A 56,721-nucleotide genomic window follows, 5' to 3' on the forward strand; every position below is an offset into this window, starting at 1 on the left:
CCCGGCACCGAGGACGCCGTACAGGACACCGGGGAGGACGCGATCGGGCAGCGGAACCGGAGACTGGCCCACACCGGTGTCGCCCGCGCCGAGGAACTGCTCATGTCGCGCTACGGGATCCCCTCCCGGCAGGAGGCCTTCGACCTGCTGCGCACTACTTCTCAGCGATTCAACATCAAGCTCCATGTCCTTGCCGACGTCGCGGTGCGCCTTCCCACCCCCGAGGCGCAGGCCCCGCACTGGGCGCCGAGCCGTCCTCGCAGACCGGAGCCGTCGATGCCCGCGCTGCGGGCGAGCGGACCGGGACGAGTCGGCTACGGCGCTGTCCTCAAGACCGCCCTGGAGCAGACGCTGCGCCTCACGGGTGCCGAGATGGGCAACGTACAGCTGGTGGAGAACGGCATCCTGCGTATGGAGAGGCATACCGGCCTGGACCGGCCCTTCACCGACTACTTCGCGTTCGTCGCGACCTCTACGACCTCCTGCGCGCAGGCCGCCGAAGAGGTCCGGCAAGTCACCGTCAAGGATGTCGCAGCTTCCGACGTCTTCGACGAAGGCTCCCGCAAGACGATCCTGGACGCCGGCAGTCAGGCCTGTCACAGCGTGCCGCTGCTCGCTCCGAACGGCGCGGTGAGGGGCATGATCTCCTCCCATCACGAACGGCCGCTGAACGATCTGTCGCCTGACCGCCTCGGCGCGCTGCACGAACTCGGCAGGCAGGTCGGCCTGTGGCTGTCGTGGCACCGCAGCACCGTCGTCCCCTCCGCCCTCGACCACCTCCACCGAACCGTCACCGGCAGAAACTGACAGTCCGTCGTTCCCGGGGAAAGGGGCTTGAACGGGTGCCGGAGCACCGCCTTTGAGTCATCAGCCTCCTCCAAAGGCCACAGATCTTCCTCCTCGGCCTTGGAAGTGCTGATCGGCATCGCGTACTGGTTCGCCCTGCTCAGCCGTCAGCCGGCGTGGCGAGCGTCTGGCCGGGTGTCCGGTGCCGCGGCGGACGCTGCCTCCGTGCCGCCGAAGAGGCGGCGTCGCAGGGGCGGATGGAGGTTTGCCCGGGTCAGGTCACTGTCGTAGTGCGCCATCAACCTGTGGTCCATCACCCGGCGCCACAGCGGCGGGAACCAGGCCAGCACGATCATGGTGGCGTAGCCCGAGGGGAGTTGGGGCGCCTCGTCGAAGTGGCGGAGGGTCTGGTACCTGCGCAGCGGGTTCGCGTGGTGGTCGGAGTGCCGCTGCAACTGGAAGAGGAAGAGGTCGCTGACCGTGTTGTCGCTGTTCCAGCTGTGGCGGGGGGCCACGCGTTCGTAGCGGCCGTCCGGTCGGCGTCGGCGCAACAGGCCGTAGTGCTCCAAGTAGCGCACAGCGCAGTCCACGCACTGACAACCTTGCTGTTACGGGGCTTCCAGCACCCAGAGAGGGTAGGCAGGCGCCGGATGGCCAACGTTCCCATGGGAACGTTGGCAACGGAGGCGACGCGCGGATGCGTTCACGAAGACCAGGTTCGGTTTCCGGCCCCTAGAGGCGTCCGAGGGCAGGACCACGACGGCGACGCCCAGGTATCGGCCTCGGCTGAGAGGACCGGAGTCTTCCCTCTGGCAGAGCGTGTCAGCCGGTGCGCCGTACCAGATGGAACGTGGGCGCCGCCTTGCGCAGCGGCGCCGGCATCCCCTCGGTCGGTGCCGGCTCGCTGTCGATGAAACGCCAACCGGGGAACGCGGTCTCGATGTCCGTGGCGTCGGCGCCGCGTGGCAGTGGTTTCGGCACGGCGCCCGGCCGGAACGCGAGCAGGATCATCAGAGCGTCCGGCGCCGCCACCGCGGTGGCCGAACGCCCCATGGCGGCCCGCTGTTCGTCGTCCAGGCCGTGGAAGCAACCGATGTCCAGCAGCAGGCCGTACGGACCTTCGACCTCGGTGCGGTCCAGCGCGGTGACGTCGCCCTGAAGGACACATGCCTCGACGCCGGCGTCGGCCACGCGGGCGCGGGCGCGGCGCACGGCCTTGCCGATCAGCTCCACGCCGGTGACCCGCCAACCGCGCTGGGCGAGGGTGACCAGGTGCAGCCCGGATCCGCAGCCCAGGTCGAGTGCGCGTCCCGGTCCGCCGAGTTCGGTCTCGGCGCGGGCGATCAGCTTGTCGAGGGCGGCCGCACCGCTGGTGCCGGCCCGCTCCCAAGGCGTGAGGTTCAGTGCGTACGCGACGGCATATCCCCTGCTCATGTCGGCTCCCGGGTCGAATCGTTTGTGGTGACCGTAGGAGTTGGACGTGGTCGTCCGCATCGGCAGAACTATGCAGATCGCCCTTGGATTCAGACGAGGTGGTGTTCGTAGGCGAACGCGGTGGCCGCGGCCCGCGACGACAGGTCGAGCTTGGTGAAGATGTTCGCGACGTGCCGGGCGACCGTCTTCTCCGAGAGGAACATCGCCTCGGCGATCGCCCTGTTGGTGGCGCCGGTCGCCACCGCCCTGAGGACCTCGACCTCCCGCAGCGTCAGCCCAGCGGGACGGGCGGGTGGTGCGGACCGGCGGGCCAGGCCGTCCATCCGCTCGACCTCCGGTACGGCACCCAGTTGCTCGAACGTCCAACGGGCCGCGCCGAATTCGAGTTCGGCGCTCTCGTGGTCACCGAGAGCCCGGCAGGCGAGGGCGATCAGGGTGCGGCAGCGGGCCTCGTCGTAAGGGGCCGGAATCGCCTGGGCCAGCGACCGGGCGCGGCGCAGGCAGGGCAGCGCCGCGGACGGGTCACCCTCGGCGAGCCGGACGGCACCGACGGCCTGCTGGGCTGCCGCGTCGAGCAGCGGGGCGGACTGCCGGCCGGAGACCTCGACGAGCTCCTCGGCCGTGCGCCGTGCCGCTTCGACGTCGTCGGCGGCCAGCGCGATCTCGACGTGCGCGGGCAGCAGGCGTGCGCGCAGTGACGGACGGCTCGCTTCGTCGAGGGCGCGGCGGATCGCGGCGAGCGCTGCGCCGGTTCGCCGTTCGGCGAGGCGTAGCAGGGCGAAGCCGGGCTGCGGGTCGTGCCCGACGCGGATCGCCGCCTGGTACGCCGCTTCGGCCGCGACGAGGTCGCCACGCAGCCGCAGCAGCTCACCGCGCTGGTAGAGCGCCATCCCGGTGGCCGGGTCACCAGTGAGGGTCTCGGCCTGCGCGCAGGCGCGGGCGACCTCAGCGTCCGCCTCCGGCCAGGAGCCGGTGAGCTGGAGGATTTCGGCGCGGTGGACGGTGCACTGCCCGCGGTAGGGGACGAGGTCCGGTTGCGCCGCGCACCACCGGCTCAGCGCGCTGGTCCACTCCCGACTGCGGCGCAACTCGAAGACGTCCCGGCAAGTGTTGATCACCGCGCAGTAGACCAGGCCGACGAGCTGCGGCGAGACGTCCTCGGCGGTGGTCACGCGGACCATCACCTCGTCCAGCTCGGAGAGACCGGCTTCGACGGCGCCGCTGCCCACCAGGGCCTGGCCGTGCGCGTTGTGGGCGAGGACGGCCAGATCAGGGTCGCCGAACCGCCCGGCGTACCCGATCGCCTGCTCGGCGACACTGAGAGCGGTCGGTAGGTCGTCGGCGAAGAACGCGGCCATGGCGCGGGGTACGAGCAGGAACCCGGTCCACACCGAGTCGGTCACGGTATGTCCGTCAAGGACGCTGCGAACACGTCCGAACCATCCGCCGCCGCGGGCCGCCTCGCCGCGCAGCGTGAGTGCGAGTGCCAGCCAGTACGCCGCGCGGCAGGCGCCGTCGACGTCTCCCGCCCGCGCGTAGGCGTGGTGCGCCCGCTCGCGCGCGGTGTCGGACTCGGCGTCATGCCCGGTCAGGAACGCGGCGAGCCCCCACCGTTCCAGGTCTACGGCGGTGAGATCGGCGCTCGCCGCGGCGGCGAAGAGGTCACGGGCGGCGCCCCAGCGATGCTGGGCGTACTCGGTGCGCGCTGCCTCCGGACCTGCCGTCACAGCGAGGATGATATGCGGGGCGATGCCCACGCCGAAGGCATCACGACCGACGGCACCCGCCTCCTCCCGGCGGAGTCGTCTTCAGGCGCCCCGTAGTCGCTCGCCTCTCAGGAGGCAAGCTTCGGTCACCCGAAGGTGTGACGGAGAGGAGCAGTTGCAGGAACGATCCGCTCGACGACGTAACGTCATATGCCTGTTGCTCAGGGCAGCAGGCAACTCGCAGGATGAATCAGGGGAGAAGCGAGATGGCGAAGACGGACTGGAGTGAGCAAGGGTTGTGCAGGACGGCTGACCCAGACGCCCTGTTCGTCGAGGGTGGCGCACAGAACCGTGCCAAAGCGCTGTGCAGCGGCTGCGGTGTCTGGACCGAGTGTCTCGCCTACGCCTTGGACCAGCGCATCGAGTTCGGCGTATGGGGCGGCATGACCGAGCGGGAACGCCGGGCTCTGCTGCGCCGACGGCCGACGGTCATCTCCTGGCGGCGCCTGCTGGAGACGGCCCGTAGGGAACATGGACGCAGCGGTGCGGTCGCGAACGCCGTCCGGCAGGCGAGCTGACCTGAAGCGAGCCTGTCGCCCCGCCCCCAACTCGGACCCATAGCCAGCAGACCGCCGTGCACAGCGGCTCCAGGATGCTTCCGTCCATGACGGCCACCTCACGGAGATCGACGATGAGGAAGGCGCGTCCGCTTCCGGCGCGCGCGTCATCCAGGGCGCGCGTCAGCAGCCCCGGTCATCGGGTTCAGCTCGGCGCGGGCACACACCATCCGGCATTCAGCCCTCGTCCCAACCCGGCCGATCACCTCCGCAAACCCGAACTGTTCGACCGGAGTTCACGACGGGCGGCTGTGTCCCCTCGCGACCGAGGCGTCACGTGTGCTGTGGGCTGGGGCTCCCGAGCAATGCCGAGGCGACCCGGAGGGGAGTGAACGCATCAGTGTTCGAGGGCGCAGGGGGCTCGGGGCGGCTGTGGCATGTGAAGCCCAGTCGGGCCATGGCCCGGGTCACCTCGCCGCCGGTGAAGTCCCGGCGGTCCTGTCGGGTGATGACCTCACCGACCTGCATCACGGGATAGCGGCGGCGGCCGATGGTCACGGCGTCGCCGATGACCGGTTGTGGTCGGACGCCTGCCATCGCGGTCAGCACTCCGTCCCTGGTCAGTTCGAACGGATAGCGGGCGATGACACAGCGCATGATGCCTCAAAGGGAGAAGGGGGAGGGGGCCGGGGCCGTGAGAGGAGCGCCGACGACGTCCCGCAGACGGATGCGGTCGGTGTAGGCGTAGCTGTCGCGGTGTGCGGCGAGCTCGGCCCAGGTGACCGAACCGGTGCGCTCGTCGTCCGCGTCGCACAGCAGGAGGTGCGCCACGCCGGCACCGACCATGACGGACAGGGCCACTTCGACGGTCATGTCGTCACCGACCCGCAAGTCTGTCGTGTCCAGGGTGCCGGCCCTGGTCGTGAGGTCGCGTACGGCTGGGATTCGATGCATCTGGACCAATGTCAAAGCTGCCTCCTGTGGTACGGATTCGAATGGTGTCGAGAGGACGTCGGACAAACCGCCGTCGCCTTTGTCGAGAAGGTGCCCGGTGAGCCGGCCCACCGCGGGCTCGGTGTCCAGGAATACGCTCACGCGGCCATCCGTGCCGAGATCTCACTGGACGCGGGGTGGCCGTCGGTCCCATGCATACGGAGGACGTCGTGCCGCGTCGTGGTGACGGCGCCCGCCGAGGGGCCGGCGGAGTGAATTACCGGGTCGCTCAGGTACCGCTGAACGAGCAAGTCGACGTTGCGGTCCGGGGTGGCCGAGAACAGCAGGCGCTGGCCGTCGGGGCGAACTTCGTCGAGCAGGGCGGTGACCTGGGGCATGAACCCCATGTCCGCCATCCGGTCCGCCTCGTCCAGGACGGTGACGGCCACGTCACACAGTCGGCAGTCACCTCGGTCGACGAGCTCTTTGAGCCGTCCGGGCGTCGCGACGACGACCTCCGCGCCGTTCCGCAGTGCGTATGCCTGCGTGCCGGTCGACATCCCGGCGACCACGGTGGACAGCCGGAGCCGGACAGCGCGGGCGTACGGGGAGAGCGTGTCGGTGACCTGCTGGGCGAGCTCGCGGGTGGGTACCAGGACGAGCGCGAGTGGCTGCCGCGGTTCGGCGCGTCGGCCTGCCGTTCGGGCGAGCACCGGCAGACCGAAGGCGAGCGTCTTGCCGGAGCCGGAGCCGGAGCCGGAGCCGGAGCCGGAGCCGGAGCGGCCACGGCCGAGTACGTCGCGGCCTGCCAGGGAGTTCGGCAGGGTGGCTGCCTGGATGGGGAAGGGCACGGTCACGCCCCGGTGGCGGAGCGCGGCCAGCAGTTCCGCCGGCATGGCGAGTCCGGCGAACGACCCGGCAGCGGGCAGCGCCCGGTCGACGGTCTCCGGCGAAGCGGACTCGCCGTTGAACGTGGCGGGTTGGGCCGCGCGGCCCTGGGGACGGTGATCGGGTCCGGTGCGTTCTGGCGTCGACACACCGTCGAAGCGGTCGTGCGTACGGGTAGTGCGTGAATAGCTAGCTCGGTTCATGCGGAACCTTCCTCGATACGGGCGCGCATCAAGGAATTCCCGCAGCCCGGTGAACGGTGCAGAGAATCGCTATAACGGGCCGAAAGCAGCGGAGGTGAATCCCCCTGGCAATACAGCGAGCTGGGGCCCGCACCCCAAGGTGCGGGCCCCAGCTGCGAAAAATGCGTCAGAGCAGGTGTCAGGCCGGAACGATGTTTTCGGCGGTCGGGCCCTTCTGGCCCTGAGCGACATCGAAGGAGACCTTCTGGCCCTCCTGCAGCTCACGGAAGCCCTGAGTGGCGATGTTCGAGTAGTGCGCGAAGACGTCGGCGCCGCCGCCGTCCTGCGCGATGAAACCGAAGCCCTTTTCGGCGTTGAACCACTTCACGGTGCCGGTGACCATGTCATTCTCCTTCGGAAACGGTGCCGGGGTCAGCCAGGTGCGGACCCCGTGTCGCCGTGATGATCAACCCGTCGGAAAATGAACCCTTTTGGCAAACCACAACTGCAACCTGATTCGACAGTACCACGGCGTGGTCGATCGCGGGCCGGGAATAATTTCGCGGGCCGGGTGGTTTGAACTCCGAATTACTGTCCCGCCCCGGCCAACATCCGGGCTCCCGTGTCGGCGGCTTCCGCGTGCGAAACGACCAGAAGCACCCAGTGCCCCACGGTTTCGCAGTCCAAGGTGATCATGCCGACCTCGGTGGCGGAATCGGTCCGCTCCACGATGATTACGCGACCGGGTGCCATGACGGTGTGGGGTGCTTCCGGCCACTGGGAGGCGTCCACCATCACGCGCACACTCGCGCCCCATTCCGGCTCCAACAACGCCACGAGCGAGGGTAGTTCGAGTTCCAGAACGTCGCAGCGCGGCCACCAGGCCCCGTCCAACGGGCCGTGCCCGACGTGCTGGGCGAGGACGAGGCGGGGCAGAGGCATGCGGTACGTGTGGGCGTCGTCGTCCGTGGACATGGCCTCGTCCGCGATGTGGCTGGATCCCATCGTGCGGTCCCGTCCCGGGAGCCGGGGATGGCTACCCGTTGCGTCACTCGCCGGGAACGGCACCGCCTGTCGCGCTGCGCGAAGAGCCCTCGGTGGCCTCAGGCTACCCCTGGGCGGGGCGAAAGGCAGCCGAGGAGCACCGTCGCAGAACGCCGTGCGGCCTCCCTGGGCACCGGCGACGGGCTGTGTCGCCTGGGCGCATCTCGCCCCCCGGCGACGCGGCCGGACGTCGAAACAGCCACCGCCGGACGGTTGAGCATGGACGACGCGCCGGAGTCACCGCAACGGTTCCTCGTCGCGGTCGGACGCCTTCCCTCGGACGTGAAACCCGTATCGCCGTCGCGACACCGGCCTCAATTCGTGAGCGGGGCAACCTCCGCGGTGTCCCAAGGTGAGCGATGCCGGGGTGCCGTCGGCCGGCTGTCGCGTCTACCGGAACTCTCCTTCGTCTTTGTCCAGGAGCCGGTGGCCCAGCATCGTCACCGAGTGCCGCACGAACTGCCCCTCGCGCCGACTCTCCACCAGCCCCCCGTCACGGAGGACCGCGAGTTGGTAACTGGCGCTGGGCAGGGCGACGCCAACGGCCGTCGCCACCTCTGACGTGCTCCGTGGGCCGCCGCGGGCCACCGCCGTGAGGACCGAGGCCCTGGTACGTCCCAGCAGGCGCTCCAGTCCGTTGTCGTGGAGGTTGATCGAGTCGAACGGTCGGGTGGTGACCGGGTAGACCAGGACCGGGCCGAGCGCGGGATCGGCGAGGGCGGTGGGCCTGCGCCAGCAGAAGTAGGACGGGACGAGACGCAGCCCGCGTCCCTCCAAATGCAGGTCGCGGTGGGTCGGATACTCCACTTCCAGGACGGGGGCGTTCCACCGGGCGAGCGGACGCAGACTCTCCAGCAGGGCGACGACGCCGCTGTCGAGCAGAACGCGGGATCGAGTGTCGACGTCGTCCCGGACGGCTCTGCGGGCGTGAGTCCAGCGAGTGTCCAGCAGTGTCCTGGCCGAGACCTCCAGGGCTTTCACCAGCGATCGCATGCCGCGATCTCCCGGTCGGCCGAGTGTCGTGGTCCAAGAGGGGAGGGAACGGGCGGCAGCCAGCCTGCCCAACTCGTGCCGCAGTCGACCGGGTGCCGTGCTCGACACTTCCTCAAGGGCCGCGGACAGGCCTCCTTCCGGGACCGACGGGGTCAGGAAATCAGGGATGTATCCGACGGGCGGGACAAGAGCCCGCAGCGTGTGAAGGGCGCGACCGGCCGTCGGGTCCGCGACGAGCCGTTCACGGACGGAACGACGCCACGCTCCGAACTCGAGCGGTCCCTGGTGGGTGACCAACCGGCATGCGGCACAGATCAGTTCCCACAAGGGATCGGGCCGCCGTGAGATCCGGATGTTCTGCAGGTCGTACGAGGTGAAGTGGATACGGAGCATGCGGCCTCATTCGCGGACAGTGGGGTGGCCGAGGGCGGCAGCGGTACTCGAGATCGTGGTAGGCGACCGACGGGTACCGGCAGTGGGGTGCGGGTCGAAGACCCGGTGCCCTGGCTCACCATCGTGGCGCCGTGCTCAGAGGCCGAACAGCTCACGCACCGTTCACTCGTGACCGGTTTCGCCGAGGCCGTCCAGGAGTCGCTGGACGTGTTCGACCTCCTGCGCACGCCCTTGTCGTCGGTACAGCACCCTCGCTTCGCGCCACACCGCGCGTGCTTGGTCGTGTTCGCCCAGAGCGGCGTGGGGATGGCCGAGCCGGTCGAGGGTGTCGGCGGCTTCGTAGGTGTTGTCGAGGTCCCGGTACAGGTCGATGGCCTGGCGATAGTGCTCGATGGCCTGCTGGTGGCGGCCGCTGTGGTGCTCGATGTAGCCGAGGCTGTCGAGGGTTTGCGCTTGGCCGTTCACGTCGTTGTGGTGCAGGTAGAGGGTGAGGGCGGCCCGGCAGTGCTCGCGGCCGGTGTCGTAATGGCCGAGGCGTGCGGCGTACCAGCCCACGGCGTTGAGCGCGTTGGCTTCCGCGATCGGCTGATCGAGTCCTTGATAGAGGTCCAGAGCGCGCCGGGCGTGCTCCAGCGCACGATGGCCGTCCGGCCAGATGGAGGCGAGGGTGTAGTGCGCCTGGGCCTGGAGGGCGCGGTCGTTCTGCCGCTCGCTCAGGGCGAGCGCCTGGTCGAGCGCTTCGATCGCCTTCTCATGATGTCCGAGGACCACATGAGCGCGACCGAGGAGCCGGTAGGTGATGATCTGGGCGCCGGGGTCGGCCAGCCGGCCCGCGGAGTCGACCGCGATCTGCCATACGGCGAGCTGGTCGTGGCGGTGTCCTCGCCGGTAGTGGAAGTTGTACAGCGTCCAGGCCAGCTGCCAGGCGGTGCGGTGGGAAGCGAGTGCCACCGCGGCGCCCTGGGCGGCGAGCAGATTGTGGTGCTCGGCATCGAACCAGTCCATCGCCGCCGGGATGTCGGTCGGTGTCTGGGCGTGGCAGCCGGGTGCCTGAGGAGTGAGTTCGATGGGCTCGCGGTGGGAGTCCAACAGCCGGTCGGCGGCGTACGCGCTGTGGGTGTAGAAGTCGAGCACCCTTCGCAGTGCTGCCTTGCGCGTGCCGTCGGCCAGGTTGTGGACGGTGGTGGCGTAGCGGCGGATCAGGTCGTGCATGCGGTAGCGGCCTGCGGCGTCCTGGCCGATCAGCGATGCCTGTTCCAGCCTGCGCAGCTGCACCCTGGTCCGGTTCCGGCCGAGGCCGGTCAGGCTGCCGGCGGCGGCCAGGCCGATGTCCGGCCCGGGGGCGATGGCAAGCAGTGCGAAGACCTCGGCTTCTTCGTCACCCAACGCGCGGTGTGAGGACGACAGCACTGCGGGCAGGCTCGCGGCGGGATCCGCGTCGTCGAGTACGTCGAGTGCGTCCTCGCGCAGTTCGTCGGCGAGGTCGGCCAGGGACAGGTGAGGGTCGGTGTGGGCGCGGCCCGCGATGATGCTGAGCGCCAGCGGGAATCCACCGCACAGGCCGACGAGTTCGTCCACCGCAGCCGTTTCCGCGTCGACGCGTGCGGTGCCCAGGCGGGCGGTGAGCAGTCCGCGGGCCTCGGCGTCGGTGAGTATGCCGACGGACAGGTGATGGGCGCCGTGTCCGGTGATCAGGCCCGACAGCCGGTTGCGGCTGCTGACCAGCACGGTGCACGTGTCGCCGCCCGGCAGCAGCGGGGTGACCTGGGCGGTGTCGGCGGCGTTGTCGAGCACCAGCAGCATCCGTTTGTCCGCCACCAGGCTGCGGAACAACGCCGTCTGGGCGTGCGGGGCGACGGGGATGCGGCTGGGTTCGACGCCCAGCGCGTCCAGGAATCCGCGGATCGCCACGGACGGGTCCATCGGGTCGCTGTCGGGGCTGAAACCCCGTAGATCGACGAAGAGTTGCCCGTCCGGGAACCGATGGGCGTTTCGGTGAGCCCAGTGCAGGGCGAGCCAGGACTTCCCCACGCCGCCCGCGCCGGCCAGCGCGAAGATGACCACAGTGGTCGCCCCACCCGAGCCTGAGGTCAAGGCGGCGTCGAGGCGCTCCAGTTCGTGGTCGCGGCCCACGAACGGCACTGGCGGGGCGGGCAGTTGGCGCGGCACCGGGATCACCGAGGGCTCGGCCGCACCCGCTGCGGCCAGCAGTTCCTCCTGCTCGGTGGGCCGTAGGTCGAGCGCGGCGGTCAGCTGGCGTACCGAGGCGAGTTGCGGGTTGGAGCGTTTGCCGGTCTCCATGCCGCGGATGGTGCTGACCGAGACGCCGGAACGCTCGGCCAAAGCCTCTTGGGTCAGCCCCGCGCGTAACCTGAACCGCCGGATGGCCGCGCCGAAATGATCGCCCATACAACTCTTCCTACCAGGGTGATCGATCGCAGGTGGCCCCTTCGGCCTGAGTGTCCGCCCTTCGTTCGCCGCAGCACCGGAGGCACGCACCCGTTCCCGACGCCGACTGCCGGTCCGCCGGATCTGAGGGGACCCCTTGCTACCAGTAGACCTCCCCTGCCGGGTAGTCGGACGCCACCGCTTACCGCGGATCACCGCGGCACCGGGAGTCGCTCCGGACGTCCGGTGAGCCGGGTCGGCATGGTGTCACCGCGCGGGCTGCGTGTCGTCGCCGTCCCTCGGTAGCCCAGCGTCGGCATGGATGTCAGTGCTCGCACGTAGTGTGACGGATATGTACGAGACCCGGCTCACTCGGCACCTCGACGCCTCCCGCTCGGCGATCTACCGCGCGCTCACCGATCCCGAAGCGCTCGCGCGGTGGCGCGTGCCCGACAACATGACCAGCGAGGTGCATGAATTCGAGGCACGCGAGGGCGGTTCATTCAGAATCTCGCTCACGTACACGAGCCCCGATGACGCTAGCCCTGGTGACAAGGGCAAGTCATCGGAGCACACCGACACCTATCACGGCCGCTTCCTTCGCCTGGTCCCGGACGAGATGGTGGTGGAGGTCTTCGAGTTCGAGACGTCCGATCCCGCACTCTCGGGCGAGATGAAACTGACGACGACGCTGGTGGACGCTCCGGGCGGCGGCACGCGCGTCACCATCCACCACGAGGGCGTCCCGGACGCGGTTCCGCCCGCGGACAACGAACTGGGTCAGCGCATGGCACTGGACCACCTGGCGAAGCTGGTGGAGAAGCCGGCGCGTCGATGACCGATATCCGGTGACCGTCGGTACAGGTGGTCAGAGATCGGCGTCGTCGCTTCGGGCCGCGTGAGTGGGGCCGTGCCAGTCCAGGCACAGGACGGTGGCGTCGTCCCGCACGAACCCGTCGCAGGCATCGGTGACCGCGGCGACCAGGGTACGTACGACCTCGCGCGGGTGCTCGTCGGCGGTGGAGCGCAGCAGGTCGCGCAAGTCGACCTTCGCCGCTTGACGGTCCTGCATTCCGTCGGTGTAGAGGACCAGACGGTCACCGGGGCGCAGGTCCAGGTTCTGCACCTGGTATCGGCCCTGCCCGTGGACACCGAACGGCAGATTGACGCTCAGGCGCAGTTCATCGACTCTGCCGTCGCGCAGCCGCAGCGGCCAGGGGTGGCCGGCGTTGACGAGCTGAGAGCCGGAGCCGTCGAGGGCGATGCGCAGGAACAGGCCGGTGGCGAAAGTCCGCCGGCCGTGGTCGAGGAGGGCTTGGTGGGTCAGGCGGGCCTGTTCGACCAGATCGGCACCGGCACGGCGGGCCCCTCGCGACGCGTTGACCAGCAGAGTGGCCATGAGTGAGGCGTTGACGTCATGCCCCATGGCGTCGGTGATGGACAGGTGCAGGGTGTCCTGATCGAGGGAGTAGTCGTAGGTGTCACCGGCGATGTCGGAGGCCGGGACGAGCGCGCCCGCAAGCGCGAACTGGGCGGCCTCGCAGGAAGGGGCCGACGGCAGGAGCTGGCGCTGGATCTCCGCGGCCAGACTGACGGAGGTGAAGCGGTTGCCCCAGTGGTAGAGGTCGGTGAAGCGGCGGTCCGTGACGATGATGTACGCCAGCGCGTGCGCAGCCTCTTCCACCTGGTTCAGCACGTCCTCGGTGATCTCGTCGAGGAACAGCTCCAGTACGCCGATGGCGTCGCCGCGATTGGTGACGGGCGCGAGCACGCGTTGTCCCTGCTCTCCCTCGGGCGCCTGCACCAGTTTCTGGGAGCGCAGGACGTCGTCGTAGACCCCGCTGCCCACGAGAGGCACCTGATCGGTGCGCTGCCCCTGCCGTGTCTCCGTCTCGTCGCTGACCCGCAGCAGGCGTCGTCCCACGACGTCGACGAACAGGAAGGACACGTAGCGCGCGTCGAACCGGTCGCGCAGATCGCGTGCCACGACATCGAGGGAACCCACCGGAGCGGCGTCCTCTGCCGCTGTCAGCACCTCAGCCAGTCCGATCCGATCGCTTGCCACTTCAGCCTCCTTGGGTATTCGGTTCTTCTTCCCGCTGACACGGCGGCTACATCCGCGACCGAAAGAAGGCGTGTACGCGTCGGGGTGGGCGCTCGATTCCGTACCCCCTCGACGAGAGCGGGGCCGTGAGCCCGCGACCCTGCAAGGCAGCCGCGCGAACCGCCTACCGCAACGCGCCAGTGGCTACGCCCGCCACGGTCGCCTTTGGGCGACACTCCCTACGGTGGCCACCACCTGGTGACCGGGATCTCCCGGAGGCGGATGTGACAGTGAACCGGATCGGTCTGGTCGTGCACGGCGGGCGTCCCGAGGCCGTGGAGGCGGCCGACGTGGTCCGCGCGTGGTGCGGGGGACACGCCGTGCGATGCGTGGACATCGACGTCTGGCACGACGGCGGGCGGCGCGGCGCCCGCGAGGAGGTCGAGGCAGCGGGTGACCCCGACCTCGTCGTCACCCTCGGTGGGGACGGCACCTTCCTGCGCGGTGCCCGGCTGGCCGCGAAGAACGACGCCCTGGTCCTGGGCGTCGACCTGGGCCGGGTGGGGTTCCTGACGGAGGTGTCGGCCGCCGACGTGCGGGAGGCACTCGACGCGGTGCGCGAAGACCGGATCAGGATCGACAGCCGCATGCTGCTCGCCTTGCGAGCCTCCCGCCGCCTGGAGGTGCCGGAGCACATGGAGCCATGGGTGCGGTACGGCCGTGGTCCACTCCTGCCGCCGCCCCAAGTGCGCCCCGACTGCGACGTGGACGCCGATTGGGGCATCCCGCTGGACGTCACCGCCCTCAACGACATCGTTCTGGAGAAGCTCGCCAGGGACCGCCAGGTCTCGGTCGGCGTCTACGTCTCCGGCCGCCTCCTGGCCTCCTACTCCGCCGACGCCCTGCTCGTGGCCACCCCGACCGGCTCGACCGCCTACAGCTTCGCGGCCGGCGGCCCTGTCGTGTCACCCCGTGCGCAGGCCCTCGTCTTCACCCCGGTCGCCCCGCACATGACCTTCAACCGTTCCATTGTCACCGCCCCCGACGAGCCCATCGGACTGCGCGTGCTGGAACGTTCTGGGCCGGCCGCCGTCAGCATCGACGGGCAGTTGCGAGGTGTCCTGGATCCGGGGGACTGGATCGGTGTCTACGCCGCCCCGCGGCGGCTGCGGGCGGTGCGCCTGACTCCGATGGACTTCTACGGCCGCCTGCGCGAGCGCATGAACCTCACCGACGCCCCGGCCGCGGTGGCGGACGGGTCTCCGCCACCGCTGTGGTCGGTGTCGACCCCACCGCCCCGGGACCTCGCCCATCTGGCGTTGCTCAATTCCCCCGACGGCTCTTCACCACTGCTGTAGGCGAGTTGGCGCCCAGGACGCACGGCACCCGGCAGCGGCGGGGAACAGCGGAGCTGACGCCGGGCGCCGGGCTGCCGCGTCCGCCGGGCAGCACACTCAAGCGGTCTGTCCGCCGCACCTTCGGCCACACCCCGGGCGTCCGTCCCACCCTCTGACGCGGGACCCGGTCGGCACACGAGCCACCAAGGTTGTTTGTTGTTCGGGGGGTTCGAGGAGTGCGTGGCCGAGTCGTGCCGACGAGGCGGCTGTGCTTCTGGCACGGCGGAACACCACTGAACCAGCTTCTGGAGCCGGACATCAGCCGGCGGGAATCCACCAAAAGCCGGACGGGAGCCCACCGGAGGCCGGGCGGGAACCCATCGAAAGCTTCAACCAGACCGCTGAATGCCTTGTTTGATTGGCCGGTCTGTACGCCGACGAACCGGGAAGCGCCAGAAGTGCGGGTATGGTCCCAGCCCTTCCCGGCCGTCGCCATCATGATCGAGGCTGGGACCCCCGGTTCCGATAGGGCCGAACAGTCCCTGCCTGGGTCCGTCGATAGGGGCCAACGGCCCTTTCTTCTCTCGCGGTTGGGACTCAAGACGCTGGGCTCGCTCGCCCACCGGCACCCTTCGGGCGGTGGACCAGGCATCCTCATCGTCTTGGCGAACTCATTACGAGCCCAAAAGGTTTTCGTGGTGCTGGCATCCGTATCCCTGGGCGTGCGGGTTCCGAATCAGAAGCAGGAGAGACGGTGCTCGTTTCACGGAAAGCGGCGGGAGCTCTGTTCGTGGGTGGTGCCCTCGCCACCACCCTGGGGTCCCTCCTCTACCCCAGCATGCTCGGAGTCCAGAGGGTCAACGGCGAACCGGAGCTGGTCATCGCTCACCCGGCGACCGGGCCGATGACGCAAGCCGACCGGGATTTCGTGGTCAAGGTGCGCTCGGCCGGGCTGTGGGAGTACCCCGTCGGCCGGCTGGCGCTGAAGAAGGGCACGACGAAGGCGGTCAGGACGGCCGGGGAGCATCTCATCGACGGGGATGCCGCGTTGGACGCCGCCGGCCGCAACGCCGCCGGTCAGTTGGGTATCACGCTCCCGAACCAGCCCTCGCAGCAGCAGCAGGGCTTCGTGTCACGGCTGAACGGGGACAGCGGCAAGCAGTTCGACACCGACATGGCCACCATCCTGCGCGCGACGAACGGCCAGATGCTCGCCACGATCGCGAGCGTCCGCACCACCACGAGGAACTCGTTGGTCCGTGCCCTGGCCAATCTGGCGAACGACACGGTTCTGGATCACATCACGGTCGTGGAGAAGACCGGCGTGGTCGATTTCGACCAGGCCCTGTCCCTGGAGACCACCGCACCCCAGACCCCGCCCCCGCCGGTTGCGGGCCAGCCGCAGGTGGTCCTCACCCCACCGGCGCACAGTACGGTCTCCCCGAGTCCGTCGGTGGGGTGAGGTCGCGGGCCGAGCCACCCACGTCGCCCGGGCCGCGGTGTCGGCCCGCAGCGCGGGGGCGTACTGCTGATCGGCACCTCTCCGGGCGGCAACCCATCGCCACACCGGGGAGGTGCCTCACGGCTCACGGCGTCCGGAACCCTCGAAAGGTCACGTGCGTGCGGCTTTCGAAGCCGAGCCGTTCGTAAGGTGCGATCGCGGAGGTGCTCGTCTCGGCGACGTGCAGGAAGGGGCGTTCGTTCCGGGACAGCATGCCTGCGACGAGGGTGCTCACCAGGCGGACGGCGTGGGCCACCGCCCGGCTGACCAGGCTGTTCGGTCCTGCCGCCGCCGAACCGAGACACTGCACCTACAGGACTGGAGCGGCGAGCGGTGGACCGCGCCGCCCATGGTCCAGCACCTGACCGACCACTTCCTGTTCGGGCACCCCCACTACCAATGGCCCGCAATGGAGGGCAGGCTGCACTGGGCCTCGACCGAGACGGCCACCCGGTACGCCGGGCACATCGAGGGCGCCCTCGCCGCCGCCGCCGAGCGAGCGGTGACCGCGACCCAGACCACGAAAGAGGCGAACCCATGCTCCGGACAGACGCGTTGCTGCGCGAGTACGACCGTGCCCGTGCCTACACCGACGACCTGTGGAAGGACCTCACCGCGGACGAGGTGACCTGGCGCCCGCACGAGAACTCCAGCGCCATCGGCTGGCACCTCGGGCACCAGGCCCACGTCGCCCACTTCATGATCCGCAACCTCACCGCGGCCGAACCCAGCCCCGACCCGGAACTGGACGCCCTGATGGACTCGGCGAACCCGGAGAAGTTCCGCGGCACCCTGCCCACCGTCGATCGGCTCACCGCCTTCCGCGACACCGTCGCCGAACGCGTTCACGCCCGCATCGGCGACATCGCCGCCGGCCGTGTCGGAGCCCCCACCCAGCTCACCGTCGTCGCGGGTCACTTGCTGACAGCGCTGATCAACCACGAGTACCAGCACGACCAGTGGATCAGCGAAGTCCGCGCGGACAACCTCGGCCACGCACTCCCGCCCGACCCCGACAGCGAGCACCTGCGCCGTATCGACGGCTATCTCGTCATAGACGTCCAGTAGCCATAGGGAGACACCCCCCGTGACAAGCACCGCCGCGGACGCCACCGCCGGTATGTCCCCGCGGCCCGAGGCACAGCGCCGCGTCCTCGCCGCCCTCGTCAGCAGCCAGATCCTCAGCGGGGCGGGACTCGCGGCCGGCGTCACCGTGGGAGCCCTGCTCGCGCAGGACATGCTCGGCTCCACCGACCTCGCGGGCCTGCCCAGCGCCCTGTTCACCGCCGGATCGGCACTCGCCGCCGTCGCGGTGGGCCGTATCTCGCAAGCGCGCGGCCGCAGACCAGGCCTCGCCGCGGGATACCTGGCCGGCGCCGTCGGCAGCGCGGGCGTCATCGCCGCCGCCGTCGCCGACAGCCCCGTCCTGCTGTTCATCGCCCTGTTCGTCTACGGCGCCGGCACCGCCACCAACCTCCAGGCACGCTATGCCGGAGCCGACCTCGCCGCCCCCGCCCACCGCGCCCGTGCCGTCTCCACCGTCCTGGTCGCCACCACCCTCGGCGGAGTCGTCGGCCCCAACCTCGCCGCACCCACCGGCAACCTCGCCGACCACCTCGGCATCCCCGCCCTGGCCGGGCCGTTCCTGCTCGCCGGCGTCGCCTACGCCCTCGCCGCACTCGTCCTCGCCGTGCGGTTGCGCCCCGACCCACTGCTTCTCGCCCGCAGCCTCGACCTCCAGCAGCCGACGGAAGCCAAAGCGGCGAATACTCGCGAGCCAGGGCTGATCCCGGGCGCGCTGACGATGATCCTCACCCAGCTCGTCATGGTCGCGATCATGACGATGACTCCCGTGCACATGCACGACCACGGCCATGGCACCGCCGCCTCCGGCCTCGTCATCGCCATCCACGTCGGCGCCATGTACCTGCCCTCACCGCTGACCGGCCGACTCGTCGACCGCCACGGCTCCAAAGCGGTCGCCGTAGCGTCGGGAGTCACGCTCCTCGCCGCCGGCGTCACGGCCGCGGCCGCGCCTGGGGACTCCGTCGCTCTGCTCGCCCTGGCCCTCGCGCTGTTGGGGCTGGGCTGGAACTTCGGCCTTGTCTCCGGCACCGCGATGACCACCAACGCCGTGCCGCTGGCCACCCGCGCCAGGACCCAGGGCATGGTCGACGTCGCCATCGCCATCGCCGGTGCCACCGGCGGTCTGAGCTCCGGCATCGTCGTGACCGTCACCGGCTACCCCGTGCTCGCCCTCACCGGCGGGGTCCTCGCCCTCGCCATCCTTCCCGCGATCGCGGTCAGCGCGAGCAGCCGGTGACGGGGTCCGTCCGTCCCGCCCCGACGCTCCATCGCGGCGGACCGAGCGCTGAGAACCGCCGCCCCCTTCAGGAGCAGTCGTAGGTGAAGCGGGCGGTGCCCTCCCGGTGGGCGGGGGAGAGGATGCGCAGCTCGGCCTGTGCCGCGCGGTGACCCTTGCCCCGGTAGGTCCATCGCAGATGCAGACGCGCCTTCTTCTGCCCCCGGACCGTCACTTCGCGCAGCACGCCGGAGGCGGTGCCGTCGCTGCGGACCCAGCGATAGGAGATCGTGCCCGCATGACCGTTCGTCGTGACCAGGCCGACGACGTCCGCGGTGTCGTCACACCCAAGAACCGCCGGCCGTACGGTCACGGCCACTCCGCTGACCTGCACGGATGGCGCGGAGCGCTGCCAGAGCAGGAAGGCGAGGACGGCGAGCACCACCAAGGTCGGCAGCGCGTGCCTGCGCAGTCTCCGCCGCCGGGCCGGTGGCGGGGGAGGGGGTGACGCGGTGGCGAGCGTTCGGTGGAGGCGGTGCTCGACGGCGGCGGTCACGCCCGGGCCGAAACGCAGCACAGTGCCGTCCACGCGGTCAGGGCGCACCGACGGAACACTCTCCGGGGTCTCCTCGACGAGGGTCCGGTCGAGCTCGGGCCGCTGAATCCAGTGGCTGGCCAGCACGGTGGCGCTGTAATCCGCATCCGCGTCGACGGGATCGTCCGCTCCGGCGGGATCGTCGCTCACGGTCCGCTTGCCGATGGAATCGAGATGGAGGGTGGCAGCACGCGCGTCGGCGGGTGCGAGCGCTCGGGTCGCTTCCTCTGCCTCTGCGGGTGCGAGCGCTCGGGTCGCTTCCTCTGCCTCTGCGGGTGCGAGCGCCCGGGTCGCTTCCTCTCCCTGTGCGGGTACGAGCACCCGCGTCGCCTCTTCTTCCTCCGCGGCCGGGGGAGTGACGTCGTCGTGGGCGGTCATCGCAACTCGCATTGTCTGGTCAGGATCTGCTGGGAGGCGCCGCCGGATGCGGCCGCCGGGGTGGTCGTGGCCTGAACCGCCCAGTAGCAGCCGTCGTTCTGGAAGGTGTGCTGGACGGTGAGCGTGTACTGGCCGGCTCCGCTGCGTTCGAAGGTCTGTGACGCGCCGTCCGGGGAGCCGAGCGGTCCGCCGATGTTGGACGTGAACCACGAGACGGTGATGGTGACCGGCCCGGTCCCGTCCGTGGTGACGTCGATGATTGCCGTGGCGGTCGTGGGACCCGTCTGCTGGAAGGCCGACACCGCGACGTTCTTGACGGCGGCGGGAGCGGGCGAGGTGGCGGAGGAGGCCGTCGGCGTCGCTGCCGTGGTCGTCGCGCCGGGCGTCGTCTCCTCGGTGGCAGGAGCGGTGGCGGAGGCCGTGGGGCCGGCGGCGTCGGTGGACGCCGGGGCCGAGGGCGAAAGGCTCGGGGAAGGCGACACGTCGGCCGACGGTGACGGGCCCGTGGGCGGCGCGGTCGTCCCTGGGGACCCGACTCCGCCGTGGGCGGCGCTGGTGGTGGCCAGGGCTTGGGCGGACCGTTGCGCGGCGGCTCCCGGGGCGACATGGATGCCGTAGGTGAGGAGGATGCCCAGGAGTACGGCGCTGCCCGACACGAGCATTCCGGGTCGCCCGGGCAGCCACGACCGAGCCCCGCCGTGGTGCGGTGCCCGGCTCAGGACCGTGCGTGCGGTGTCCGTGGTCGTTCGGGGAGCGCGGGCCGACGGCAACAGCATCGCCAGCAGTGCCACCAGGGCTGCGAGGCGGGCGCGGCCGCGTTCCTCCCAGTCGGGGCCGTAGGCGGCGCAGGCGGCCGTCTCCAGTTCCCTGACGAAGGCCTCTGCCTGTGCCGGCCGCTCCCGCGGTTCCTTGGCCAGACCGCGGCGGACCAGCTCACGTACGGGTTCGGGGACCTCGTCGACGGGGACGGGGGCATCGACGTGCTTCAGGGCGAGTTCGGCGAGGTTGTCGCCCGAGTACGGCTTGTGTCCCGTCAGGCACTCGAAGAAGGTGGCCGTGGCCGCGTACACGTCCGCGGCGCAGGAGGCGGGTTCGCCGGTCCACTGCTCGGGGGCCATGTAGGACGGGGTTCCGGCCACGCCGCCGCTGGTTCCGGCGTCCACCGCGATCCCGAAGTCGACGAGCTTGGACGATCCGTCCGACTCGACGAGGACGTTTTCCGGCTTGTAGTCACGGTGGACGACGCCGATGCCGTGCGCGTCGGCCAGCCCCAGCAGCGATCCCTTGAGAAGGACGAGCGCGGCCTCGGGATCGAGCGGGCCCTGCCGGGTCAGCAGCGTCCGCAACGAGACCCCGTCCACCAGTTCCATCACGATGGCGGCGCCGTGCGGGCTCTCCACGTACTCGTAGAAGCCGGCCACGTGCAGGCTCTCCAGGCCGCCCAGGAGGCGTGCCTCGGCCCGGAACTCGTGTACGAAGCCCGGGCGCTCGCGCAGGGACTCGCTGAGGTACTTCACCGCGACCGGAACGCCCGTGTCGCCGTGCAGGGCCGATACGACGCGCCCGCTCGCCCCGGACCCGAGTTCGTGCGACTCGGTGTATCCGGGCACCACCCATGTATTCACATCATCCCCCCGGTTGGCCTGCCGTCGTGCATGACCACCTCCGAAGCGGCCGCATCATGCGGTGAGAGACACATTTTCAGCCACAGCGGTTGCGACACGGCACCCTACCGGTCTCCCTTTCGGGTGCCGTGCCACAGCCGCTGCCGGCTCTCCTACGAAGACACCAGCGTCGCCGGTGGCTCAGGGAGCGAACTCTTCGTCCAGTCGGTCGATGGCCCCGTCGGCGCCCAGGTGGTACTTGAAGACCAGCCCGCTGTTCGGGTTGGCTTCCAGCCAGTCGAGGAACTCCTGGACACCGATGTGCTGGTTCTCGCTGCTTTCCACGATGGGGTTGGTGACCGTGACGTACGCCGCCTGGTCCATGGGCATGTACGTCTCCTTGCCCACGGTCTCGAAGGGCGCGCCGTCGGAGTCGGCGGGGGCGCAGCCCCAGTTGCCGTACTTGACGATGAGGCTCAGGGAGCCGCCTTCAGGGGTGTAGCGGTAGACCGCCACCTCGTCCGGTGAGATCGGCATCTTGTGGTCGCAGCCGTCGTCACCGCCCGTGCCGGAGGCGGTGGGTTTTGCCGACGCGGGTGCCGAGGAAACGGACTTGGGGGCTGCGGACGACGACGCGCCGCTGCCCGTGGGCTTGGTCGCCGGTTTGGCACCGGCCGTCGGGGAACCGGCCCCGGTCTTGCTGCCGCCCGTCGTCGCCGTCGAGGTCTTCCCGTCGGCGGGGGAGGCTGTCGAAGTCCCGTCTCCGTTGCATGCCGTGAGCACCACCGCGAGGACGGCAGCGGAGGCGCTGATCACGGTCGTACGGAGAACGGTGCCGGGTCTGTGCCGGTCGGACTTCGTGGAGGTCGTCATGGTGATCCTGTCTGGTGAGTGGCAGTCGAGGGTGACTGTCTCAGGCACAAACGATTTCCAGCCAACCGGCGGTTGCCGTGGTCACAGGGCCGTTGCCGGGTCGTGACACAGATCTGATCCGGATCGCTCGATGATCATGCTTGAGACACCCCGTCGCTCGCCCCGGCCGAGGCGTCTGCCGTGCACCGGCACCGGGGGCTCAGCCAGGGTAGGGATCCATGCCCGGTGCTTCCTTGGCCCGGTGCGTCCCCGCCTTGCAGCCCGCGAAGGGTCCAGAAGGATCACGCAGGGAGTTCATGACGTGGCCGAGGTGGTCGCGGTGCCATGTCGCGGGACCGGTCGCCGGGGCGTCAGGGCCGGTGAGGTCGTGCCACGCCATCCACAGCCCGTACAACTGGGCCACCGCCTCGGGGTGCTTCCACCACGACGTGCACCAGGGGGTGGCGGAGGTGACCTCCCTGCCGTAGACGGGCAGCAGCAGGTGGCGCACCCACAGGGCCAACCGGTGCAGGGCGTCGTCGTACTCGGATCCCCCCATGTAGAGGATGAAGGCGGGGCCCTCCTGGCCGTCCCGTTGCTGCTGTCCAGCCGCTTCCGTGGCTTCGGCTGTCGCCTCGCCCGTCGCTTCCGGCGCAATGGTCATGCGCTCCTCCGTCCACTCGATCATGGTCGTTGTCGACAACACGACGGCCCGGCACGGTCGTCGGTTCAGCCGGGCACTGAACCGGCGGGCCGACGCGGTCCGTTGTGTCCGGCAGTCGGCGGCGTGCGGCCGCCCCCTGCGTCAGGAGCGGACATGCCCGAACGAGATCCGGTGAACGAGCCGGAGAACCTCTTGGTCCACTGGTACGGCCGTGAACTGAGCGAGAACGCCAAGGCGGGGATGCGGGAGATGGCCGCGCGATTCCCCAACTCCAACAAGGAGTTGTGGGTGCTGCCCCCGAGGCGTCCGGGGGAGACCGGACAGCAGGAGCAGCAGCGTCTCCTCGCCGGGTACGCGGAGGAGGCGCAGAGGCACGGCTACACGGTGAAGCACGTCCGCGACGAGACCAGGACCCTCGCCCGGGGCCTCGAACCGAAGTACACCAGCGACACCCTCGACGACGTCTTCCGTATGGAGTCGGCCAACGACGGCTACATCACGACCAAGGACCTGGCGTACTACCTGGCGTCCGGGACCAAGACCAGCCTGAACGTGGACCTGTCCCACCACCACATGCGGGACTCGGAATGGCAGGCGGTCCAGCAGAGCCCCGACTTCTCCCCGCAGGCCGTGGCGCCGGTCGACTTCTCCACCGCCGAACTGAAGATCGTCGACCTCTCGCACGGCCAGGAGACCAACCTGCGGCACGTCCTGAGCACCGACTTCCTCCCGATGACGGAGCGGTTCGACGAGGCGGACATCCAGCCGGAGTACACGCGTCACCTCGACGTCTTCGCCATGTACGCGCGCGAGGGCACGCGGGGGCAGGAGTTCGCCAAGGCGGCCGCCGGCCAGTACATCGGCTACCTCGCGCAGATCGCCCAGAACGAGGCGCTCAAGGGCAACGTCACCTTCCGTCAAGGGGACGATCACACCCGGTTCCGGCCCGAGACCGTCAAACTGGTCGAGGACAACCTGCTGGGCGCCAAGTACAACCCCGGGGACCCCCGCCGCAACGACATGATCGGCATGATGAACATCGCCGCCGCCACCGACGCGATCCACCTCGTCTACGGCCGGCCCCGGACACCGGACGGCCAGGGCAAGGACTCCATGCCGGTGCCGCGCGTGGACCCCGCCACCTGGGACGCCATCACCATGCAGGCGTTCGACGTGAACGGTGTGAAGGTGCTCCCGCAGCTCGGTCTGACCAAGACCTTCCAGGGCAGTTGGCGCAGAGGCGAGCGGGACGACGCCATGGACCTGGGACCCAGCCTCCACGGCGACAAGATCACCCTCGTCCAGGCGTCCAACATCGGTGTCGCCCAGGCCGCCAGTGCCGGCATCAGCGGACTCGACAGACCGTCGCGCATTCCTTACGACGTCCAGCGCTCCTCGTCGGCAGGCAACTCGCCGCGGCGCACCCCCAGCCCGCAGAACACGCTGGACATGGAGCAACTGCGCAGCGAGGTGGCTTCGATGTCCATGCCCAGAACCCCGTCACCGGAGCAGGGCGACATCACCGCACAGGCCGCCGCGGCGGCGACCAAGCCCACGATGAAGCGGTCGACCACCGGACCGGCGCGCTGACGGGCGCCTGGCCTCGCCGTCATGCGTGCGTGGTGGCGGTCTGCCCGTCGGAGACCGCCACGAGGCCGATCACGGGGAGCCGTTGGCAGCGGGAAACGCAGGTTCTACAGGGGTTTCGAGTCTTCGGGCCGGCGATGCGAGACCTGCTCTCGCGCGGTGCGCCAGCGCAGACGTGCCTGTTCGATGATGCCGTCCCACTCCTGGCGGATCTCGTGGTCCGACGGGCGGTCGCCCGCGCGGATGCGGCTGAGTTCCTCGTGCACCTCGCGTCCCAGCGCCGCCGAAGCCACCGTCACCACCATGACCCCGAACAGGGCGGAGATCATCGCGAACACGGCACCGATCGCTCCGTACCGGGCGGCGTAGGAGTTGAACAGTCTCGGCAGGTAGACGTTCGCGCCCACGGAGTAGACCGCCGTCAGTGTCGCCGTGATGATCCCGAAGGGAAGCAGTCTGAAGAGGCTGATCCGTTTGGCGGACAGGACGCGGCCGCTCCAGACGAGGAAGACAGCGGTCAGTGGCGCCTCGGCCAGCACGGCCGTCAGGCCGAGTCGGCCTCCGCCGAGTACCGCCTGGATCCAGCCGGAGACCGCCGCATAGGCGCCGAGGCTCACGATCCACACCAGGTCGTTTCGTGTGTTGCGCATGCTGAGGGGTTTGAGCTCCCAGCACTGTTCGAACAGGCGTTGCGCTGCTCGGGCGAAGCTCAGCGCGGAGATCGTCAGGAACACCACTCCGAGGAGGCCTACGCTCGCGCCGCCGCCCTCGGCCGAACCAAGGAGCGACTGGACGGCCTCCGCTCCTTTGCCGGTGAGGCCGTAGCGGTTGATGATGCGCTCGGCCGCGTCGTAGTGCACGAAGTTGCTCAGGACGGCGCTCGTGAGGATCGCGAGGGGGATGAGTGCGGTCAGGGCGCTGGAGGCGAGGGCCATCGCGCGGTCGAATCCCACGATTCTCTGGAAGCGGTTGAGGACCCGCAGGGCGAAAGCGGGACGCAGCCAGAACGTCAGTGTTCTGACAAGGCGCTCTCGCCTGACTCTTCGCCCGCCGACATCCGGCATGCCGCGCCTAGTAACGCAGGGCCCTGGCGACTTCGGCGCGGACGGGACCGGAGAGCTTGCGGTTGCTGCGGGCGGTGGCGCTGCCGTCCTTACCGGTGGCGACGTCATGAACCGTCACCACGACGGTGTCCAGAAGGTTGCCCGAACGGTCGTGAAGGCTCACCAGGACCACGAACGACTTCGCCGAGTCCGCGGTGTTGTGCGCGGTCACGGCGACGGTGATCCGACCGTCGCCGGCCGAGGCCGGGGCGCCGAGGCTCACGTCGTTCTTGGCGTTGAGCCCGTTCGTCACCTCGTCCAGGCGGCGCTTGGCCTCCGCCGAGGCCGAGGCCAGCGCGGAAGCCCCCTGGGAGGCCAGGGACGCCACAGCGGAGGAGGCCGCCGACGCCGCCGAGGAGGCCGCTGAGGCCGCCTTGCTACGGCCGGCCGACGTCGTCGGCGAGTTGTTGTCGGAGCAACTGGTCACGCCGGCCACGACACAAGCCATCAGCAGCACAGCCGCGGTGCACCGGTGCTTGCTCTTCCTCAGGCGTCCTGCCATCTCTTCTCCCGTGCTGGACCAGCGGCTACCGACTTCCAGTCAAGGACACCCGGCCCGTGGCCGCATGCCGCACGGGGGTGGGCCAGGACGCTTCACCCGTATGGCACGGCGCGCACCGGCGGGGAAGATCTCACCGGGCCGGCCCCTGGGTCCCGACCTGCTGAAACCACCCACCGAGTCTTCCGGCGGACGGAGCGAGCGTGTATCACCCTTTCCGGGTGATAGCCCGGCGCCGTCGTGCCTCGCGCACGTCGTCCCAGGCCTCGCTCGTGTTGGCCGCATGGTCGGCGGCCGTCGCAGGAGGCGTGGAGGCTTCCCTCGATGCGACCTGCTTCACCAGGACGGCACGGGTGTACAGCAGGTCGAACCCCCTGCGCTGCACGTTCTGCTGGGACTTGGAGGCCGGTTGGGTGGTGACGACGGCGATGTCGCAGCCGGCGGCAGCCGCTTCGGCCAGCCGGGCCGAGAGCAGGGCGGTCTGCACGCCTCGTCGGCGGTGTTCCGGGGCGGTCGCCGCACCGGTGAGCTGTGCGACGCCGTCCGCGATGCGCAGGCTGCCGCCTCCGGCGACGGTGCCGTCGTACAGGGCGATGTGGTGCACCACGCCGGCCGCGGCGAAGTCCCGTTCGGCGTTCGCAAGCGCCTGCCGCGGGAACTCCTCGTGCGAGGGAACGCCCTGGTCGTCGGGGTGAGCGAAACCGTCGGCCACGACGTCCAGCCACGTGTCGAACTCGTCGTCGCGGCACACCCGGACCTCGATTCCGGGCGGAGTCATCCGCTCGTACGTGCCGTCGAGCGCGAGCCCGAGCACGTTCTCGAACGACACCAGCCGGTATCCGCGCTCGGTGAGCAGGGCGCCGACGGCCGGATCGGCCAGATGGGCCACCTCCGCCTGCACGGCAGCACCACGCTCGGCGAAGGCACGCTCGATGTGGTCGAGCACTGCCGCGTCGGGTACCCCGGCGAATCCAAGGCCGGCGATCTTGTTGAAGGGGGAGTCGTCCTCGGCGAACGTGGCCACTCCGCCCGCCACCCGCATCACGAACGCGGCGTCGTCACCTCGGCGCAGCCGGGCGGCCTCCGCGGCAGCGCTCATCAGCTGGGCCTCGGCGCGCTCGATACGCTCCGCCAACGCGACGTCGCAGAAGAGCGGTGAGCGATTCATGGCCGACCGTTTCCCATGTCCGGGCTCATGGTTCGAGGCTAGCCGCGGTCTCCGGGCGGAAGCGATCGAGATATTTCCGGTCGCGGGGGGGGGGGAGCGGGTTAGCGCTTTCCGACGGTGTAGGTCAGGTGGGTCACCCGGGAGGACGCGTCGGCGCGGGCCTGTTCCAGGGTGAGGTGGTCGGGGTCCACGTGATCGAACAGGCGGATGCCGGTGCCGAACAGTACGGGGGCGAGAGTGATCGAGAACTCGTCGATCAGGCCGCCGTCCAGGTACTGCTGGATCGTCGCGGCGCCGCCGGCGATGCGGACGTCGCGGTCACCGGCGGCTTCGCGGGCCTGGTCGAGGGCGCTGGCGATGCCGTCGTTGACGAAGTGGAAGGTGGTGCCGCCCGGTCGCTCCCAAGGTTCGCGCCGCGTGTGGGTGAGGACGAACACCGGGGTGTGGAACGGCGCCTCCTCCGGCCATGCCAGCTCGCCGCCGTCGAACATCCGCTTGCCCATGACGCTCGCACCGGTGCGCTCGTACGTCGCCCGTGCGATGTCGTTGTCGAGTCCTTCCTCACCGCCCTCGCCGAGATGGAGGTTCTCCCTGAAGAACCGCTGCGGGAACAGCCACGCCTGCAGTTCCGACCACTTCGTCATCCAGCGCCGGGTCCTCGGATCGTTCCGGCCTTCGGGCGAGAACACGTACTCGACGGGCACGGCCTCGGGCGCCATGAAGCCGTCGAGCGACATCGTCACACTGAAGAACACCTTCCCGGCCATCAGCGTTCCGTCCCTTCCTGCGTGCGCTCGTGCTCGGTCACGGTCTCGTCGGCGGTTGCCGGCCCGCGGCCCGTGGACCGCTCCCGGGCGACCTCGGTGACGTAGGCCGCCAGGTTGCCGAGTGTCTGCTCACCGCCCTCGATCGCGTGGTACTTCTCCACCGCCTCGTCGCGGAGTTCCTTGGTGGGGAACACCGTGCGCATCACGATGCGGGTCTGCTCCGCGGTGCCCTCGAAGGTGAGGACCGACTCGAAGGTGTTGGGGTCGTCGCGGGACTCGCCGTGGGACAGAGCGATCCGCTCCGGCGGGACGATCTCCCGCCAAGTGATCCACTCCTGGTAGTCGGTGCCGTCCGGGCCGTGCATGACGAAGTCCCACTCGCCGTCGACGCGGAACTCGAAGGACCGCGTCGTGGTGGTGAAGCCCTTCGGTCCCCACCATCGCGACAGGTGCTGGACCCGCGTGAACGCTTCGAACACCAACTCCTGGGGGGCGTCGATCACCCGGGAGATCACGATCTCGCGGTCCGTGGTCTCGTGTGCGGGCTCGCCGCCGCTACCGGTCGTCGCCATCGTGTGGTTCCTCCTGCCTCGTCTGCTTCAACTCCTGCACGTATTCGTCCAGCCGGTCGAAGCTCTCGTTCCAGAACCGCTCGAAGCCGCCCACCCACTCGTGGACGGGTCGCAGCCCGTGGGCGTCCAGGGCGTACAGCCGCTGCTTGCCCGCCCCGCGGACCCGCACCAGCCCGACCTCCCGGAGGACCCGCAGGTGCTTGGACGCCTGTGGCTGGGTCATCCCAAGGTCCCGGGCCAGTTCGGTCACCGGCCGTTCGCCGCGCCGCAGCAGTACCAGGATCTGTCGCCGCTGCGGTTCGGCGATCGCGTTGAACGCGTCCGAGGTCGTCGCCGCTCGTGCCATGACATCATCGTATGCCTATATCGGAATGTGTCAACGCGCGTTGCCCGGCCGTCTCACGGAGAGGTGCCGTAGGGCAAAGGGGGAGCGGGTGCTGTCGACCGGCTCAGCTCGCGTGGCTCATGGGGAGGGAAGGCCGGCCGGTCGGTCGACGGGGGGCTCAGTGCTGTATCGCGAGTCCGGGGTGGTGGCGCCGCATCGCCTCCACGACCTCCTCGGGCGGCACCGGAAGGGTGTTCGTGGCCATGATGGCCGGGCCGAAGCCGAGGCGTGCGTTCATGGACGCGGTGCTGCGGACGAGCCTGGGGGCTCGAGTCAGATAGGCGTCCGGGGCGTGCAGCACCAACTCGATGAACCGCTGCGAGGTGTTGCGTACGTGCTGCTCGCGTATCCGCACGGCGGCTATCTCGTCCCAGCCGAAGCGGCCCAGCCTTACGTGCTCCATTCCGGCGTCGTCCAGTACGAGCTCCGGTCGGTCGCGGAGCAGGCGTTGGACGACGAGCACCGCGCACAACCCGAAGAAGGGCACGGCCAGTGCTCCTGCCACGGTCATCTTGACGGTGCTGTGGGCGGCCAGGAAAGCGATGCCCACAGCGACGAAGACCAGAGAGCCGGCCAGCATGGCCCACACGCGTCTCTTGGCAAGGGGGTAGACCGTCTGGGCCTGCGGAACGCCGTTTGTGATCACGGGCTCAGACGATAGGACCAAAGTCGTCGTCGGCGGAAGCCTTGTCGGGACCGTCCGGTCCCGGACCCGTATGGCGCGGCCGTCTCCTCGGCGGATTCCAGCGGCGGTTGCCAGCGGCGTGATCCTTCGGGCCGTCATGCCCCGGGCGGGTGTCCTCCGCACGTGGCCCAGGACAGGAGCGTCTGCCGGTCACAGGTGGCTGCCTGCCGGCAGATGTCGTCGTAGGCCCTTTCGCCCATGGCATCTATGAGTGTGTCCTCGCATTCGTCTCGCAGGGACGCCAGTTCCGGTGTGCCGCGCTGGGGATGGCCGACGGTCTCCCACAGATGGGCCGCCGCGCCGAAGGCGTAGGCCGCCGCGTGGTTGTCTCCCGTGTCGGTCAAGCAGATGGCGAGGAGGTCCATGATCATGGCGATCCCGAAGGCGTCCCCGATGTGCCGCTTCGGGTCCAGGGCGGCGCGTGCGTGGTCGACGGCGTCCTGGGCGCGCCGTTCCAGGAAGGAGATCAGCGCCAGTTGGTGTTCGGCGTAGGAGCGCGTCCAGTACTCGTCCGACGCTCGGCAGACGTCGCGCAGTTCGCGGGCTTCGTGCCGGGCCTGGGGCAGGCGTCCGGACCCGGTGAGGGCGAAGACGTGGACGAGGCGGCACATGGCCGTCGGGCCGTTCAGCTGCCCGGAGCGGAAGGCGTCCGTGCCGGACGTCATCGGCTCGACGACCTGTGCCGCCGCGAGCGGGCGGCCTCGCAGCAGGTGCAGCAGGCCGTCCAGATAGGCCGCGCGTGCCAGTCCTTCGGTGTCGAAGGCGTTCGCGGCGGCGTACCGGCAGTCGGCGGCCACCAGTTGGGCCACTTCGTGTTCGCCTTGCAGCGTCAGGGTCAGGCCCAGGCTCCACAGCCCCTGCGCCCGGATCTCGTCCTGTCCTTGCTCTCCTGCCATCGCCGTCGCCAGTTCCAGGTATCGGCGAGCCTCGTACAGGCAGCCCGAGCAGACCCAGAAGAGGGTGACGTTGCCGATCAGTTCCAGGGCCGCGGCCGGGTCGGTGGCCAGGAAGTGGTCGGCTGCGAGCCGGATGTCCGCGTGGAGGAACTCGATCCGCCGGTACCAGCCGCGCTGGGCGGAACCGAACCACTCGTGGTGGGCCTGGCGGGTCTGGGCGAGTACGTGCTCGGCGTGACGGCGGGCCAGCTCCCGCTCGCCGTCGAGCTCGTGCAGCCACATCCGGCCGTACTGCCGTACGGAGTCCAGCATCCGGTACGTGCCTGCCCGGTGGACGACGACGGACTTGTCGCACAGGGAGGTGAGGGTGTGTGCGACCCGGCTGGGTGAGAGGGGGCCTCCGCTGGCCACCTGCCAGGCCGTGGTGGCGTCGAAGGAGCCGGGCAGGAACGACAGCCGGGCCCACAGCAGTCTCTCCAGCGGGGTGCACAGCTCGTGGCTCCAGCCGATCGTGGTCCGCAGGGCGGCGTGCCGTGGCGGGTGGGTGGGCGCTGCCGCCGGGGGAAGGTCGACCGCTGAGAGCGGACCTGCGCAGAGCTCTGTCAGCGACATGCCGCGCAGTTGCGCGGCGGCCAGTTCCAGTGCCAGCGGCAGACGGTCCAGGTGATCGCACAGACTCGCGGCCAGTCGGTGGTCGCTTTCGTCCTTGAGCGGGCTGCCCGCCGCCGCGGCTCGGTCGGCGAACAACGCGACCGCCTCCTGTGTGGAGGAGAGAGGTTCGATCTCGACCACCGTCTCGCCCTGCACTCGCAGAGGTTCTCGGCTGGTGGCCAGGATCCTCACGTTAGGGCACGCTGTCAGGAGATCGCAGGCCAGATCGCGGCACTCGGCCGGCAGGTGTTCACAGGAGTCGAGGACCAGCAGGATGCGGTGGTCGCCGATCCAGGCGCAGATCGCTTCCGTGGGCAGTCGCGGTGTGTGGTCGGACAGTCCCAGCGCATCCGCGACGGTGGCCGCCAGGAGCTGCGGATTGAGCAGGGGTGACAGGTCTGCCCAGGCGACGTCCCGGTCGGTGCGCGGCTTTTCGAGGGACGTGACGCGCCCGGCGAGCCGGGTTTTGCCGACCCCTCCCGTACCCGTCAGCGTCACGAGTCGGCTGCGGTTCATCGTCGTGCCGATCAGATCGAGTTCCTTCGACCGGCCGATGAAAGAGGTCTCGTCGTCCCAGAGCATCCATGCCATGTCATGATTTTCACCGGCGATCTGACGTGTTATCAGCAGATCAGGCGTTAGCGCGTGGACTGTGTCCGGAACTCGTAGCATGGGACGGCCCCTGCCGGAGGGCTCGCCGGGCGCCAGGTCGGGTCGACCTTGTCGGCGAGCGGATCCAGGCGTCGACCTTGTCGGCGAGCGGATCCAGGCGGCGCCGGACAGGGGACTGCCCGGGGTGTTCGTCGTCGACGAACGGCCCGGGCTGATGGCGAACATCCGTGGTGCGGACGTCCGGTGATGCGCGGAACCGCCCCGACGGCACGGGGGACGGGCCGTCGGGGCGGTGCTCAGGGGGACCGGCTGTGCGAGGTCAGGCGGATGCGCCCACCGTGACTTCGGGCGAGCCGTCCGGGCGCACCTCGCCGTCCTCGTCGACGTCCGGCGGGATCGTCGACAGGGCGCTGGAGTGCAGGTCCTTCGTCCGCAGCATGGTGAACCCGATGATCGCGGCGATGAACCCGAGGATCGCGCTCAGCGTCATCGCGCCGTGGAAGGCGCTCATGAACGCGTCCTGACCGGTGGCCAGTACCTTGTCGCGCAGCGGCCCGGCGGCCTGGGCGACCGTGTCGAGGCCGCCGGCGCTGATGCCGTGTGCGGCGCTCTCGGCCGCGTCGGTTCCCATCTGCTTGCCGACCGCGGAGTCCTTGAAGTCGTTGGACACGCTGTGCTGGAAGTACGCGCCGACACCCGCGATGCCGACCGCGATGCCGACCTGCTGGAACGTCTCGTTGATGCCCGACGCCACACCGGACTTGGCAGGCTCGGCGACGCCGATGGCCAGCGCGGCCCGGGCCGGGTTGAACGCGCCCATACCGACACCGGCGATGATCAGAGCCGGGAGGAGGACGGTCCAGGAGGAGTCGGCCTTCGTCAGGTTCAGGAAGAGGATGCCGACGGCCATGACGAGCGTGGAGCCGCCGAGCAGGACGCGGAAGGGGACCTTGCCGATGAGGCCACCGCCGAGGGCGCCGGCCACGAACATGGCGCCCGTCAGCGGCAGGAACCGCAGACCGGTGCCCCAGGCGTCCACGTGCAGCATGTTCTCGAGGTAGCTGGTCTCGAAGAACACCGAAGGCAGGGCGCCGGCGTTGCCGATCATGGCGACGAGGCTGATGCCGACGAAGGTGGGACTGCGGAAGAAGGCCGGGTCGAGCATCGCGCGTTCGCCCAGGCGGCGTTCGATCAGCACGAAGAAGAGCAGGAAGAGGGCACTCACCGCATAGAGCCCCAACGTGACGCCGCTGGTCCAGCCCTCCACCGGGCCGCGGATCGTGGCGTAGACGAGAGCGCCGAGCGCGATGCTGAAGGTGGCGAGGCCACTCCAGTCGGTGGGGTGGGCCTTCGGGTTGAGCGACTCGCGCACACGCAGGGCACCGATCAGCAGGGCGATCACGCCGACCGGAACGTTGATGTAGAAGATCCAGCGCCAGGACAGCGCGTTGATCAGCGAGCCGCCGATCAGCGGGCCGGTGGCGACGGCGAGGCCCACCGCGGCACCGAAGGCGGTGAAGGCGGTCGCACGCTCCCTGCCGTGGAACTCGTGGCTGAGCATGGCCGGGCCGACCGCGAACATGATGGCCGCACCGACGCCCTGGATGGCCCGGAACCAGCTCAGCTCTCCGGCGCCGTCAGCGAGGCCGCAGGCCAGGGAAGCGGCGGTGAACACCGCGAAGCCGACCTGGAAGAGCTTCTTGCGGCCGATGCGGTCGGCGAGGGAGCCGGCCGCGACCAGGAAGATCGCGAGCGTGAGGGCGTAGGCGTCGAAGACCCACTGGAGGTCGGCGAAGCTGCTGCCCAGGGACTCGTGGATCTGGGGAAGAGCGATGGCGACCACGCTCAGGTCGAGCATCAGCATGAACGAGCCCAACGCGACGATTCCGAGTGTCCACCACCTCGTGGGCGATGGTGCGCGTTCTGCAGGCATGCGACAACCTTCCAATCAAGCGGATCTATCGATGATGGAAATCTAGATGATTGGAGACTCCGTCGTCAATGATCCATGCGTTGGTTGGCGAACGTGAAGCGGTCATTACACAGCGTGACCGGATGAGGGCGTGAAGAAGGGCGTCGGACGAGGTGTCCGACGCCCGGAGTGGTGCGTCAGGGGGTGGGTGGCATCTCAGTCGGAGCAGACGGATGCGGGCCAGCGGCCGGCCAGCAGCCGACCGAGCATCCCGCGCAGCGCCTCGCGCTCACCCTCCTCCAGGGTGCCGAAGAAGGTGGACTCGACCTCCGTGGCGATCCGGTCGGCCGTCGCGAGGGCCTCTCGGCCGGAGTCGGTGAGGATCAGGTTGTAGCGGCGGCGGTCGGCGGGGTTGCGTCGGCGCTCGACGTGCTGGTTGCGCTCCATCTCGTCGATCACGGTGACCACGGTGGTCGGGTCGAGGTTCAGCAGGCGGCTCAGGTCCTGCTGGGACAGTTCCGGGCCTCCGGAGAGGGCGGCCAGTACGAAGAAGTAGCGGATGCGCATGCCGACCGCGCCGAGCGCCTTCTCGACGTCCTCCACCAGGACCAGGCCGGCCTTGTGGAGCAGGTAGCCCGGGCGCTCGGCGATGGGGAAGTCCTTCCGGGGGGACAGCTGCACCTCGGACGGCTCGGCGTTAGCGCTGCGCACCATGACCCGGTTCCCTTCGATCGTCCAGAATCTCCACCATCGAAGATAACAATGTTTTACGGGTGAGTGACCTGCCGGGTTGCGGCACCGGGCCATCTCTCGGCGCGGGGCCCCCGAGCCGCGCGGCCCGGGGCCCGCGAGCCACACGGACGGACGCGAGCGGCCGCCGGCCGAACGAGGCACCCGGCTTGGCCGGCCGCTGGATCCGGGCCGCAGCCCTCCGACTCCGTGCGCTGGAATTCATTGGTCCGTAACATTCCGCTACGACTCGCCGACAAAGTGGCGAGATTTCTGGCGGAACTGTGAGGTCCGTATCGCAGATGCGGAACTAGGTATTCACTGCGGAGATGCCAGGTCGTGCGTGAACCCGCAGCAGCGGAATCGTTCACTCGAACCTCGCGCCGCGGATAGGGGGGTGATCCGGGTCACGTGGCGCCAAGTGACGCACCTGCTACGCTTTCACTGTGCCTGGCCAGAACATCACTTAATGTGGTCGAGGCGCATCGCGAGGAATCGATATTCGAGCCTCTGCCGGATGGGGGAACCACAAAACCGGCGGCGGTTGCGGAAGACGATCAGACCAGCTTCAGCAAGGCACGCCAATGAGGAGCTCGCCGGGTGCGGCTGTGTCTCCTGATTCGCGTCAAAACGGGGGTAATCACATGACGGTTCATCTGCTGCTCGGCTGCTGTCGCAGACCATACTGACGATCGGGGAAGCACATCCTTCGTGCTGCTCGCGCGGGACGGGTCGATGCCGTCGGCCTAGGTCCTGCCCTGCCCGATCAGAGCTCTGACATGCCTTGATCTGCCTGGAGTGCTGCGGCACGCCTGGCCATGGCACGTCCTTTTTCTGATGCGCCGCGTCGCGTCGCTACGCGCGTAAACGAGGCGCGTCACCATACGCCCACTCCTGTTTCCATTTTGCCGTATCAAGGCGAGCGCGCCCGCGTGCACGTCTGCCTCGGCATGGATTCCGTCTGTCACGTCTGGAATGGAAAGCGTTCTATGACTCAGTTAGGCACAGAGAAACCACCTGCCACTTCCATTGATCTCGCCGAGGCCTTCGAGGACTGGCTCGGCGACCCGGAAGTGGAATCGAATTCGATCTCATTTACCGGCGCCCTTGAACTGGATGAGCGGGATGAACTGCCCGCCGCCGGAATCACCCGCGTGCGTGGTTTCGGATTCAACCGATATTTCGTTCCGGAGTGGCTCGGTGGGGATCTCCGAGCCGCCGAGGACATCCTCATGCTCACCCGCGTGATAGCCCGCAGGGACATGAATGTCGCGGTGAGCGAGAGCACCCAGGTGTGGATGATGCTCGCCTGGATCGGCGGCACCGCCGAACAGCAGGCCAAGCACGCCGCCAGCGTCCTGCACGGCGGAGTCGTCCCGTGCCTCGCCTACTCGGAACCGGAGCACGGCGCGGACCTGGCGGCCAACCGTCTCGTGGCCGTCCCGGACGGCGGACACTACGTCCTGTCCGGCGAGAAGTGGCCGATCAACCGGGGGAGGACCTCCACCCACGTCGTCGTCCTCGGCACCACCGGTGACGACACCACACCCGCCAAGCGGCTGCAGTCGATGTTCCTCGTGGACCGGTCACAGGTGCTCTCCGGCACGGTGACCGGCGTCCCCCGCGTCCCCACCCACGGTCTGCGCGGCTGCGACATCAGCGGGGTCGCCTTCGACAACGCCCGGGTGGACGCCTCCGCCCGGCTCGGTGCAGAGGGCGAAGGGCTCGAACTCGCCCTGCGGGGGCTGCTGATCACCCGAACGTTCTGCACCGGCCTGTCCCTCGGCACCGGTGACACCATGCTCCGCACGGTGGCCGGCTTCCTCTCCGACAGGATCCTCTACGACGGCCCGGCCAGCGAGATCCCCTACGTCTCGGAGTCCCTCGCCAACGCCTACCTCAGCCTGCTGGTGGCGGAGTGCGAGAGCCTGGTCGCGATGCGCGGACTGCACCTGTACACCGAGCAGTTCAGCATCTGGGGCAATCTCGCCAAGGTACAGGTGGCCCGGATGGTGGACTTCAACACCAAGGCGCTCGCCCGCACCCTCGGCGCCCGGTACTTCATGCGCGCCCCCGAACACGTGGGTACGTTCCAGAAGATGCTCCGGGACGGCGCCGTCGTCTCGGTCTTCGACGGCAGCGAGCCGGTCTGTCTGGACAGCGTCGCCCTGCAACTGCCCGCGCTGGTCAAGGCGCACGGCCACGGCCGGGACGAGGACTGGCGCGCGCTGTACGACCTGCGGGCCGAACTGCCGGCCTTCGAGCCGCACCGGGTGAGCGTGTTCGGCCGCGGCCGCGACGCCACCTTCGCCAGCCTGCCCGCCCTGATCGACCGCCTCGCCGGACTGGCGCCGTCGGCCGGCTGCGACGAGGACCGTCTCGCGGCCCTGCGGGCCCAGGCCGAGCAGCTCCGGCAGGAGCTCGACACCCTGCTCGCCCGGGTCACTGAGATCCGTCGCTCACCGGCCGCACAGACTCCGGCCACCCGGCCCACCGAGTCCGGCAAGACCACCGCGCCCGCCCTGATCCGGGTCGCCGAGGAACTCAGCGACCTGCACGCCAAAATCGCCGCGCTGGGGATCTGGCTGTTCAACCGGGACCAACTCGACGCGTTCTTCGCCGACGGCGCCTGGCTGGAGGCCGCACTGAACCGCCGAAAGGTCCGCGAGTACGAGACCGGCGACCTGGACCCGGCGACCGCCCGGGCGCTCGTCGACCGGATGAACGTCCAGCGTGCCGACCACGAGTTCTTCTCCCTGCGCACGGTGCGCCTGGCAGCCCCGGGCGCCCGCGAAGCCACCACCGCCTGAAACCACCGACTTTCAAACTCATTCGAAGGGTCACGACCTGCAATGAGCACCACGCACACCAACCTGACGCTCGACGACGTCCGGAACATCCTCATCAAGGCGGTGGCCGCCGAAGCCGGTGTCACTCCCGTCGAACTGGAGACCGACCAGCCCTTCACCCACTACGGCCTCGACTCGATGGCGGCGCTCTCCGTCGGCATGGAGATCGAGGACGCCCTGGGCCTCACCGACCCGCCGGTGGACCTGCTCTGGGACCACCCCACCGTGGACAGCCTGGCCGAGGCCCTGTGGCAGCTGCTGAACGGTGAGCCGCTCGCCGAGGCGACGGACGGACGGCGATGACCGAGCACACCACCACACCCACCCACCCGGTCAACGCGCAGCAGGCCGGCCTCTGGTTCATCCACGAGACCGATCCGCAGTGCTCGGCCTACCACATCGTGTTCGGCGCCGAGGTCACCGCCGACCCGGAGCTGGGGCTGAAGGTCCGGGACATCCTCGACGACCTGACGCGTGAGCACGAGGCCCTGCGGGTCGGTCTGCGGGGCGGCCCGGACGGGCCCCTGCAGTTCACCCCGGAGACAGTGCCCCTCAACATCCGGTACACCGATGCCCGGGGCCTGGCCCCGGACGCCCTGCGCGACCGCGTCCGCACGGACAGCCGGGAGCCCTTCGACCTGTCGCGGCCGCCGCTGTGGCGTGTTCACCTGTACCGCACCGCCGAACGCACCTGGGTGTTCACGGCCGTCGTGCACCACATCGTGGCCGACTTCTGGTCGCTCGCCCTGCTGCTGTCCGAGGTGCGCAGCCGCCTCGAAGGCACGCCGAACCGGTTCACGCTCAACGGTGGCGCCTTCGCCTCCTACGCCGAGCAGCAGCAGGCATTCCTCACCACCGACAAGGCCCGCGCGCTGCTCGACGCCGAGACCAAGCGGCTGGCGGACGTACCGCCGAGCCTGGATCTGTACGGTGACCGGTCGCGGCCGCCCGCGCCCTCCTACGACGGCGGCTCCGCGCCCTTCGCCCTCTCGGCCGAGGCCACGGAAGCGGTACGGCGCCTGGCCCGGGAGACGTCGTCGACGCCGTACACCGTGCTGCTGTCCGCGTACTTCGTGCTGCTGAGCCGGCTGAGCGGGCAGGACGACATCCTGGTCGGCACGCCGACCTCCGGCCGGTTGCAGCGCCAGTTCCGCGACGCGCTCGGCAACTTCGTCAACACGGTCGTCGTACGCGGTGAGGTCGACGAGGAGTCGACGTACCGCCGGCTGCTGGCATCGACCCGCGAGCGGGTGCTGCAGGCCACCCGGGCGCAGGAACTGCCCTTCCCCTGGCTGGTGCGGGAACTCGCGCCGCCGCGGGATCCGAGCCGGACGCCGCTGTACCAGGCGGGCTTCGCCTGGGACCGGCTGCCCTTCCTGCACGACATGGACGCGTTCTTCCTGCTGGAACCGGAGCCCGGCGCCGAACTCGACATCGCCGGCGCCACCCTGCGCCCGTATCCGCTAGCGCAGCAGGAGGGCCAGACCGATCTGTGGATCGAGATGGGCGCGGAGCGGGCGGGCGCCTACGCCGGTGTCCTGCGCTACAACACCGACATCTTCGAGGCGGGCACCGCCCGTGAGCTGGCCGACGCCTTCGTCACCACCGTGCAGACCCTGGTCGCCCACCCGGACGACGCGCTGCGCACCCTGGTCCGCGGTGACGACCGGCAGCGCGCGCGGCTCACCGAGTGGGGCTGCGGTCCCGAACGCGCGGTGCCCGAGTCCACGTTGGCACAGCTGTTTCGCCGGCAGGCCGAACGAACACCCGAGGTGACCGCGCTGGTCGCCGACGGCGCGGAGTGGAGCTACGCCCGGCTGCTGACGGCCGTGGAGGAGACCGCGGCGGCGCTGCGGGCCGCCGGGATCACCGTGGGGGACCGCGTCGCGGTGATGGTGGAGCGCGGCGCACCGCTGGTGGCGGCCCTGCTGGGAGTGATGGAATCCGGCGCGGCGTACGTGCCGCTGGACCCCAAGCTGCCCGCCGAGCGGCTGGCGTACATGGCCGAGGACTCCCGCGCCCGGCTCCTGCTCAGCCAGCGGAGCCTGAGCGAGAGCCACATGCCGGGCCTGCCGGTGCTGAACCTGGAGGACCTCGGGAGCGGCGGCGCGTCCTCAGCGGGGCCCGCATCGGGCCCCGCGGACCTCGCCTACATCCTCTACACCTCCGGCTCCACCGGCCGCCCCAAGGGGGTGGCGATCCCTCACCACGCGCTGCTGAACCTGCTGCACGCCATGCACGAGGACACCGGGTTCTCGGCGGCCGACCGTATGCTCGCCGTCACCACGATCTCCTTCGACATCGCCGGTCTGGAGCTGTTCCTGCCCCTCGTGGCCGGCGGACAGGTCATCGTGTGCGACAGCGAGACGGCCTCCGACGGCGCATCGCTCGCGGCCCGCATCGAGGCGTCCGAGGCCACCTGGATGCAGGCGACCCCCACCTCCTGGCGCATGCTGCGCGACGCAGGCTGGACCGGGGCCGAACGGCTGAACGTCCTGTGCGGCGGTGAGGAACTCCCCCTGGAACTGGCCGAGTTCCTGCACGGCCGGGTGGCCAGTCTGCGCAACGTGTACGGGCCGACCGAGACGACGATCTGGTCCACCTCGGGCCTGGTCGAACCGGCGGCCGGCATCGACATCGGCACACCGCTCGCCAACACGCAGCTGTACGTCCTCGACCCGCAGGGGCGTGCCGTCGAGCCGAGCTTCCCCGGTGAACTGTGGATCGGCGGTGACGGTCTCGCCGACCGCTACTGGGACCGGCCGGAGCTGACGGCGGAGCGGTTCGTGACCGGACTGCCGGCCGCTCCCGAGCGTCGGCTGTACCGCACCGGCGACCGGGCCCGCTGGACCAGCGACGGGCGGCTGCTGCACCACGGCCGGCTCGACAACCAGGTCAAGCTGCGTGGCTACCGCATCGAACTCGGCGAGGTCGAGTCCGTCCTCGAAGCGATCGACGGAGTGTCCACGGCCGTCGTGGTGGTGCGCGAGGACCGGCTCGTCGCCTACCTGGTGGCCGAACCCGGCACGGACCTGCGGACGGCGGACATCAGGTCGGCGGCCGCGGTGGCGCTGCCGCCGTACATGGTGCCCGGGATCGTGGTCGTCCTCGACGAACTGCCGCTGACGGCGAACAAGAAGATCGACCGCAACCGGCTGCCGGAACCCGTGGTCACCTCGGACGCCGGTTTCGAGAAGCCGCGCGACGCGACCGAGATCACGCTGGTGCGGATGTGGACGGAGATCCTGGGCATCCCCCAGGTCGGCATCCACGACGACTTCTTCGACGTGGGCGGTCACTCCCTGCTCGCGGTCCGGCTCAGCGCGGCCATCCGCGCCGAGTGGGACGTGGACATCCCGATCTCCGTGATGCTGCGCCAGGGCACTGTCGCCGAGCTGGCCACCATCGTGCGGCGCGGCGGACAGGAGTCCTCGCGCACCCCGGTCGTCACGCTGCGCGAGGGAGAGCCGGACGCCCGGCCGGTGTTCCTGTTCCACCCCTTCGGCGGCACCGTCTTCTGCTACGTCGAGCTGACCCGCCACCTGCCGGAGGGCCGCCCCGTCCTGGCGATCGAGGCACCCGGTATCGAGAACGAGGGCGAGGCCGAGATCAGCGTCGAGGCGATGGCCACGCGCTACCTCGAGCATGTTCGCGAGATCCAGCCCACCGGGCCTTACGCGATCGGCGGTTGGTGCTTCGGCGGTGTCATCGCCTACGAGGTCGCCGGACAACTGCGCACGGCGGGCGAGGAGATCGAGCTTCTCTTCGGCATCGACAGCCGGGCGCCGATCGAGGAGAACATCCCCGAGTCGGCGGACGACGCGACACTGCTGTCCTGGTTCGCCCGGGACCTCGCCGTCCCCGCCGGGAAGACGCTCGACATCCCGGCGGAGGACCTGCGGGCGCTCGGTGGCGACGCCGCGTTCGACCACATCCTGGAGCGGGCCGCCGCCATCGGCGTCCTGGCCCAGGACGCCGACCGCGCGCAGATCCTGCGCTACTTCGAGGCCTACCTCGCCAACGGCATCGCCCTGCAGACCTACCTGCCCGAGCCCAACGCGCTGGACCTGGTGCTGCTGCGCGCGGCCGACGAACCTGCCGACTACGGCCGGAAGCTCGGCTGGGAGGCCCTGATCGAGGGCTCCCTGCACGTCATCGACGTGTCCGGCGACCACAACTCGGTGATGTACCCGCCGCACGCGGAGGTCGCCGCACGGGCGATCACCCCGCACCTGGCACCGGCGGCCGGCCCGGACACAACTCCCGTACCACCCACCGCGACCGATCTGGAAGGAGACCGTCGTGACGGTCACAGCTGAGTACGCGTTCCACCTGCCCGTCACCCCGAAAGAGGCGTTCGAGCAGATCTCCGACCCGGCGCAGGACCCGGTCTGGCAGGCGGCCTGCGTGGACGTGAAGCTGCTCAACGGTGAGCCGCGGGCCGGCGGCCGTTACGAGATCACCTTCCAGCTGATCGGCAAGCGCATGGAGTTCACCGTCGAGATCGACGAGTTCGTGCCGGGCCGACGCTCGAAGTTCCACACCCTCGACGGGCCGTTCGGCTACGTCGGCACCTACGACTACGCCGAGAACACCGACGGCACCACCACCGTGCACTGGACGTTCGAGGTGGAGCCCGGGGACTACTTCGGGATCATGCCGAAATCCCTGCTCAGGAAGGTCCTCGTCAACTCGGTCAAGAAGGACTCCGCAAAGCTCGCCACGACGCTCGGCCAGGAGGCACGAAAGTGACGAACACTCATCAGCACGAGAACACACCCAAGGTCGTCGTCACCGGTCTGGGGGAGACCACACCGCTCGGCGGTGACGTCGCCGACACCTGGGACGCGATGCTGCGCGGCGACAGCGGCATAGCGCTGCTGGAAGAAGAGCCCTGGGCGAAGGACATGCCGCCCGTTCTGGGCGGCCGGATCAAGGTGGAGCCCGGGCTGCGTCTCGAGCACCAGCAGCGCCGGCGGCTGAGCCGTTCCGCGCAGCTCGCCGTCACGGCCGCCGCCGAGGCATGGGCGGATGCCGGACTCGACGGGGCGACCGTCGTCCCGCATCGCGTGGCCGTGGTCGTCTCGGCAGCCCTCGGCGACATGACCGCGATCATCGATGGCTGGGAGGCCCTGAAGACCCGCGGCTGGCGGCGGGTGCCGCCGATGACGGTGCCGATGGCGATGGGCAACGGCTCCGCCGCGGCCGTTGCCCTGCTGGTCGACGCCCGTTTCGGAGTGCACGCCACGGTCAACGCCTGCTCGTCGGGTACCCAGGCACTGGTGACGGCGGCCGAGCTGATCCGCAGCGGGGAGGCGGACATCGTCGTCGCGGGCGGCGCCGAGGCACCCCTGCACCCCATGGTGCTGTCCTCGTTCGCGGCCATGCGGGCGCTGTCCCAGCACATCGACGACCCCGCCTCGGCGTGCCGGCCCTACGACGCGCAGCGCGACGGCATGGTGCTCGGCGAGGGCGCCGGCATCCTCGTACTGGAGTCCGAGCGGCACGCCCGCGAGCGCGGCGCCCGGATCTACGCCGAGCTCGCCGGGGTGGGAATCTCCTCGGACGCCTACCACATGGTCCAGCCGGAACCGAACGGGACCGGTTCGGTCGCGGCGATCCGCGCCTCGCTGAAGGACGCGGGTGTCACTCCCGCGGACGTCACGCACTTCAACGCCAACGGCACGGCGACCTTACCCGGTGACGCGGCCGAGGCCCGCGCGGTGCGGACGGTGTTCGGCGACGCCGGGCAGGGCCCCGCCCTGACCGCGAACAAGTCGATGACCGGGCACAGCCTCGGGGCCGCGGGCGCCATCGAGTCGATCACCACGATTCTCGCCCTGCACCACGGTCTGGTGCCGCCCACCCGCAACTTCACCCGCCTCGACGACGATCTCTCCGTCGACGTGGTGCACGGAGCCCCGCTGAAACTGGGGGACGACCAGGTCGTCGCGGTGAAGAACTCGGCCGGGTTCGGCGGCCACAACGTGGCGCTGACGTTCCGCGGCGTGTCCACCCCCGAGTCTCTCTCCGAGACGGGCACCTGACATGTCGCTCGCCGTCGAGACGGCCGTCGCGCCCGCCGTCACGTACCGCACGGGCCACGGGCACGCGTCCCTCGTGGTCCGGGGCAAGGACCGTCCGGGCATCGTCGCGGCCGTCGGATCGGTGCTGGGCGAGCGCGGGGCGAACATCGTCTCCCTCGACCAGTACTCGGACGATCCGTTGGGCGGGGCGTTCTTCCAGCGCACGGTTTTCGGTCTCGACAACCTGCGGGCCGTTCTGCCCGCGGTGGAGGAGGACCTGCGCAGCCGGCTCGCCGGGGGCTTCGAGCTGGAGTTCACGCTGCGGGACCTGGCGGTGCCCAAACGGGTGGCGATCTTCGCCTCGAAGTCCGACCACTGTCTGCTGGACCTGCTGTGGCGGCACCGGCGCGGACAACTGCCGGTGACCGTCGCCATGGTGATCTCCAACCATCCGGACACCGCCGAGGAGGTCCGCAACTTCGGAATACCGTTCTTCCACGTCCCTTCCGCGGGCCCGGACAAGTCCGCCGCGGAGGCCGAGCATGTGCGGCTGCTCGAGGGCAACGTCGACTTCGTGGTGCTGGCCCGCTACATGCAGATCCTGTCGGCGGAGTTCATCGAGCGGGTCGGGGTGCCGATCATCAACATCCACCACTCCTTCCTGCCCGCGTTCATCGGCGCCGGCCCGTACACCAGGGCCAAGGAGCGCGGCGTCAAACTGATCGGCGCCACCGCCCACTACGTGACGGAGCGGCTGGACGAGGGCCCGATCATCGAGCAGGACGTGGTCCGGGTCAGCCACGCGGACACCGCCGCCGACCTTCAGCGGCGTGGCGCGGACGTGGAACGGTCCGTGCTCACCCGCGCGGTGCAGTGGCACAGCGAGGACCGCGTGATCCGGCACGGCAACCACACGATCGTCTTCGCGTGAACGACACGGCGATGGACGCGGCCGGGCAGGGGCGGGCAGGACAGGATCGGACAGGCGGTGCGGACCGGCCTGCCGCCCCGCCGACCGGCCGCCGCACACAGGCAGACACGGAAAGGAACAGCGGATGAACCGGCACGAGGGGGTGCTCGTGACGGGGCTGGGCGCCCTCACACCACTGGGCGGGAGCGCGGCCGAGTCGTGGCAGGGCCTGCTCGAGCAACGCTCAGGCATACGACACCTGCCCGAGGACTGGCCGGAGGACCCGCCCGTGCGGATCGCCGGAACGGTGACCACGGACCCGGTGGAGGTGCTCGGCCGGGTGCACGCCCGCAAACTCGACCGGGGGGAACAACTGGCGGTCGCGGCCGCCCGCGAGGCGTTCCAGGACGCGGGAAAGCCCTCGGTGGAACCCGAACGACTTGCTGTGGTCGTCGGCACCGGCATCGGGGGCGTGCTCAGCGCCCTCGGGCAGGACGACCTGTACGAGCGGTCGGGGACGCGCAAGCTGTCCTCGTACGCGGTGCCGATGCTGATGCCGAACGGGCCGGCCGCCTGGGTCAGCATGGACATGGGGGCGCGGGCCGGGGCGCGCGCACCGGTCAGCGCCTGCGCCGCGGGGGCGGAGTCGCTCGCCCTGGGGATGGACCTGATCAGGCTGGGCCGGGCCGACGTGGTGATCGCCGGGGGCACCGAGGCATGCCTGCACCCGTTCCTGGTGGCGGCGTTCACGCAGATGAAGGCGCTGTCGCAGCAGGGCGGAGATCCGGCGGCGGTCTCGCGGCCGTTCGACGCGGCCCGTTCGGGCTTCGTCATGGCCGAGGGCGCCGCGGTCATGGTCCTGGAGCGGGCCGACTTCGCCCGGGCTCGGGGGGCCCGCGTCTACGGCACGCTGGCGGGCGCCGCCGTCAACTCCAGCGCCCGGCACATCTCGGCGTCCGACAGCGAGGGCCAGGTACTGGCGATACGGGCGGCACTGCGGGACGCGGGCCTGGCACCGGACGACATCGGGCACGTGCACGCGCACGCCACCTCCACCCCCGGCGGTGACCTCGCCGAGGCCGAGGCGGTGGCGAAGGCGATCGGCCCGCACCCGGCGGTGACCGCGACGAAATCGATGACCGGTCACATGCTCGGTGCCTCGGGGGCCTTCGGAGCGATGTCCGCACTCCTGGCACTGCACCACGGGGTGGTCCCGGCCACCCTCAACCTGGACGAGCCCGATCCGCGCGTCGGGTTGGACGTGGTCGCCGGGCACAACCGCACGATCGGCCTGGACGCGGCCGTCGCCAACTCCTTCGGATTCGGAGGGCACAACGTCAGCCTGGTGCTGACGCGCACGGCATGAGACAGCGGTGACGTCGGCCCGGTGCTGACGCGCACGGCATGAGACAGCGGTGACAACGGGGGAGAGCAGCATCATGACGACGATCGGTGTTCTGGGCACGGGCGGCATCGCCGGCGCGCTCGCGACGATGTTCGGCCGGGCCGGCCACGAGGTGCGGACCGGGCAGGGCAGGGAGGTCGTGGCGGAGTCGGCCGTGGTGATCCCCGCCGTGCTCGGTGTGCAGGGCGCGGTGCAGCGGCTCAGGCCCTGCCGGCCCGGGCTGCGCGGGAAGATCCTGGTGGACATCACCAACCCGTTCACGGGCGGCCACCTCGACTTCGTCGGGCCCTGGGCGGCGGGTGGGGCACAGGACCTCGCGATGGCGTTCCCCGAGGCCCGCTTGGTGGGAGCGTTCAAGAACGTGTGGTGGGAGACGTTCGACGGGGGACCCGAGTCGATGGCCCCGGTCATCCGTGTGATCTCGGACGACGAGGGGGCCAAGGAGATCTTCTTACGACTGTGCGCGTCCACCCCGTTCACCTTCGCCGACGCGGGCGGCCTCGCCCAGGCCCACCGGGTGGAACGGATGGCGCTGTCGGGGGAGGGAGCCGCGGGCGCCCTCGCCAGGGACGCCGTACGGGTGTGACGGCCTGGGCGTAGTCGCGGACGGGAGCCCCGGGCGGGACGGCGACCTGTCCGCGGCTCTTCAGAGGCCGCACGGACAGGTGATGTGGTGATCAATCGGCAGCACGACAGGCACGGCGGCTGAGCATCACCACGACTCCTGTTCATGGACGGCATCTGGATGAGACGGGAGCGCCCCGCGGCGGATTCGGCCGAAGGCGCGCGATTGATCCCGAGGGCGAGGCCCCGGCCGCCCCGCACCACCACCTGCCCGGGCACCCCGACGTACAACACGAGTGCGGTGCTCTTGGGGTTGGAAGGCCCCATCGGGGGCCGGAGCGGTGAGTATCTCCGCCGGCTGGGCGGTCAGGTTCTCGGGATACCCATACAAAAGCGGCTGACGCACGCCGACGTCGGAGGCCACGAGCACCGCGCGGGAACGCTCACGGTCGGACAGGAGGGGTGACGCGGCTGCAGCGGGGGCGCGTTCATCAGGGTCCTCGCACGGTGCCTCGACATCGGACGGGCAGAGCGTCTGCGATGAGCTCGTTTCACCCCATGTCCCCAACAGGGGCAAGGCGCGAACGTCATCCAGAAATGATCCCGGAAGCGATCAGTTCGAGTCAGAGTTTGGGTAGCTTGGAGCGGCACGAATGTCCGTGCGCGTGACGCGGGTTTGCGCTTCGACCCTGGAGGGTGGCTCTGTGGTGAAGTGGGGCAGGCGCAAGGCGAAGGAGTCCTCACTTTCCGGGCGCCTTCCGCAACCACCGGCCGACAGCGCAGCGGCGGCCGAGCAGGCGGGTCTGCAGGGGAATGCCGCCGAGGCCGCGAGCCGCTACGAGGCCGCAGTCTCCGAAGCCGTACGCGAGTTCGGGCCGGAGGCCGTCGAGACGCTGGCGCTGCGCCATCAACTGGCCCACTGGACGGGCGAGTCGGGTCGACCCGAGAACGCGGTGGAACTGTTCGCCCGACTGCTCGCGGACCGGGAGAGGCTCCAGGGACCTCACCACCAGGACTCCGAACTGGCTCGGCACCAGCTGGCGCACTGGTATGGCAGGGCCGGCCGTTTTCAGGAGGCGGTGCAGCGTTACGAGATCATGAGACGGGTGGCCGTACAACAGGGCCGCCCCGCCACGGCGTTGTCGCTCATGTGCGAGGTCGGCTACTGGCAGCGGCAGGCCGGTGACACCGCGGCCGCGCTGCGCACGTTCGCCGAGATGCTGCGCAGCGCGCAGCAGGAGCTCGGGCCGACGCACGAGCTGACCGGAATCGCCCGCCAGCGCTATGCGGAGCTGGCCGGCGATCTTCCCTTCGGCAATGAGGGCGGTCACGACGGTCTGCAGAACCTCATCGCGGCGGCGGCCGAAGTGGAGGCGTCCGGTGACTTCCGTCGGGCCGGGCGCTTGTACGGGCAGATAGCGGCCCAGTCCGAGGAGCTTTACGGACGAGCGAGTTCCCAGACTCTCTCCGCGCGCGTCGCGCAGGCCAAGGCCGCCGTGAACGCGGGGGAGCACGCGGAGGCTGCCGACTGCTTCGACGCGGTCCTGGCCTGCATGGAACTACAGGGGCGGGGGCCGGGAACCCGCGAGTACGAGATCCTCCGCGGCCAGCGGGAAGAACTGGCCCGCAGCGCCGGACGCGTCACCTTCCGCATCGGGCAGCGGACCGGAACACTTTTGGCGCAGAACGTGCAGGCCGCGCCCGGGACCGCCTGCGGCGTGCTGGCCCGTCGGCCGGAAGCCTCGCATGCCACCGGTCTCGCTGCCGTCATCGACGGCACGGGCGACCATGCGCCGGCCGAGGTGACTGTGGAGCAGTGGGCGGCCGTGATACGTCACTTGGCCGCGCAACGGTACGAGGCGATGGCCCTCTACTTCGCCCGCGCGGACCGCCAACCCACGGCACGGGAAGCGGAGATGTGCGAGCAGTTGGGGCTGCTCGGAGTGTACGTGTCGTGCATGAGCTCCGAGAACGTGGAGGTCGACGCCTACGCCTTCACGGGAACCGAACCCGTGTACGCGCCAGTCGTCGTCGTTCCGGAGGAGCCGGACGCCGTGCAGCAGGCAGCCGCCCAACCGGTGCGCGGCGGGGTGGCGTTCCACCCGGGAGCCGAAGCGCTCGGGCAGTGGCGGGACGTGGGCCGCGCGCGGCCCACCAAGGACGCGGACGGACCGTCGGCGTTCGGCACGTACGAGGTGCTGGAGCGCGTCGGGCGGGGCGGGTTCGGCGACGTCTATCTCTGCCAGGACCCCGACGGTCTGATGGTCGCGGTGAAGACCCTGCACGCGCAGTACGCGCATGTCCCCTCGATCAAGCAGGGCTTCGCCCACGAGGTCCGGGCGGCCCAGCGGGTCAGCGGACGCTTCACCGTGCCGGTGATCGCCGCCGACCCCGGTGGTGACACGCCGTGGATGGCGGTGCCGTATGTGGCCGCCCCCTCGCTGCAGGAACTCCTCGAGAACTGCGGCGAACTGGACGAGCCGACCGTACGCGGCCTTGGGGCCGGGATAGCTGTTGCCCTGACCGCCATCCATGCGCAGGGCATCGTTCACCTCGATCTGAAGCCCGGCAACGTCCTGCTCACGGCGGACGGGCCGCGCGTCATCGACTTCGGCATCGCCCAGATCGAGCGGCTCACCGAGCCGCGCCGCGGGTTCGCCGGAACCTACGCCTACGCCTCTCCTGAGCAGTTGCGCGAGCAGCCGGTCTTCACACCGGCCAGCGACGTGTTCTCCCTCGGCACCGTTGTGGCCCGGCTGGCCCTCGGGCACAGCCCCTGGGGCGAGGACACGGCGACCGTGGTCGCCAACATCCGGGCCGGCACACCGGAGCTGCGGGGGCTGCCGGCCGGGCTGCACGACGTGGTGCGGTCGTGTCTGCACCTGGATCCGGCTCGGCGGCCGACGCCCGGCGAGGTGGCCGAAGCCCTGGTCCCCGGGGCGGCAGCGGGCGAGGTCGGCCCTCTTCCGCTGTCCCAGGAGGCTCAGAACCTCGTCGCCGCGCACGCCACGATGCCCGCCACCCGCTTCTACAAGACGCTCGCCTACACCAGCGAGACGCCAGAGGACGACTCCGCGGCGACGCGCCCGCTGCCGACCGGTGAGCTCGCCGCCACTGTTGCCGAGGGCGCGCGGGAAGACGGTGACCGGCATGCCGTGCCGTCCGGCGAGGCGCACCCCGCCCGCGCCGCCGGAGACCTCGAAGCCCGGATTCATGCCTGGGAGCGAGAGGGGGACGGCAGATCGATGACGCAGACGCGTCGCGAGTGCGGCGCGTTCCTGGAGGAGGCGCGTACCCGTCTCGGTGCGGCTCACCCGCTGACGCTACGACTGCGGGTCTCGCACGCCATGCTCGGCTTCGACCAGCCCGGCGGGGTGGCGCACGCCGAGAAGGTGATACGGGAAGCCGCCGCGCACCTCGGTGAAGGGCATCCCACCGTCCGCGACGCCTACGCGCTGCTGGCCGTGGTGAAGTCGAACGGAGCCCAGTGAGAAATCGAGGAGTCGTGGCCGTCGCTGCCGGCCGGGACACGACGGACCTGGCCGCCGACGTGGGTGTCCTGGGCGCCGGCGGTCGTGCCGACTGGGACGCGCATGCGTCTGCCGGACTCGCGTGAGCCGTGGGGCGCGCGTGAGCCGAACCCCGTTGTCGGCTGTCACAGCTGGACGGAGGTGCCGGGCGCCAGGAGGTCCAGCGGGGTCCCGGTCAGGCCCTGCTCACCGAGGATTCGGGCGGTGGACTGCTGGCCGAGGTCGCTGAGCATGAGCTCGTGGATCTGGATGACGCGCTCGGGCTTGACGGCGCGGACGTAGTCGGCCGCTTCGCCGAGCTTCGTCCACGGGCCGCTGGTCGGCAGCAGGAGGGTACGTACGGGAGCGTCGGGTGCGAAGTAGGCGTCGCCGGGGTGGTAGAGGGCTCCGTCGTCGAGGAGGTAGCCGACGTTGTCGGGGCACGGGATGTCGGCGTGGATCAGCGCGTGGCGGTGGCCATGGACGCCGGCGGTGATGGAGCCGACGGTGAGGGTGTCGCCCGCGGCCACGGCGTGGACGCGGCCGCCGTTGCTGCCGAGGGTGGCCGCGACGGCGGCTGTGCAGTAGACCTGCAGTTCAGGCTGGGCCGCGAGAGCGGCGGCGACGAGCTTCTCGTCGAAGTGGTCGAAGTGTTCATGGGTGATCAGGACGGCTTGAGCCTGTGCGACGGCCTCCGCCGCGTCCGGAGTGAAGGTGCCGGGGTCGATGACCAGGCGGGTGTCGTCCTTCTCGACCGTGACGCAGGCGTGGGCGTGCTTGGTGAGCTTCACAGGGAGTCCTTCGGGGGAGTCCTTCGGGGGAGTCCTTCGCGGGTGAACCATTTCCTACAACTTAACTGTACACCCAGCCTGTGTACCTCGAACCGGTGACGTGGAGCCAGGCTGTACGGTTTTGTTGTGAAGCGCGGACAGAGTGATGCCATGGACGACAGCCAGCTGGCTGAAGAACTTCGCCTGGCCATCGGCCAACTCGTGCGCACTGTGCGTACCGCCGACACGATGCCCCCCGGCGAGGCCGCCGTCCTGGGCTACCTGGACCGCAGCGGCCCGATGACCACCGCCGACGTCGCCCAGCAGCGCGGGGTCAGCCATCAGTCGGTCGCCAAGGCGGTCAAGGAACTCCTCGCTCAGGGCCTCGTACAGGCGGAGGCGCACCCCAGTGACGGGCGCAAGCTCTTGCTCCACCTCACGTCCGCGGGACGCGGCCGCCTGGACGAGGAGCGCCAAAGGCGTGCCGGCTGGCTCGGTGCCGCGATCAACGACGCCCTCGATCCCGATGAACGGAAGACGCTTGCGGCGGCGGTGCCCCTGCTGTCACGCCTGACCGAACACCTGAAGGGCAGGTAGAAGCGGAACATTGGCAATCTGCTGGTCTCTCGCTCTCCGTTTGCTGGGCTGCCTCTCGACAGGGGGTTCCTAGTGTCGTGGACGTCCCCCGGAGGCCCGGTCCACGAGGTCTCCGAACTCGCAAGCGACACCCAGCGTTTGGAGACTTCCCGATGCGTGTTCTGCCCCGTCGTGCCCTGCTCGCCGCTCCCGCCGCCGTGCTGATGTTCTCGCTGGTCGCCTGTGGCGGGTCCGATTCGGGCTCCGACAACTCCAAGGCCGCGGACACCCAGCAGTCGGCCCGGAGTGCGGGCGGCGCCGAGGCCGACGGCGCGGGTGGCGACACCGACGACAGGAAGGAGCCGCCGCTGACCGGGGACACCAAGCAGAAGGCCGAGGCCGCCGCGCTCGCCAAGTACCCGGGAACGGTGGTGAAGTCCGAGGAGGACGCGGAGAAGCCGGGCATGTACGCCGTGGAGGTCAAGCAGTCGGACGGCACCTCGATCGAGGTCTACCTCGACAAGTCCTTCACGGTCACCGACACCAAGAAGGAGGGCACCGAGGAGACCGAGGACGCCGGCTGACGACGGCGGAGTGAACCGCTCGGAGGCACTGCCTCGGTGACGGCCGACTCCCTGTCGGATACCGCCGCCTGTGGTCACCGCCGTCGCCCCTGTCGTCCGGCCGGGCACCCCCTGCACCGTGCGGCCGGACGACACCCGCGCGCCCTTCATCCGCTCGCCTACCGGTCCCAGGCGGCTTTCCTTGAACCCTCCAACTCCCCTTGTACGGCTGTGCGAGCCTGGCACCATGCGCCTGCTGCTCATCGAAGACGACGAACGAATCGCCGCACCCCTCACCGAAGGACTCGGGCGCTACGGCTTCACCGTGGACCACGTCCGCACCGGCGCCGCCGGCCTCGCCGACACCACCGCGGCACCGGACCTGGTGCTACTGGATCTCGGACTGCCCGACATGGACGGTCTGGACGTCTGCCGCAGCCTGCGGGCCCGTTCCGCCGTCCCCATCATCATGATCACCGCACGGGGTGAGGAAGCCGACCGGATCGTCGGCCTCGAACTCGGCGCGGACGACTACCTCGCCAAGCCCTTCGGCGTACGGGAACTGATCGCCCGTATCCGCGCTGTCACCCGCCGCGCCGCGGCACCGGCGTACGCGCCGCACGGGCCCGCACAGACGCCCGACACGCGGCAGACGGCCTCCGACGCACAGGCGTTGGGACCGCTGTCCATCAGCCGCCGCACCCGCGAGGTCCACCTCGCCGGTCAGCAAGTGGCTCTGACACCGAGGGAGTTCGACCTACTGTCCTACCTCGCCGAGGACCCCGGCACGGTGTACTCGCGCCAGCAGATCATGGACACGGTGTGGGACCCGCACTTCTTCGGCCCCACCAAAACCCTGGACGCCCACGTGGCCGCACTGCGCCGCAAGCTCGGCGACCCCGGCTGGATCACCACCGCCCGCGGGGTCGGCTTCCGCCTCACCCTCCCGGACAACGACCCCTCGCAGGCGGCCGGATGACCCGCCGTCTGATGCTCAGCTACCTCGTCCTGACCCTGCTCGTCCTGGCCGTCCTGGAGATCCCGCTCGGCATCATCTACGCCCGCGGCGAGACCTCCCGCGCCTCCCAGCGGGTCGAACGCGACGCCGCCATGCTCGCCGAGATCACCGAAGAGAACATCGAAAAGGGCCAGCTCGACGTGCTGCCCGACGTGGCCGGCGAATACGCCGAGCGCACCGGCGGCCACGTCGTCGTCACCGACAAGCGCGGCATCGTCCTCGCCGACTCCGACCCCCTCGGCACCACCGGCATCAACCTCACCGGTCAGCCGGACATCGCCCGCGCCCTGAACAACCAGCCGACCGTCACCACCACCGTCGACGGCAACGGCACGGACGTCCTGTCGGCCACCGTGCCCGGCGCCTCGGGCACCACCATCCGCGGCACACTGCGCCTGACCTACCCCCTCGACCAGGTCACCACCCGCGTCCACCGCGTCTGGAGCGCCCTCGCACTGGCCGGAGCGTGCATCCTCACCGCTGTCGGCCTGGTCGCCTTCAGCGTCGCCCGGTGGATCACCCGCCCCCTGCGCACCCTGGAAGCCGCCACCGCCCAGCTCGCCGACGGTCATCTGGACAACCCGCCCGACGCCACCACCGGACCGCCCGAACTGCGCAGCCTGGCCGCCTCGTTCACCCACACCGCCACCCGCCTGCAGCACCTCCTCAAGGCACAGCAGGCGTTCGCCTCCGAAGCCTCCCACCAGCTGAAGACCCCACTGACCGCGCTGCGGCTGAGGCTGGAGAACTTCGAGCCCTACCTCGACCAGCGGGCCCACGCCGGCCTCGACGAGGCCGTCGGCGAGGTCGAACGCCTCGGCCGCATGGTCCAGGGCCTGCTCGCCCTCGCCCGGCTGGAGAACGCCGCGACCACTCCCGAACCCGTCGACCTGGACGCCGTCCTCACCGACCGGGCCGCCATGTGGGAGTCCCTCGCCGCCGAACAGTTCGTGACCATCGACCTCACCGGTGCGCCCGTCGGGCATGTGTGGGCCATCCCCGGTGCGCTGGAGCAGATCATCGACAACCTGCTCGCCAACGCCCTGCGCGTCTCCCCACCGAGCACGACCATCACCGTCCACCGCACCCCCGGCACCCGACTCGACATCATCGACCAGGGTCCCGGCCTGAACGAAGCCGACCGCCGGCGCGCCTTCGACCGGTTCTGGCGCTCCTCCGACGCCCACCACGACGGAACCGGACTGGGCCTGCCCATCGTCCGCCACCTCGTCGACGCCTCCGGCGGCACCATCACCCTGCACCCCGCCCCCGGCACCGGCCTCGACGCCCGCATCCAACTACGACCCGCCCCCGCACCACCGCGCCCCCGTACCCCGGGCACCGACTTCCACTCGCCCCGTCCCGGCCGCCGAACCCAGACAGCCCATCAGGGGTAGCCACACCGCCGCCAGGGGCGCGTCGGCAGCCGTACGAAAATGATCGCCTGCCGGCAAGCCCGGGCGGGGTACAGTCCCAACTCCCGAACGATCACCCGGTGCCAGGACGGTGCCAGGACGGTGCCAGGACGGCGGCGGGACGGCGGCGGGACGGCGGCAGAGGGGGCTGACGGACATGGTGGACTTCGACGCGGCGGAACGGGACATCTGGTCCGGCAGGGCCGCGGCCTTCCGGGACAGCTTCGCCAAGCTCTGCGCCCACACGGCACCCGCACTGCTCGACGCGGCCGGCGTGGGACCGGGCACCCGGCTGCTCGACGTCGGCACGGGGATCGGCACCGTCGCCGCAGCGGCGAGCGCCCGCGGTGCGCGGGTGACCGCCGTCGACGCGGAGCCCGGCATGATCGAACTGGCCAGGCTCCAGGCGCCGGAAGCCGAATTCCACGAGGCCGTCCTTCCCGATCTGCCGTTCCCCGCCGACACCTTCGACGCGGTGGTGGCGAACTTCGTCGTCAACCACGTCGGTCGGCCCACCGCTGCCGTGCGGGCCATGCGTGAGGTGTGCCGCCCCGGCGGTCACGTCGCCGCGACGATCTGGTGCGTCCCCGCCGGTGCGGGACATGAACTCCTCGGCCGCGCCGTCCAGGAGGCCGGTGCGCGGCCACCGGAGGACGCGCCGCGGCTCGACCCGGCCGAGGAATTTCCGCGCACCGCCGAGGGGTTCGCGACCCTGTTCACCGCTGCCGGACTCGCCGACGTCTCCTGCACGCCGGTGACCTGGGATCACATCGCCTCGCCCGCGGAGTGGTGGAGCGGTGCGGCGGCCGGTGTGGGCATGATCGGTCAGACCGTCAGCCGGCAGACACCGGAGACGATCGTCCGGATCAAGGCGGCGTACGACGAGCTGGCCACGCAGTACGCCGGTCCGGACGGACGGCTGGTGCTGCGCTACCACGCGCTGCTGGCCCGCGGCGGGGCCTGAGGGCCGAGGTCCGACTGCTGCTGCGCCTGCCGTCGCGCCTGCCCTTGAAAGGTCCGGCCGTACCTGCCCTCGGCGATCCCCTGGACGACCTGGTCGACGGCCGTCCGCCGGGCGGTTTCGTCGGTCAGGGACAGGGCCCGGTCGAGGTCATTGCGCAGGCGTCGTGGCGCGTCCCGTTCCGCGTCGGTCGGGGTGCGGCGACGCATCGGCTTCTTCCCCCACGCACGTCTCATGCTGCTCCTCCTTCGCCCGGGGCCGTGGGCACGAGCATGCGCGCGTGGTCCTAAGCGGGTGTCAGGGGAGTGTTCGGGGCCTGTAAGGGGCATCGGGGTGCGACGGCAGCCGGACGGTGAAGCAGGCGCCGCCCTCGGGTGCCTCCCCCGAGGCGGTGATGGTGCCGCCCAGCCGGGTGGTCAGGCGGTGGGCGATGGCCAGGCCCAGGCCGCTGCCGACGGGCCGTATCCCGCGGTAGCGCTCGGTGAGGGCTCCGCGTTCGAAGGCGACCGCGATGTCGTCGTCGGTGAGGCCGGGGCCGCCGTCGCGGACCTCGAGCAGCGCGCCGGGACCGTCCGCGCGTACGGCCAGGACGAGGGGCTTTCCGGCCGGGGTGACGCGCAGCGCGTTCTCGGCGAGACCGTCGACGAGCTGCCGTACCCGGAAGCCGTCGGTGGTCAGAGGCAGCGGACGCGCCGGGCGCTCGACGCGGAAGTCCACCCCGTGTCGCGAGGAGCGGGCCGACCAGGCCTGTGCGGCCTCCGCCACCAGCGCGTCGAGGTCCACCTCGTCGGTGTCGAGGCGGAAGTCGTCGGCTTCCAGGCGAGCCAGGGCCAGCAGGTCGCCGACGAAGCGTTCCAGGCGTTCGATCTCGCCACGCAGGATGCGGCCGGCCTCGGGCACCTCGTCGCCGGTGACGACTTCGTCGGCGAGGGCCTCGGCATAGCCGCGTGCCGTGGTCAGCGGGGTGCGGATCTCGTGGGACACGGACAGCAGGAACTCCCGCTGCCGGTCCTCGCTGTGGGTCAGTGCCGCGTCCAGCGTGTTGAGCGCGCCGGCCAGCTCCGCCACCTCCGCCGGACCCTCGGCGGGGACGGTCAGCCCGCGTTCGCCCTCGGACAGGCGGTGCGCGGTCCGCGCGGCGGAGACGAGCGGGCGGGCCAGGCGGCGGGCCAGCAGCGCCCCGGCGAGGGCCGCGCCGGTCAGGCCCAGGACGAGCGGCAGCACGAGGCTGCCGCGCATCCGGTCGGTGGCCTGGTCGACGGCGCTCATCGGCTGGGTGAGGACCAGGCCGCCGCCGGTGGGCGTCGGCGCTCCCTCCACCAGCACCTCGCGGCCGTCGAGCCGTGCGGTCGTGGACAGCGCGTCCCCCGACAGCAGTACCTTGCGGCCTACGTCGTCCACCGCGGCCGCCGCCGGTCCGTCCACCGTGCCGGAGGGGCGGACGAGGGCGAGCCGGATGTCGTCGGCGCCGGCGATGCGCTCCTGCCGGTCGAGTATCCAGGAGGCCAGCGGCGGGGTTCGGGCGAGGACCTCGGCCTGGCGGGAGAGCTGCTCGCGTTCCTGGTTCTCGGCGTTGGTGCGGATGACCCGCCAGGCGAACAGCCCGGTCAGCACGACGGCGACGGCGGCGACGGCGGTGGTGAGCAGCACGATGCTCCCTGTCAGGGAGCCGTGCCGGCCGGGTCGGCGCAGGGCGGTCATCGGCCGTCGGCGTCCGTGACGGCGTAGCCGACCCCGCGGACGGTGCGCAGGGGGCTGGCGTCGCCGAGCTTGCCGCGCAGTTGGGAGACGTAGACGTCCATCACACGCGTGTCCCGGTAGCCGGCGTAACCCCAGACCTGGGCGAGCAGCTGCTCGCGGGTGAAGACCTGGCCGGGGTGCTGCATGAGGAAGGCGAGCAGGTTGAACTCGGTGGTCGTCAGCTCCACCGGCCGGTCGTCGACGTGCAGGGTGCGGCGGCCGGTGTCCAGGGCGAGGCGTCCGACCCGGCGTACCGGGTGGTGCTGCG

At 70.2% G+C, this 56,721-nt stretch carries 50 protein-coding genes and 2 pseudogenes (2 of these 52 cut by a window edge); 22 read left to right on the top strand and 30 right to left on the bottom strand.

The genetic code is table 11. The annotated features are described in order from the left end of the window. Positions 1–807: the 3' portion of a GAF and ANTAR domain-containing protein gene (locus ACQF4J_RS44030; protein WP_427168311.1), read on the top strand. 48 nt of this gene lie to the left of the window's left edge; the window shows 807 of its 855 coding nt (coding positions 49–855); the start codon falls outside the window, past its left edge; it ends in the stop codon at positions 805–807. Between the two features lie 146 nt (positions 808–953). Here ACQF4J_RS44030 and ACQF4J_RS44035 read toward each other — a convergent pair whose 3' ends face one another. The 3 genes from ACQF4J_RS44035 to ACQF4J_RS44045 form a co-directional block, all read right to left on the bottom strand. Continuing rightward, positions 954–1,376: a fatty acid desaturase gene (locus ACQF4J_RS44035; RefSeq protein WP_351573785.1), complete on the bottom strand. Its 423-nt coding sequence runs from the start codon at positions 1,374–1,376 to the stop codon at positions 954–956. 232 nt (positions 1,377–1,608) lie between these two features. Next, positions 1,609–2,280, bottom strand: a complete 672-nt coding sequence (locus ACQF4J_RS44040; protein ID WP_427168312.1) for a class I SAM-dependent methyltransferase — start codon at positions 2,278–2,280, stop codon at positions 1,609–1,611. Positions 2,281–2,309: 29 nt separating this feature from the next. Then, complete coding sequence (locus ACQF4J_RS44045) at positions 2,310–3,947, bottom strand: LuxR C-terminal-related transcriptional regulator (protein WP_427168313.1); 1,638 nt, start codon at positions 3,945–3,947, stop codon at positions 2,310–2,312. A 245-nt stretch (positions 3,948–4,192) separates the two neighbouring features. Between ACQF4J_RS44045 and ACQF4J_RS44050 the strand changes: the two genes are divergently transcribed. Next, entirely contained in the window at positions 4,193–4,504 is a 312-nt protein-coding gene (locus ACQF4J_RS44050) for a WhiB family transcriptional regulator (protein ID WP_351573776.1), read from the top strand. A 312-nt stretch (positions 4,505–4,816) separates the two neighbouring features. Here the strand turns inward: ACQF4J_RS44050 and ACQF4J_RS44055 are convergent, their stop codons facing one another. From ACQF4J_RS44055 to ACQF4J_RS44085, 7 genes and pseudogenes are all read right to left on the bottom strand, one after another. Beyond that, positions 4,817–5,140, bottom strand: coding sequence for an SCO5918 family protein (locus ACQF4J_RS44055; RefSeq protein WP_427168314.1), 324 nt, complete (start codon positions 5,138–5,140; stop codon positions 4,817–4,819). 6 nt (positions 5,141–5,146) lie between these two features. Then, entirely contained in the window at positions 5,147–5,437 is a 291-nt protein-coding gene (locus ACQF4J_RS44060) for a hypothetical protein (RefSeq protein WP_351573893.1), read from the bottom strand. Positions 5,438–5,512: 75 nt separating this feature from the next. After that, positions 5,513–6,507: pseudogene (locus ACQF4J_RS44065) on the bottom strand (DEAD/DEAH box helicase); the annotation flags it as partial. Positions 6,508–6,685: 178 nt separating this feature from the next. After that, positions 6,686–6,889 carry a cold-shock protein gene (locus ACQF4J_RS44070; RefSeq protein ID WP_351573770.1) on the bottom strand — a complete coding sequence of 68 codons (204 nt, stop codon included), beginning with the start codon at positions 6,887–6,889 and terminating at the stop codon, positions 6,686–6,688. Between the two features lie 185 nt (positions 6,890–7,074). Next, positions 7,075–7,491, bottom strand: a complete 417-nt coding sequence (locus ACQF4J_RS44075) for a DUF5994 family protein (RefSeq protein ID WP_351573756.1) — start codon at positions 7,489–7,491, stop codon at positions 7,075–7,077. Positions 7,492–7,920: 429 nt separating this feature from the next. Continuing rightward, the gene (locus ACQF4J_RS44080; protein ID WP_427168315.1) at positions 7,921–8,523 is read right to left on the bottom strand and encodes an ArsR/SmtB family transcription factor; all 603 of its coding nucleotides are present in this window, start codon (positions 8,521–8,523) and stop codon (positions 7,921–7,923) included. A 555-nt stretch (positions 8,524–9,078) separates the two neighbouring features. After that, positions 9,079–11,325 (bottom strand): ATP-binding protein, encoded by a 2,247-nt coding sequence (locus ACQF4J_RS44085; RefSeq protein ID WP_427168316.1) that lies wholly within the window; start codon positions 11,323–11,325, stop codon positions 9,079–9,081. Between the two features lie 331 nt (positions 11,326–11,656). Here ACQF4J_RS44085 and ACQF4J_RS44090 point away from each other — a divergent pair, with 331 nt between their 5' ends. Beyond that, positions 11,657–12,142, top strand: a complete 486-nt coding sequence (locus ACQF4J_RS44090; RefSeq protein WP_427168317.1) for an SRPBCC family protein — start codon at positions 11,657–11,659, stop codon at positions 12,140–12,142. Positions 12,143–12,172: 30 nt separating this feature from the next. Here the strand turns inward: ACQF4J_RS44090 and ACQF4J_RS44095 are convergent, their stop codons facing one another. After that, the gene (locus ACQF4J_RS44095; protein ID WP_351573744.1) at positions 12,173–13,369 is read right to left on the bottom strand and encodes a PP2C family protein-serine/threonine phosphatase; all 1,197 of its coding nucleotides are present in this window, start codon (positions 13,367–13,369) and stop codon (positions 12,173–12,175) included. A gap of 263 nt (positions 13,370–13,632) precedes the next feature. On the opposite strand from ACQF4J_RS44095, the gene ACQF4J_RS44100 reads away from it, so the two are divergent. Beyond that, positions 13,633–14,706 (top strand): NAD(+)/NADH kinase, encoded by a 1,074-nt coding sequence (locus tag ACQF4J_RS44100; protein WP_351804030.1) that lies wholly within the window; start codon positions 13,633–13,635, stop codon positions 14,704–14,706. Positions 14,707–15,475: 769 nt separating this feature from the next. Further along, the gene (locus ACQF4J_RS44105; RefSeq protein ID WP_351573738.1) at positions 15,476–16,147 is read left to right on the top strand and encodes a DUF4142 domain-containing protein; all 672 of its coding nucleotides are present in this window, start codon (positions 15,476–15,478) and stop codon (positions 16,145–16,147) included. A gap of 124 nt (positions 16,148–16,271) precedes the next feature. Here the strand turns inward: ACQF4J_RS44105 and ACQF4J_RS44110 are convergent. Further along, positions 16,272–16,451, bottom strand: a pseudogene (locus ACQF4J_RS44110) (GNAT family N-acetyltransferase); the annotation flags it as partial. A 272-nt stretch (positions 16,452–16,723) separates the two neighbouring features. Here ACQF4J_RS44110 and ACQF4J_RS44115 point away from each other — a divergent pair. Further along, entirely contained in the window at positions 16,724–17,254 is a 531-nt protein-coding gene (locus tag ACQF4J_RS44115) for a DinB family protein (RefSeq protein ID WP_351573735.1), read from the top strand. 19 nt (positions 17,255–17,273) lie between these two features. Beyond that, on the top strand, positions 17,274–18,509 hold the full coding sequence (locus ACQF4J_RS44120) for an MFS transporter (protein WP_427168318.1): 1,236 nt from the start codon (positions 17,274–17,276) through the stop codon (positions 18,507–18,509). A 67-nt stretch (positions 18,510–18,576) separates the two neighbouring features. Here ACQF4J_RS44120 and ACQF4J_RS44125 read toward each other — a convergent pair whose 3' ends face one another. From ACQF4J_RS44125 to ACQF4J_RS44140, 4 genes are all read right to left on the bottom strand, one after another. After that, positions 18,577–19,461 carry a hypothetical protein gene (locus tag ACQF4J_RS44125; RefSeq protein WP_427168319.1) on the bottom strand — a complete coding sequence of 295 codons (885 nt, stop codon included), beginning with the start codon at positions 19,459–19,461 and terminating at the stop codon, positions 18,577–18,579. Next, positions 19,458–21,071, bottom strand: a complete 1,614-nt coding sequence (locus tag ACQF4J_RS44130) for a serine/threonine-protein kinase (RefSeq protein ID WP_427168320.1) — start codon at positions 21,069–21,071, stop codon at positions 19,458–19,460. Before ACQF4J_RS44130 ends, ACQF4J_RS44125 begins: the two co-directional genes overlap by 4 nt. Before the next feature lie 195 nt (positions 21,072–21,266). Next, positions 21,267–21,938, bottom strand: coding sequence for a hypothetical protein (locus ACQF4J_RS44135; RefSeq protein WP_427168321.1), 672 nt, complete (start codon positions 21,936–21,938; stop codon positions 21,267–21,269). A gap of 199 nt (positions 21,939–22,137) precedes the next feature. Continuing rightward, the gene (locus ACQF4J_RS44140) at positions 22,138–22,581 is read right to left on the bottom strand and encodes a DUF4913 domain-containing protein (RefSeq protein WP_427168322.1); all 444 of its coding nucleotides are present in this window, start codon (positions 22,579–22,581) and stop codon (positions 22,138–22,140) included. Positions 22,582–22,734: 153 nt separating this feature from the next. Between ACQF4J_RS44140 and ACQF4J_RS44145 the strand changes: the two genes are divergently transcribed. Then, positions 22,735–24,171, top strand: coding sequence for a hypothetical protein (locus ACQF4J_RS44145; RefSeq protein WP_351573720.1), 1,437 nt, complete (start codon positions 22,735–22,737; stop codon positions 24,169–24,171). 104 nt (positions 24,172–24,275) lie between these two features. Here ACQF4J_RS44145 and ACQF4J_RS44150 read toward each other — a convergent pair whose 3' ends face one another. The 10 genes from ACQF4J_RS44150 to ACQF4J_RS44195 all read right to left on the bottom strand — a co-directional run bounded on the left by ACQF4J_RS44150 (position 24,276) and on the right by ACQF4J_RS44195 (position 34,132). Next, complete coding sequence (locus ACQF4J_RS44150) at positions 24,276–25,121, bottom strand: YhjD/YihY/BrkB family envelope integrity protein (RefSeq protein ID WP_351573717.1); 846 nt, start codon at positions 25,119–25,121, stop codon at positions 24,276–24,278. Positions 25,122–25,239: 118 nt separating this feature from the next. Further along, on the bottom strand, positions 25,240–25,773 hold the full coding sequence (locus tag ACQF4J_RS44155; protein ID WP_427168323.1) for a hypothetical protein: 534 nt from the start codon (positions 25,771–25,773) through the stop codon (positions 25,240–25,242). A gap of 205 nt (positions 25,774–25,978) precedes the next feature. Then, positions 25,979–26,938, bottom strand: a complete 960-nt coding sequence (locus ACQF4J_RS44160; RefSeq protein WP_427168324.1) for a GNAT family N-acetyltransferase — start codon at positions 26,936–26,938, stop codon at positions 25,979–25,981. A gap of 101 nt (positions 26,939–27,039) precedes the next feature. Then, on the bottom strand, positions 27,040–27,705 hold the full coding sequence (locus ACQF4J_RS44165) for a dihydrofolate reductase family protein (protein WP_351573708.1): 666 nt from the start codon (positions 27,703–27,705) through the stop codon (positions 27,040–27,042). Next, positions 27,705–28,277: an SRPBCC family protein gene (locus ACQF4J_RS44170; protein ID WP_427168325.1), complete on the bottom strand. Its 573-nt coding sequence runs from the start codon at positions 28,275–28,277 to the stop codon at positions 27,705–27,707. Before ACQF4J_RS44170 ends, ACQF4J_RS44165 begins: the two co-directional genes overlap by 1 nt. After that, entirely contained in the window at positions 28,261–28,623 is a 363-nt protein-coding gene (locus tag ACQF4J_RS44175) for an ArsR/SmtB family transcription factor (RefSeq protein ID WP_351573702.1), read from the bottom strand. Before ACQF4J_RS44175 ends, ACQF4J_RS44170 begins: the two co-directional genes overlap by 17 nt. A 157-nt stretch (positions 28,624–28,780) precedes the next feature. Next, positions 28,781–29,308: an STM3941 family protein gene (locus ACQF4J_RS44180; RefSeq protein ID WP_427168326.1), complete on the bottom strand. Its 528-nt coding sequence runs from the start codon at positions 29,306–29,308 to the stop codon at positions 28,781–28,783. A gap of 134 nt (positions 29,309–29,442) precedes the next feature. Then, positions 29,443–31,485 (bottom strand): ATP-binding protein, encoded by a 2,043-nt coding sequence (locus ACQF4J_RS44185; RefSeq protein ID WP_427168327.1) that lies wholly within the window; start codon positions 31,483–31,485, stop codon positions 29,443–29,445. Positions 31,486–31,825: 340 nt separating this feature from the next. Then, positions 31,826–33,439, bottom strand: a complete 1,614-nt coding sequence (locus tag ACQF4J_RS44190) for an MFS transporter (RefSeq protein WP_427168328.1) — start codon at positions 33,437–33,439, stop codon at positions 31,826–31,828. Between the two features lie 195 nt (positions 33,440–33,634). Continuing rightward, positions 33,635–34,132: a MarR family winged helix-turn-helix transcriptional regulator gene (locus ACQF4J_RS44195; protein WP_351573690.1), complete on the bottom strand. Its 498-nt coding sequence runs from the start codon at positions 34,130–34,132 to the stop codon at positions 33,635–33,637. A 1,247-nt stretch (positions 34,133–35,379) separates the two neighbouring features. On the opposite strand from ACQF4J_RS44195, the gene ACQF4J_RS44200 reads away from it, so the two are divergent. The 9 genes from ACQF4J_RS44200 to ACQF4J_RS44240 all read left to right on the top strand — a co-directional run bounded on the left by ACQF4J_RS44200 (position 35,380) and on the right by ACQF4J_RS44240 (position 49,392). Next, positions 35,380–36,957, top strand: coding sequence for an acyl-CoA dehydrogenase (locus tag ACQF4J_RS44200; RefSeq protein WP_427168329.1), 1,578 nt, complete (start codon positions 35,380–35,382; stop codon positions 36,955–36,957). A 42-nt stretch (positions 36,958–36,999) separates the two neighbouring features. Then, positions 37,000–37,299 (top strand): acyl carrier protein, encoded by a 300-nt coding sequence (locus tag ACQF4J_RS44205; protein WP_351573684.1) that lies wholly within the window; start codon positions 37,000–37,002, stop codon positions 37,297–37,299. After that, complete coding sequence (locus ACQF4J_RS44210; RefSeq protein WP_427168330.1) at positions 37,296–41,315, top strand: non-ribosomal peptide synthetase; 4,020 nt, start codon at positions 37,296–37,298, stop codon at positions 41,313–41,315. Before ACQF4J_RS44205 ends, ACQF4J_RS44210 begins: the two co-directional genes overlap by 4 nt. After that, entirely contained in the window at positions 41,299–41,748 is a 450-nt protein-coding gene (locus ACQF4J_RS44215) for an SRPBCC family protein (protein ID WP_351573678.1), read from the top strand. Before ACQF4J_RS44210 ends, ACQF4J_RS44215 begins: the two co-directional genes overlap by 17 nt. Further along, positions 41,745–43,043 carry a beta-ketoacyl-[acyl-carrier-protein] synthase family protein gene (locus ACQF4J_RS44220; protein ID WP_351573670.1) on the top strand — a complete coding sequence of 433 codons (1,299 nt, stop codon included), beginning with the start codon at positions 41,745–41,747 and terminating at the stop codon, positions 43,041–43,043. The genes ACQF4J_RS44215 and ACQF4J_RS44220 overlap by 4 nt, the downstream gene beginning before the upstream one ends. A gap of 1 nt (position 43,044) precedes the next feature. Continuing rightward, entirely contained in the window at positions 43,045–43,953 is a 909-nt protein-coding gene (purU, locus tag ACQF4J_RS44225) for a formyltetrahydrofolate deformylase (RefSeq protein WP_351804012.1), read from the top strand. A gap of 124 nt (positions 43,954–44,077) precedes the next feature. Continuing rightward, entirely contained in the window at positions 44,078–45,298 is a 1,221-nt protein-coding gene (locus tag ACQF4J_RS44230) for a beta-ketoacyl-[acyl-carrier-protein] synthase family protein (protein ID WP_351573665.1), read from the top strand. A gap of 73 nt (positions 45,299–45,371) precedes the next feature. Next, the gene (locus ACQF4J_RS44235; RefSeq protein ID WP_351573661.1) at positions 45,372–45,923 is read left to right on the top strand and encodes an NADPH-dependent F420 reductase; all 552 of its coding nucleotides are present in this window, start codon (positions 45,372–45,374) and stop codon (positions 45,921–45,923) included. Positions 45,924–46,608: 685 nt separating this feature from the next. Then, positions 46,609–49,392: a protein kinase domain-containing protein gene (locus ACQF4J_RS44240; RefSeq protein WP_427168331.1), complete on the top strand. Its 2,784-nt coding sequence runs from the start codon at positions 46,609–46,611 to the stop codon at positions 49,390–49,392. Between the two features lie 164 nt (positions 49,393–49,556). Here ACQF4J_RS44240 and ACQF4J_RS44245 read toward each other — a convergent pair whose 3' ends face one another. Beyond that, positions 49,557–50,201, bottom strand: a complete 645-nt coding sequence (locus tag ACQF4J_RS44245) for an MBL fold metallo-hydrolase (RefSeq protein ID WP_351573648.1) — start codon at positions 50,199–50,201, stop codon at positions 49,557–49,559. Positions 50,202–50,351: 150 nt separating this feature from the next. Here ACQF4J_RS44245 and ACQF4J_RS44250 point away from each other — a divergent pair, with 150 nt between their 5' ends. The 5 genes from ACQF4J_RS44250 (at position 50,352) to ACQF4J_RS44270 (ending at position 54,716) form a co-directional block, all read left to right on the top strand. Next, positions 50,352–50,777, top strand: a complete 426-nt coding sequence (locus tag ACQF4J_RS44250; protein WP_351804004.1) for a MarR family winged helix-turn-helix transcriptional regulator — start codon at positions 50,352–50,354, stop codon at positions 50,775–50,777. 152 nt (positions 50,778–50,929) lie between these two features. Continuing rightward, positions 50,930–51,340: a PepSY domain-containing protein gene (locus ACQF4J_RS44255; protein ID WP_351573642.1), complete on the top strand. Its 411-nt coding sequence runs from the start codon at positions 50,930–50,932 to the stop codon at positions 51,338–51,340. A gap of 226 nt (positions 51,341–51,566) precedes the next feature. Beyond that, complete coding sequence (locus ACQF4J_RS44260) at positions 51,567–52,298, top strand: response regulator transcription factor (protein WP_351573640.1); 732 nt, start codon at positions 51,567–51,569, stop codon at positions 52,296–52,298. After that, a complete protein-coding gene (locus ACQF4J_RS44265; RefSeq protein WP_427168332.1) occupies positions 52,295–53,734 on the top strand; it encodes a sensor histidine kinase in 1,440 nt (479 codons plus the stop codon). Before ACQF4J_RS44260 ends, ACQF4J_RS44265 begins: the two co-directional genes overlap by 4 nt. 175 nt (positions 53,735–53,909) lie before the next feature. Continuing rightward, positions 53,910–54,716, top strand: coding sequence for a class I SAM-dependent methyltransferase (locus ACQF4J_RS44270; RefSeq protein ID WP_427168333.1), 807 nt, complete (start codon positions 53,910–53,912; stop codon positions 54,714–54,716). On the opposite strand, the gene ACQF4J_RS44275 is transcribed toward ACQF4J_RS44270, so the two are convergent. The 3 genes from ACQF4J_RS44275 to ACQF4J_RS44285 form a co-directional block, all read right to left on the bottom strand. Next, on the bottom strand, positions 54,683–54,949 hold the full coding sequence (locus ACQF4J_RS44275; protein WP_427168334.1) for a hypothetical protein: 267 nt from the start codon (positions 54,947–54,949) through the stop codon (positions 54,683–54,685). The genes ACQF4J_RS44270 and ACQF4J_RS44275 overlap by 34 nt on opposite strands. Positions 54,950–55,010: 61 nt before the next feature. Further along, entirely contained in the window at positions 55,011–56,414 is a 1,404-nt protein-coding gene (locus ACQF4J_RS44280; RefSeq protein ID WP_427168335.1) for a sensor histidine kinase, read from the bottom strand. Further along, positions 56,411–56,721, bottom strand: the 3' portion of a protein-coding gene (locus ACQF4J_RS44285; RefSeq protein WP_427168336.1) for a response regulator transcription factor. 379 nt of this gene lie beyond the right edge of the window; the window shows 311 of its 690 coding nt (coding positions 380–690); the start codon falls outside the window, past its right edge; it ends in the stop codon at positions 56,411–56,413. The genes ACQF4J_RS44280 and ACQF4J_RS44285 overlap by 4 nt, the downstream gene beginning before the upstream one ends.

Source organism: Streptomyces sp. C1-1 (assembly GCF_050214755.1).
GTDB lineage: Bacteria > Actinomycetota > Actinomycetes > Streptomycetales > Streptomycetaceae > Streptomyces.

What these genes read in the sequence shown, in the direction of transcription:
- ACQF4J_RS44040 (WP_427168312.1), bottom strand. Translation starts at nt 2,280, where the DNA reads ATGCGGACGACCACGTCCAACTCCTACGGTCACCACAAACGATTCGAC.
- ACQF4J_RS44050 (WP_351573776.1), top strand. Translation starts at nt 4,193, where the DNA reads ATGGCGAAGACGGACTGGAGTGAGCAAGGGTTGTGCAGGACGGCTGAC.
- ACQF4J_RS44055 (WP_427168314.1), bottom strand. Translation starts at nt 5,140, where the DNA reads ATGCGCTGTGTCATCGCCCGCTATCCGTTCGAACTGACCAGGGACGGA.
- ACQF4J_RS44060 (WP_351573893.1), bottom strand. Translation starts at nt 5,437, where the DNA reads ATGCATCGAATCCCAGCCGTACGCGACCTCACGACCAGGGCCGGCACC.
- ACQF4J_RS44070 (WP_351573770.1), bottom strand. Translation starts at nt 6,889, where the DNA reads ATGGTCACCGGCACCGTGAAGTGGTTCAACGCCGAAAAGGGCTTCGGT.
- ACQF4J_RS44075 (WP_351573756.1), bottom strand. Translation starts at nt 7,491, where the DNA reads ATGGGATCCAGCCACATCGCGGACGAGGCCATGTCCACGGACGACGAC.
- ACQF4J_RS44080 (WP_427168315.1), bottom strand. Translation starts at nt 8,523, where the DNA reads ATGCGATCGCTGGTGAAAGCCCTGGAGGTCTCGGCCAGGACACTGCTG.
- ACQF4J_RS44085 (WP_427168316.1), bottom strand. Translation starts at nt 11,325, where the DNA reads ATGGGCGATCATTTCGGCGCGGCCATCCGGCGGTTCAGGTTACGCGCG.
- ACQF4J_RS44090 (WP_427168317.1), top strand. Translation starts at nt 11,657, where the DNA reads ATGTACGAGACCCGGCTCACTCGGCACCTCGACGCCTCCCGCTCGGCG.
- ACQF4J_RS44115 (WP_351573735.1), top strand. Translation starts at nt 16,724, where the DNA reads ATGCTCCGGACAGACGCGTTGCTGCGCGAGTACGACCGTGCCCGTGCC.
- ACQF4J_RS44125 (WP_427168319.1), bottom strand. Translation starts at nt 19,461, where the DNA reads ATGACCGCCCACGACGACGTCACTCCCCCGGCCGCGGAGGAAGAAGAG.
- ACQF4J_RS44135 (WP_427168321.1), bottom strand. Translation starts at nt 21,938, where the DNA reads ATGACGACCTCCACGAAGTCCGACCGGCACAGACCCGGCACCGTTCTC.
- ACQF4J_RS44140 (WP_427168322.1), bottom strand. Translation starts at nt 22,581, where the DNA reads ATGACCATTGCGCCGGAAGCGACGGGCGAGGCGACAGCCGAAGCCACG.
- ACQF4J_RS44145 (WP_351573720.1), top strand. Translation starts at nt 22,735, where the DNA reads ATGCCCGAACGAGATCCGGTGAACGAGCCGGAGAACCTCTTGGTCCAC.
- ACQF4J_RS44155 (WP_427168323.1), bottom strand. Translation starts at nt 25,773, where the DNA reads ATGGCAGGACGCCTGAGGAAGAGCAAGCACCGGTGCACCGCGGCTGTG.
- ACQF4J_RS44160 (WP_427168324.1), bottom strand. Translation starts at nt 26,938, where the DNA reads ATGAATCGCTCACCGCTCTTCTGCGACGTCGCGTTGGCGGAGCGTATC.
- ACQF4J_RS44165 (WP_351573708.1), bottom strand. Translation starts at nt 27,705, where the DNA reads ATGGCCGGGAAGGTGTTCTTCAGTGTGACGATGTCGCTCGACGGCTTC.
- ACQF4J_RS44170 (WP_427168325.1), bottom strand. Translation starts at nt 28,277, where the DNA reads ATGGCGACGACCGGTAGCGGCGGCGAGCCCGCACACGAGACCACGGAC.
- ACQF4J_RS44175 (WP_351573702.1), bottom strand. Translation starts at nt 28,623, where the DNA reads ATGGCACGAGCGGCGACGACCTCGGACGCGTTCAACGCGATCGCCGAA.
- ACQF4J_RS44185 (WP_427168327.1), bottom strand. Translation starts at nt 31,485, where the DNA reads ATGGCATGGATGCTCTGGGACGACGAGACCTCTTTCATCGGCCGGTCG.
- ACQF4J_RS44190 (WP_427168328.1), bottom strand. Translation starts at nt 33,439, where the DNA reads ATGCCTGCAGAACGCGCACCATCGCCCACGAGGTGGTGGACACTCGGA.
- ACQF4J_RS44195 (WP_351573690.1), bottom strand. Translation starts at nt 34,132, where the DNA reads ATGGTGCGCAGCGCTAACGCCGAGCCGTCCGAGGTGCAGCTGTCCCCC.
- ACQF4J_RS44200 (WP_427168329.1), top strand. Translation starts at nt 35,380, where the DNA reads ATGCTCACCCGCGTGATAGCCCGCAGGGACATGAATGTCGCGGTGAGC.
- ACQF4J_RS44205 (WP_351573684.1), top strand. Translation starts at nt 37,000, where the DNA reads ATGAGCACCACGCACACCAACCTGACGCTCGACGACGTCCGGAACATC.
- ACQF4J_RS44210 (WP_427168330.1), top strand. Translation starts at nt 37,296, where the DNA reads ATGACCGAGCACACCACCACACCCACCCACCCGGTCAACGCGCAGCAG.
- purU (WP_351804012.1), top strand. Translation starts at nt 43,045, where the DNA reads ATGTCGCTCGCCGTCGAGACGGCCGTCGCGCCCGCCGTCACGTACCGC.
- ACQF4J_RS44230 (WP_351573665.1), top strand. Translation starts at nt 44,078, where the DNA reads ATGAACCGGCACGAGGGGGTGCTCGTGACGGGGCTGGGCGCCCTCACA.
- ACQF4J_RS44235 (WP_351573661.1), top strand. Translation starts at nt 45,372, where the DNA reads ATGACGACGATCGGTGTTCTGGGCACGGGCGGCATCGCCGGCGCGCTC.
- ACQF4J_RS44250 (WP_351804004.1), top strand. Translation starts at nt 50,352, where the DNA reads ATGGACGACAGCCAGCTGGCTGAAGAACTTCGCCTGGCCATCGGCCAA.
- ACQF4J_RS44255 (WP_351573642.1), top strand. Translation starts at nt 50,930, where the DNA reads ATGCGTGTTCTGCCCCGTCGTGCCCTGCTCGCCGCTCCCGCCGCCGTG.
- ACQF4J_RS44260 (WP_351573640.1), top strand. Translation starts at nt 51,567, where the DNA reads ATGCGCCTGCTGCTCATCGAAGACGACGAACGAATCGCCGCACCCCTC.
- ACQF4J_RS44265 (WP_427168332.1), top strand. Translation starts at nt 52,295, where the DNA reads ATGACCCGCCGTCTGATGCTCAGCTACCTCGTCCTGACCCTGCTCGTC.
- ACQF4J_RS44270 (WP_427168333.1), top strand. Translation starts at nt 53,910, where the DNA reads ATGGTGGACTTCGACGCGGCGGAACGGGACATCTGGTCCGGCAGGGCC.
- ACQF4J_RS44275 (WP_427168334.1), bottom strand. Translation starts at nt 54,949, where the DNA reads ATGAGACGTGCGTGGGGGAAGAAGCCGATGCGTCGCCGCACCCCGACC.
- ACQF4J_RS44280 (WP_427168335.1), bottom strand. Translation starts at nt 56,414, where the DNA reads ATGACCGCCCTGCGCCGACCCGGCCGGCACGGCTCCCTGACAGGGAGC.